We start from the raw sequence: 57202 nt of genomic DNA on the forward strand, positions 1-57202 counted from the left end.
TCTCGGTGGTGGTGGTGCCTACTCCTTGACGGACCCTGCCGTCAGGCCCTCGACGATCCAGCGGCTCGCCAGGGCGAACAGCACCATGGTCGGCAGCACCGTGAGCACGGCGGCGGCCGACATCGGTCCCCAGGCGATGTTGAACGTCGAGATGAAGCCGTTCAGGGCGGCCGGGATCGTCTTGTTCGCGTCGGAGTTCATCAGCACGACGGACAGGAACAGCTCGTTCCAGCAGTTCACGAAGTTGAAGATGAACGCGGCGGCGATGCCGGGCGCCATGACCGGCACGAGCACCCGGAACAGGGCACCGAGCCGCGAGCAGCCGTCGATCATCGCGGCCTCCTCCAGCGCGTCCGGCATGTTCTCGAAGAACCCGCGCAGCATCACGGTCGAGAACGGGATGCACATGGCCACGTAGACCAGGCCGAGGCCAGGCTTCGTGTCCACCAGGCCCAGGTCGGCGAGCATCGCGTACAGCGGTCCGAGCGCGATGAACGCCGGGATCATCTGCGTGAGCAGGAACGCCCCGAGCACCGCGCCCTTGCCCCGGAACTCGAAGCGAGCCAGAACGTAGGCGCTGAGCAGCGCGATGAGCGTCGCCGTGCCGCCGGCCAGCAGCGCGACCACCAGCGAGTTGCCGATGAACGTACCGAACGCGGAGGTGGCGAACAGCTCGGTGTAGTTGCCGAACGAGAACTCCGACGGCCAGTACTCCAGCGGCCACCGGTTGATCGAGCCGGGCGACTTGAACGAGGTGACGACCACCCAGTACAGCGGGAACAGGGTGATGACCAGCCACAGCGCGAGGCCCGTGACGCGGACGACGCCGCCCGTGGTCACCCGGGAGGAGCGTTCTACGATCGTCGTCATCGCTGGTTCACCCGCCTCATCGCCATGAGGTAGAACGCGCAGAACACGAACAGGACGACCATGACGGCCAGCCCGATCGCGCTCGCGAGCCCGTAGCTGCCCTGCTGCGTGTACTCGATCATCCAGGTGGTGATGATGTGCGTGCGGCCCGCGGGCCCGCCGCCCGTCATCGCGTAGATGATCTCGGGCGAGTTGAACGTCCAGATCGCCCGCAGCAGCACCGTCAGGGCGAGCGTCGTCCAGATGTACGGGACGACGATCGAGAAGAGCCGGCGCACCGTGCCCGCCCCGTCGATGGCCGCGGCCTCCAGCACCTCGTCGGGCACCGACTGGAGGGCCGCGAGGATCATGATCGCGAAGAAGGTCACGCCGTACCAGACGTTGGCGACGATCACGGCGACCATGGCCAGCTTCGGGTCGGCGAGCCACGGCAGGGGCGCGTCGATGGCGCCCGCCTTCATCAGCAGGTCGTTGACGACGCCGAACTCGGCGTTGAACATCCAGCGGAACAGCATGCCGACCAGGAAGCCGGACACCGCCCACGGGTAGAAGATCAGCGCCTGGTAGAGCCCGCGGAACCGGAACCGGCGCCACAGCGCCAGCGCGACCAGGAACCCGATCACGAGCTGGGGCACGATCGAGCCGACCACCCACACGAGCGTGTTGCCCGCGACGATCGGGAAGACCGGGTCGGCGAGGATCGTGGCAAAGTTGCCCAGACCCACCCAGGGCGTCGAGGTGAGGTCCCACAGGTTCCAGTCGCGGAACGCCATCTGGGCGCCCTGCAGCATCGGCCAGTAGGTGAACCAGCAGACGAAGACGATGGCGGGCGCGAAGAACCCGAGGATCGTCAGCGCCTGCCGGCGCCCGAAGGTCCTGCGGCGCACGGGCCCACGCGGTGCGTGGGCCCGTGGCGGCCGGACGGCGGTGGCTGTCACGTCACTGCTCCGAGGCGTACTTCTCGGTCCAGAACGTGTCCCACTCCTCGAGCAGCTCGCTCGTGGTCATGCTGCCGAGCAGCACGGCCTGGAGGTCCTGGTCGGCCTTCTGCTCCCACTCGGTCCACCAGCTCACGCCGCGCGGCTGCACCACGTTGACGTACGTCTCCGGGTCCTCGGTCATGGTCACGTAGCTCGTCCACGGGCCCTCGGCGTAGAACGGGTCCTCGCCGGCGCCGTCGATGATCGGCACCAGGCTGTTCTCCTGCGCGAACCGGGTGGCCGGCTCCGCGCCCGAGAGGAACTCGACGAGGTCGGCCGCCTCCTCCTGGTGCTCGCTCGCCTCGGCCACGCCCCAGCCCGCGGTGGCCAGCGGCTGCGCCGCCTTGCCGGTGGGCCCGGTCAGCAGCGGGGCGGTCGACCACTGCTCCTGCGTGATCGTCGTCGACTGCGACACCGTGGCGATCACCTCCGGGTCCTGCAGCAGGAACGCCGTCGATCCGTTGGTGAAGCCCTCCACCATCTCGGGGTAGCCCCACGACACGGCGGACGGCGGCGCCGCCTCCTCGAACAGCGAGAAGTAGGTGTCGACGGCGTCCTGCGCCTCGGGCGCCGAGAAGATCGTCGACCCGTCCTCGAGCAGGTAGGCGTTCTCCACGTCGAGGTCGTCGATCGTGTACGCCTCCACGGCGGCCACCACGTTGCTGAACCCGTTCTGGCCGCCGCGGAACGCGTAGCCGTACGTGTTCTGGCCCGGGTCCTGGATCGCGGAGGCCTGCTCCAGCAGGTCCTCCCACGACGCCGGCGGCCCGTCGAACCCGGCCTCCTCGACGAGGTCGGTGCGGTAGAACAGCGACAGCCCGTAGAAGCCGTACGGCACGTAGTAGCGGGCGCCGTCGGGCGCGGTCACGGCCTGCGCGTTGTCGGTCAGGTCGTCCCAGCCCGCCCACGTCGTGGCCTCGTCCGACAGGTCGTGCAGCCAGCCGTTGTTGCTGAACGCCCCGACGGTCGAGTCACGCACCTCCAGCACGTCCACGCCACGGCCGGACTGGAGCATCTGCTGGAGCTTCTGGTCGGCCTGGTCGGTGGGCGGGGACACCAGGTCGACGGTGACGCCGGCGTTCTCCGCCTCGAACTCGTCCAGCAGCTCACGGATCAGGGCCGTGCGGGCCGGGTTGGTCAGGCTCTCGACCATCTGCAGGCGGACGGTCCCGTCCGCGGCGGACCCGCCGCCGGAACAGGCGGTGAGGGCGAGCAGGCTCATCGTGGCCAGGCTCGCGGTGACGACAGCTCGGGTGCGGTTCACGTGCGCACCTCTCCTTCTTCTCGGTCGGGTGATGTCACTGGCCCCGGCGTTCGTCGGCGAACGCCAGGATCTGGGGTACGGCGCGCTCGACGAACGCCTCGAAGTCGCGCGGTTCGGTGTACAGATGGGCCGACAGGCGCAGGTAGCCCACGCCGCCGATGCTCGTGAAGGCCGACTCGACGCCGGCCAGGTCGAGCAGGCGCAGGCGCAGCTCGTCGGCGTCCGTCCGGTCCCGGCCGAGCCCGTCGGGCAGCCGGAGCAGGCGCATCGACACCACGGGCATACCGACGTCGGTGGCCACCGAGGCGTCCACGTGCGGCTGCAGGGCCGCGCCGATGACGGCGGCCCCGTGGTCGGCGAGCGCCGCCATCGTCTCGCGGGCCCGGTCCCAGCCGTGCTCCCGCTCGACGAACTCGATCGCACGGGGCGAGGCGATGTAGCTCGTGGCGTCCAGGGTGCCCTGCGAGTCGAACCGCGCCGGGTAGGGCTCCTCGGCGCCCCACGAGTCGATGAGCGGCCACAGGTCGTCGCGGTCGGCGGCCTGCGTGACGAGCAGCGCCGACCCACGGGGCGCGCACGGCCACTTGTGCAGGTTGCCGAACCACCAGTCGCCGCCCGCGACGGCCGCGGCGTCGGCCACGAGGCCCGGGGCGTGCGCGCCGTCGATCAGCACGCGGGCGCCGTGCTCGTGGGCGAGCTCCGTGATCCGCGCGGTGGGCAGCAGGCGGGCGGTGGGCGACGTGATCTGGTCGACGACGACGAGCCGCACGGCGTCGGTGAGCTCGGCCCGGAACCGCTCGACGACGTCGTCGGCGCTCGCCGCGAGCGGGATCGTGACCGCGCGCACCCGGGCGCCGAAGCGGCGGGCGAGCCGCTGTGCGCCCATGGTGATGGCGCCGTACCCGTGGTCGGTCACGAGGATCTCGTCGCCGGGTGCGAGCCGCAGGGAGTTGAACACGACGGTCGCCGCCGCCGAGGCGTTGGGCACGAACGCCGTGTCCTCGGCCCGGGCGCCGACGAACGGCGCGAGCTCGTGCCGGGCGGCGGCGACGAGCTCGTGGGCCCGGGGGAACCAGGCGACAGGGCGGAGGTCGGCCTGGCGGCGCAGCTCGTCCTGGTAGCGCACCACCTCGGTGGGCACCGCCCCGAACGAGCCGTGGTTGAGGTGCACGACCGCGTCGTCGAGCGGCCAGGCCGCGCGCGCCGGTCCCCCGGACACGAGGCGCACAGGCGCCGGTGCCGGAGCGGTGTCTAGCTGGTGGTCCATCGACGCCTCTCGGTAGTTGTCGGACAACCTTGGCAGTCCGAAGCGCTCAGCACCAGAGATTCCCGGCATATGACACAGATCTGTAGGACAGGTTTTACGGGCGCGAAATGTCCACCCCCGCCCCGGGAACCTGCCATCCTGGTGGGATGCACGAGGTGAGCGCAGTCGAGACGGCCCTGCACGGGCTGCGGACCCTGATCGCCGACGGCTCGTTGCAGCCGGGCGACCGGCTGCCCAGCGAGGGCGAGCTGAGCGAGCGGCTCGGCGTCTCGCGGGGGTCGGTCCGGGAGGCGATCCGCACCCTCTCGGCCCTCGGCGTGGTCGAGACCCGGCGAGGCGCGGGCACCTACGTGGGCGAGCTGCGCGCCGCCGACATGATCCAGACGCTCACCCTGACGGTGGGCCTGCTGCCGCTGGAGTCGATCCTCGAGCTCTTCGAGCTGCGCCGGGTGCTGGAGGCGCACGCCGTCGCCCTCTCGGCCGCACGCTGCGACGATGCGACGGTCGCCGGGCTGGCCGACCTGCTCGACCGGCTGGAGGCGTCCGAGGACGTCGACGAGCAGTCCGCGCTCGACCACGAGTTCCACATGGGCATCGCGCGGCTGTGCGGCAACGAGTCGCTCGTGTCGATGGTGTCGGTACTGCGCTCGCGCTCGCGCGCCTACCCGGTGCTCACCCCGGAGACCAAGCGGGTCTCGGACGCCGGCCACCGCGCGATCCTGCGCGCCCTGACGGCACGCGACCCCGTCGCCGCGTCAGTGGCGGCCGCAGCGCACGTGACGCAGAGCGAGGTGTGGCTGCGCGAGCGCCGGCCGGCGCCGGAGGCGATCGGCTGAACCGGTCGTCCGGGCCTACTCGTAGGGTTCGCCGAGCGGCGTCGTGCCCGCCGCCGTGGCGACGCCCGCCGGGATCATCCCGACCTCCAGGAGCTCCTCGCGGCCGGCCCCGCCGGAGACGCCGAGCGTGAGGACGGGCCCGACGCCGGGCGCGTAGAGCTTGTACTCGAGCACGTCGGGCTCGATGGTGCTCGTGTCCTTGGTCAGGAGCGCCCGGTCGTAGTGCGCCGCCGGCACCTCGGCCTGCTCGTCCAGGCTGAGCACCGCACCGTTGTCCTCCGCCTGGCCCACGTAGAACTCCTGCCGGTACGCCTGCCCGACGGCGGGGTCGCCGGGCACGATGACGCCGGCGAGGGCACCGTCGCGCCCGGCCTCGAAGGAGCCCTCGGTCGTGGTGACCCTGCCGTTCTCGAACTCCGCCGTGTCCTCGCCGAGGTACCAGACGGTGCCGTCCGGGTCCTGGGCGTACCAGTCGAAGGTGTCCTCGACGACGTCGCCCTGCCGGGTCACGGTGTCGCGGACCACGCGGGCGGTGGCACCGTTGGCGATCTCCTTGGTCTCGCTCGTGACGGTCACGACCACGCGCAGCTCCTGGCCCTGCTCGTCGGTCTCCTGGTAGACCCACTGGGTCCCGGGTTCCATGGGCCAGTACTCGTTGTTGATCTCGGTGGTGAGGCTCGCGGGGTCCAGCTCGAACGGTTCGTCGCCCTGGGGCAGGGCGGCGGCGCTGCTCGACCCGGCCGGTGACGGGGTCTCCTCGGGGCCACCGGTCAGACCGCAGCCCGCGGTCCCGACCAGTGCCCCTGCCGCCAGCGACGCCGCGACGACCCGTCGGGCGGCAGCCCGACGGCCCCCGGTGTTCCGTACCCGCATGGCACTCCCCGCCCCTCGCGACGCGCCTGCCTCTTACCCGACGACCTTAGGCACGCCGAGCGCCAGGGGGCGCGGGCTGGCCCGGCCCCGTCGGGGCGTGCCCGGCCCCGTCAGGCCGGGGCCGGCTCCGTCACGTGCACGACGGCGACGGTTACGTGCGCGTCCGCCAGGCCGTGGGCCGCCAGCAGGTCGCGGACGGCTCGCTGGACGGCGCGCGTCGTCGCGGTGGCGCCGGCCGCGAGGCCGACGCCCAGCGCGATGTCCACGCGGGTGCCGTCCGTGCCCTGCCGCACCACGACCAGGGGCGCGCCGTCGCGGCGGACGCCGAGCCCGCGCGCGCCGGCGCCGATCATCTTCGAGACGGCCGTCCCCGCGGCGTAGACGCCGGTCACGCCGGCGGTCGCGCGGACCGCGGCCTCGATCCGCTCCGCGACACCGTCCAGGTCCGCACCCGTCAACGATCGCTCCCCTCGGTCCATGGCTGGCGGGTCTCCGTCCACGACGTCCCGGTTCACGGCAGCGGCCTGACGTCGCTTACCGTGATGTCGATCCCCGTCACGTCCAGCGCCGTGTGCGCCGCGAGCCGGTCGGCGATCTCGGCGCGCAGCCGTGCCGTCGCGGCGGGGAGCGGCTGGCCGTAGAGCAGGCTCACGTCGACGAGCACCCGCACGGGCGAGCCGTAGGTGGTGAGGTCACCGTCGAAGCGGCACCGCCCCACGAGCACCCCGGGTACCGCACCCTCCGCGGCCCGGACCAGGCCGCGCACCGCGCCCTCGGTGATCACCAGGTCCGCGTCCGGGGTGGGCGCGGACAGCGGGATGCGGCGCCCGGAGCGGGCCTCCGACGCGATGCCGTCGAGGATCCTGCGCACCCAGCCGTCGTCGGCCTCCGGCTCGGCCGCCGTGTCGGCGGCGATCAGGTCGGGCGTGAGGTCACGGAGCCGGGTGAGGGCGTCGAGCGCGAGCCGGCAGGCCGCGGATCCCTCGATCGACGGGTCCGGCGGGGTGCGCCCGGCCTCCAGGTAGTCGGAGAGCTCCTCGATGGTGTGCCCGTCGAGGTCGTCGTCGGGTGTCATCTCCAGCCCTCCATCCGCACGATGATGTGCTTGCGCGCGCGAGCCAGCAGGCCCCTGACCGTCGTCACCGGAGTATGCATCGCCTCGCCGATCTCGTCGTAGGAGAGTCCGCCCACCTCGCGCAGCACCCAGCACTCGCGCTCGGCGTCAGCGAGCGTACCGAGCGCCGCGGCCAGCGCCTCGACCCCGGCCCGGCCCTCCACGACCCGCGGCGGCGCCGTGTGGGCGGGAGCGGGCGCCGGGACGTCGTCGACACTGAGCTGCGGGCGGGTCGCCCGGAGCCGGTCCAGCGCCTTGCGGCTGACGATCCGCATCAGCCAGCTGCGCACCTTGCCGGGGTCGTCGAGCTCGGGCAGGCGCTGCCACGCGGTGACGAAGGCCTCCTGCACCACGTCGTCCACCTCGGCGCTGCCGTTCAGCATGCGGCGGGTCGTCGCCCGCATCACGGGTGTGTACCGGCGGACGAGCACCGCGAAGGCCACCGCGTCGCCGTCCGCGGCACGGCCTGCGACGAAACCGTCGTCCGCGCGCTCGAGCGGGGAGGCGACGGCGCCGGCTCCCGCCGGGTCGCCGTTCAGCGCTCTTCCCCGGGCCGTGGCATGCCGGACAAGCTCATGTTCTCCCCTTCACCGGGGCTCCCATCCTGACCTCGGCCGGCCGTTCCCGCCCGCGGGCACCGGGCGGCGGTCATCGCACCCGGGTCCGGTTGCGCGGGTTGTCCCGCCAGCGCCGGTCCGCGAGGTGCACCAGCACGGGCACCCGCACACCGGCGAGCGAGTCCCAGTCCTCGACCGCTCGCTCTGCCGCCGACAGCACCCGCGAGAGGTCAGCCCCGCGCCGGACGATCACGGCGAGACAGATCGCCGGCGCGCCCTTGACCCGGTAGACGCTGGTCCGCGCCGAGAGGACGTCGGCACGCTCGGTGAGCGGCCCGGCGAGCAGCGCACGGGCCACACCCTGGTCGACCGTCGTCCGGCCGTCGTCCGCCCGGAGGCTCACGACCGTCGACGTCCTGCCCCGGCCGCGGGTGGAGAGGAACACGATCAGCAGGACGATCAGCACGATCGCGGCGGCCAGGGCCGCGGCCTGCACGCCGGACAGGCCGCCGACGTCGGGCAGCGAGGCGGCCCACGTCCGGGACCGCTCCAGCCCCGGCTCGGCCGGTGCCAACCAACCCGGGCGCGTCCCGGCGAGCACCGCCGCCGCTCCGCCCGCGAGCAGGAGGAGCCCGCAGACGAGGAGCAGGGCCCTGTTCAGCCACCTGCCGGTGGAGGTCACGAGACCACCCCCCGGTCCGCGACGAGCAGGCGCTGCGGGGTGGGGAACCCGACCCGGCCGAGCACCGCGGCGACGGTACCGGTCGCTGCCTCGTGGTCGACGGGGACCCCGCTGGTTGGCGTGACGCGCACCGTGGTCCGCCGCCGGCCGACGGTGGCCGAGACCTGGCGCGGGTCGATCCCGCAACGGACAGCGACTGCGGCGACCACCGCGTCGGCGAGCACGCCGTCGTCGACGACGAGCGCCAGCCGGTCGGTGCGGCGTGCCCGGCGGCGCAGCCGGCCGGGCAGCACCGCGGCGAGCACCAGCGCGATGCCGACCACGAGGGCCAGGACGCCGACCGCGACCAGGCTGGCACTGTCGTCCGCCCGGGATGTCAGCGGGGTCATCCGGTCGGCCAGGCCGCCACGCGCCGCCGGGTCGACGAGCCACCACACGGACAGGCCCAGGGCGACGAGCAGCACGAGCACCAGGACCGCCGCCAGCACGACCGCAGCGCCGGTGCGCGGCGCGTGCGTCTCACGGCGGACGACCCGCCGGTACACCGCCTGCTCCTTCTTCGGCACGCCGTTCACCGCACCCTCCGTCCGCTGATCCGGTGCGCGCCCGCGTAGCGCACGTCGACGCTGCCGACCGACCGGCCGGCGAGGTCGCGCATCCCCGAGATCACATGCCCGCGCAGTGCCGAGCTGCGCTCGGCGACGGAGCCCGTGACGCCGCCGCCCACGACCACGGGCAACGTCACCGCGACCGTGAGCGCGCCCCCGGCGTCCGCCAGCCGCACCGACACCTGCGCGAGGGGCACCAGCGCCGACTCCCGGGCCAGGCAGGCGGCGAGCTTCTCGATGGCACGCGCGGAGATCCGCGTGGTGCCGGGCACGACCCCGCCACCCGGTTCGACGGCCGTCATGACGACGAACGTCCGCCCCGGAAGGCGTCGGCGAGCGCCCGGAGGTCCAGCCGCCCGTCGACCACCCGGCCGACCACTGCGCCGACGACCATCGCCACCCCCACGAACAGGAACGCCCAGAACCCGGTCGTGACCCAGGTCAGGGCCAGCACGGTGGCGGCGGCCGCCCCGACGACCGTCGCGCTCACTGGACCCGCCCCGCCTGAGGTTCGGCCTCCTGGCTGTCGTCCGAAGGCAGGTGCACGTCGTTGACGGTCACGTTGACCTCGGCGACCTCCATGCCGACCAGGTCACGCATCGCCTGGTAGATGGCCGTACGCACGTTGCCCGCGACCGTCTGCAGGGCGGCCGGGTACTCCGCGACGATCGTCACGTCGACGGCGACCTGCTTCTCGCCGACCTCGACGCTGACCCCCTGGGTCAGGTCCGTGGAGTTCAGCGCGTCGCGGATCGAGCCGACGACGCGTGCGGCACCCCCGCCGAGCGCGTAGACACCCTCCACCTCACGGGCGGCGATGCCGGCGATCTTGGCGACGACGGGATCCTCGATCGTCGTCCTGCCGTCGAGCCGGCTCGCGTCCGACACATCCGTCTGGGCCTTCGGCTGGGCCCCACCGGTCACGTTCGCCACGATGAACTCCTTCTCTCTGCGTACGCCGCACCGGAGTGCGGGCCGCCAGGATCAGCGACACCCCTAAGACGTGGCCGGGTCGGGGAACGTCACAAACTCGTGGGACGCCCGCCCCGCCACCTCGTGGCAGAATATTCCTAGCCTGGCTATCTTCAAGTGCGGCAAGTAATATCCGAAAGGGGAGCGCACGTGGTTCCTGAACCCGAGCCCATCGACCCGTCCGGCCCGTCGATGCTGGACCCCCGAGTCCTGGACCCGCGACAGGAGATCGTGCAACGGTCCGGCCTCGACGAGCAGGAGGTCGACCAGGTCGTCCGCGTGCTGCAGGGGCTGCGCGACTGGCGCGAGGCGGAGCGCCGGATGAGCGAGGCGTCGCGGCGCTACATGAAGCTCGGCGAGACCGACATGCGCACGCTGCGGTTCGTCATCGCGGCGCAGTACCGGGGCGAGACCGCCACGCCGGGCGCCATCGCCGCGCACCTGGGCATCACCTCGGCGTCGACCACCAAGATGCTCGACCGGCTGGCGGACGCCGGCCACATCCGCCGGCTCCCCCATCCCACCGACCGGCGCAGCCTGGCGGTCGAGGTGACGGAGGAGACCCGGCAGATCGCGCTGAAGAGCGTGGGCCGCGACCACGCCCACCGGTTCGAGGCGGCCGCGCGGCTGAAACCGCAGGAGCGCGAGGTGGTCATGCGGTTCCTCGGCGAGCTCACCGCGACCGAGAACCCCGGGGACCTCGAGGCCCCCGGGACGTGATCAGGTCGACGGCCCCAGCACCAGGACCGGCTCGACGAACCGCTCCCCGCCGGTGGGAGCGGGCTCGATGACGTTGTCGGCGGCGACCCGGCCGACGCCCATGAGGTCGAGGTCGATCGTCGTGAGCCGGCGCAGCTTCTGGTCGATCACGACCTCCTCCCAGTTGTCGACGCCGACGACGGCGACGTCGTCCGGCGCGCGGCGGCCCTGGGCCTCCAGGGCGTCGAGCATGCCGAACCCGATGTGGTCGTTGCCGCAGAAGACCGCGTCGTACGGCGCGCCGCTCGCGTCGAGGAGGTCCACGGCCTGCTCGCCCCACTCGCGGCGCCAGGACCCGTGCAGGGTCGTGACCGGCTCCAGCCCGGCCTCCTCCAGCGCGCGCCGGAAGCCCGCCGCGCGCCGGCGCACGGCGAGGTCGTCCTCCCCGGCGGTCACGTGCGCGATGCGGGTGCGGCCGCGCTCCAGCAGGTGCCGCGCCGCGAGGTACCCGGCCTGCTCGTTGTCAGGCAGGAACACGTAGTCGCCGGGGTTGTCGGTCGCGGCGAAGGCGTAGGTGACCGGCACCTCGAACTGGTGCGTGATCGACGGGGTCACGCGCGCGTAGCCGGAGCCGACCACGAGCAGCCCGTCGATGCGCCGGTCCTGGAGGGTCCGGATGCTCTCGGTCATCTCGCGGTGGGCGTCTATGCGGCCGTCGAACACGAGCGCGGCGCGCTCCCGGCTCCCGAGCCGCAGGACGGCGCCCATGACGACCGGCCGGGAGAACGTCGCCGTCGCGCGGTGGGTCAGCAGCCCGACGGTCCGGCTGCGGCCGGACGCGAACGACTGGGCGAGCGCGTTGGGCCGGAAGTCGAGCCGCTCGGCCGCCTCCAGCACGCGCGCCTTGGTCGCGGGTGAGACCACCGGGCTGTCGTTGAGGGCCTTGGAGGCGGTCGCCTTCGAGACGCCGGCCACCGCGGCGACGTCGCTCAGGCGCACGGCGCGTTGTGTCGCCATCCGAGGATCCTATCCAGCCGTCGCCGCGCCGAGCGGCAGGTCACGGACGGCGACGGGCCCGCCGCTCGCCAGCGACGCGTTGCCCGCCACGCCGACGGCGAGCGCCCGGACGCCGTCGAGCCAGGACGCGGCGCGGCCGAGCTCGTCGTGGCCGGCGCCGAGGAACAGGTCGCGGAGCAGCGCGTCGTCCGCGCCGCCGTGGCCGCCCGCGGCCTGGGGCACGGGAACCTCGCGCGCGGTGCCGAAGTGCGACTGGACCAGCAGCCGCTCCCCCGTGGGCCGCAGGTCGTCGCTGCCGGCCGCATCGGCCTGCGCCGACGGGTCGACGGGCCGGCCGGCGTGGGACGCGACGGCGCCGCGCTCGACCACCGCGAGCTCCGCGCGCCCCGCGGTGCCGTTGATCGCGACGGTGTACCCCTCCCAGGGCGCGTGGGCGTTCAGCGCGTACGTCATGGTCGCGCCCCGCGCGTAGTCGACGACGACGGACAGGTTGTCCTCGATGTCGATCCCGGCGGAGAAGACGTCCTGGTCCCGCAGGTACCCGTCGTACGACTCCTGCTCGTGGTACAGCCCGCGCAGCAGCTCGTGGTCGCGCAGGTCGAGCGCGAACGGGTCGAGGTGGGCGCCGTCGTGGGTGCCCCGGGCCGGGCGCGGGCCGAGCCCGCGTCGGGCGGCGTTGGCGTCGCCGTAGAAGCGCAGCCCGCCGCTGGCGTAGACGCGGGTCGGGAGGTCGGCGAGCCACCAGTTGACCAGGTCGAAGTGGTGGGACGACTTGTGCACGAGCAGCCCGCCCGAGTTCTCCTTGACCCGGTGCCAGCGGCGGAAGTAGTCGGCGCCGTGCGAGGTGTCCAGCAGCCACTCGAAGTGCACGGACGTGACCTCGCCGATGTCGCCCCGCGCGACGACCTCCTTCAGCGCGGCGTTGCGGGGCGAGTACCGGTAGTTGAAGGTCGTCACCACGTCGCGCCCGGTGGCCTCGACGGCCTCGGCGATGCGCCGCACGCCTTCGGCGCCAGTCGTCAGGGGCTTCTCGACCACGACGTCGGCCCCGCCGTGCAGGGCGGCGACCACAAGGTCGGCGTGCGCGTGGTCCGGGGCGGTGACGATCACCCGGTCGATGCCCGCGTCCGCGACGTAGGCCGTGATCGCGCCCAGGTCGATGCGCTCCGGCGCCGGGTACCCGGACTCGGCCAGCCGCCGCTCGTTCCAGTCGAGCCGTCCGGCGTTGGTGTCGCCCCAGGCCACGAGCTCGGCGTCCGCGGCGTAGGGACCGGTGAGCGCGTCGAGGTAGAGCTGGGCGCGCCCGCCCGTGCCGAGCAGGGCGTACCGCGCGCGGCGGCTGGTCGTGCGTGTCATGGCTGTGTCCTCTGGGGTTCGTGGGAGCAGGTGGGTCAACGGACCGGCACGACCGGGACGAAGAGCGCGGCGTTCTTGCTCGGCCCGATGCCGCTGCCCCACTCCAGGAACCCCTGGCGGGTGCCGCCGTCGTTGTCGTTGGCCAGCAGGGAGAACGAGAACGCGCCGTCCTTCGGGTCGACGCCGAGCTCGGCCCAGGGCACCACGACGTCGTAGGTCGTGGTCCCGGCCTTGCGCACGACCTTGGCCCTGACCGTGCCGACAGTCCCGGCGGGGGCCGTGTACCGGTAGACCGACGTCGTCGCACCGGGGTGGATGCCGAGCTCGACGCGGGACCCCGGCTCCTCCCCGGGCAGGCCGCGCGCGACGGCGAGCTGGACCGAGTCCCCCTCCCAGAGCCGGTCCACCGCGGCGGACGGGCGGTGGTCGTCGTCGCGCACCGCCGCCCGCACCCGGAGGCCGCTGTCGCTCCAGGACAGAGCGAAGGTGCCGCCCAGATCGTCCGCGTCCGGCGTGCCGCCGCTGAGCGCGACGTACGTGCCGCGGGCCCGCCAGTCCACGACGGCCGCGCGGTGCGGTTCCTTCGCGACGGGGGCCAGCGCCGTGGTGCCCGTCAGCCGCCGGGTCTCCCCCGCCGCCGTCAGCGAGACCGCGAACTTCGTGGGCTGCCACGGGGTGAGCGTCGCACCGCCGATCGCCGACGTCGCCGTCTGCCCCGTGCCCACCGAGAACCCGGGGACGGTGCCGGACGCCGCGCCGACGGTCCAGCCGACGTCGGCCACGTCCACGGCGGCGCCGCCCGGCAGGTTCCGGGTGCCGAGCGCGAGCCCGACGTCGCCCTTCCGGTCCGCGACCGGACCGAAGGAGAGCACGGGGTTCTGCACCACCTCGGCGGTGTCGCCGACGTACGCGACCACGGCGTCGCCGCTGCGCACCGTGTAGGCGACGGGGCGCTCCCCCGCCTCGCGCAGGGGCTCCAGGTCGAGCACCCCCTGCACCTCGTCGCCGGTGCCGGTCAGGGTCACCCCGCCGCCGACCGGCCCGACGACGCTCACGTCGCCGGTCACGCCCAGGGCCGCGCGGTCCACGGTCACCGGGACGGACGCGCCGCCGCCGAGCGGGATCTGGTCGGGTGTGCTGACCTGCACCGCCGCGTCGGCGACGACCGCCGGGGTGCCGACCGCGCCGGTCACGTAGACGGGGTCGCCCCCGACGGTCAGTTCGACCCGGGCGTTCGGCAGGGCGCGCCAGGACCGCCCGTCGCCCCGGACCAGCCGCGAGGACGGGCCGGTCTCCACGGCCACGGTCACCGGGTCCCCCGTCGCCCACACCATGCGGACGACGCCGCCGGCCGCGTCCGCGAAGTCGGCCACCACCGCGCCGTCGAGGCGCCGGAGGTCGGTCAGGGTGCGCCCCGCCGTCTGCCGGTTGTAGACCGCGAGCGCCGGGTACGCGGGCTTGGGCGTGAGCGCGGTGCCCCCGCCGGTCGGGAGCCGGCTGATGCCGAAGTTGTGCTCGGGCTCGGCCCGGTTGGCGCCGGAGTCGATGAGCTCGTAGTAGACGGTGCGCTCGACGCCCGCGGCCTGCAGCAGCGCCGCCGACCGGACCACGTAGGCGGCCTGCTGCTGCTCGGTCGTGCCGCCGGTCGTCGTCGGCCAGCCGTGCTCGCTGAGCCAGATCGGGATGTCGGAGCCGGGCGCGTACTCGTCGATCAGACCCCGCAGGGTCGCCACGCCGGCCTCGGTGCGGCCCTCGGGCGCGCCGGGGAAGTCGTAGGTGTGGTAGCTGACGGCGTCCAGGTGGTCCAGGCCGCCGAGGGCGAACAGGTCCTCCATGAAGTCCCACTTCGCACCGGCACTGACGGGCCCGACGACGCGGGCGCCGGGGGCGGCGGCGTGGATCGCGGCGGCGGCCGGTTCGAGCAGCTCGAGGTAGCAGGCGGCGGTCATGCCGCAGGCCCCGGTGTTGAAGGTGTGGTTGAACTCGTTGTAGACCTCGTAGTCGACGCCGGACCCGTAGTGCTCGGCGGCGGCCGCGGCGTAGCGCGCGTAGGCGGCGATGCCCTCGGGCGAGCTGGGCGTCTTGCCGCCGTCGTACCAGCGGCTGAAGTAGGCGAGGATGACGATGGGGCGCTCGCCGCGGGCCTTCGCGGCCGTGATCTGGGCGTCGAACAGCGCGGGGAACTCGTACACCCCAGGCGACGTCTCGATGGTGTCCCAGGAGGGTCCCTCGCGGACGGTCCCGGCGCCGAGCGGCCCCATGAGCGCGTCGATCTGGTCCACGGAGTAGCGGTTCACGTGGGCGGCGACGCCCACGTGGGCATTCGGTCCCGAGGAGCCCGGCGGGTCGACGACGGCCAGGGTGCCGGTGCGGGTCAGCGGCTCGGGCGCCGTGATGGAGATGGTCAGGCCGTAGTAACCGGCGGGCAGCGCGGACAGGTCGATCGAGGCCGCACCCGCCGTGGCGGCCGCCGTCCCCGTGTCGAGGCGCTGCCCGGAGGAGGCGCGCAGCTCCCACGCGACGTCGGCGGCGACGGTCCTGATGCCGACGTGTGCGTCGCCCGTCTCGTAGACCAGGGCGGTGTCGGCGAACGCGAGCGTGCCGGGCGGCGGCTCGTGGTCCTCGAACGACGGGTTGACCACGAGGTTCTCGTCGTCGCCCGCCACCGACATGCGGGCGTCGTCGAACCAGACCGTCCCGGTGCCGCGCACGAGGAACCGCATGACGAACGTCATGCTGCCGGCGGGCTGGGTATAGCTCCACTCCAGGCGGGTCCAGCCGTTCGTGCCGGCGGGCAGCTCGACGCGCTGGGCGTGGTCGCCGCTGAGCACCACGTAGGCGGCGTCGGACGCGGAGAGGTCCTGGGTGCGCACCCAGACGCTCATGTCGTAGGTGACGCCGCCGTTGGCGCGGATGTTCTGCCGCAGGTCCACGTACGAGGCCGAGTACGGGGAGTCGAAGTCGACGCGGGCGGCGGCCGCGCCGTCCTGCGCCCCGGCCGTGTCCGCGGTGACCACGAACTCGGGGCTGCCCGAGACCGTGGTGGTCCACCCCGGGAACGAGTCGGAGGCGGCGAGGTCGGCACGTGCGGGCGGCGGGGCGACCAGGAGCAGGGCCGCGAACACCGCGACGGAGGTGAGCAGGGCGAGGACGGCACGCAGGGGCCGTCTTGAGGCGACAAGCATCAGGTTCTCCCTCTGGCTGACCGTCATTGGTCAGCCCTTGACGGCGCCGGCCTGGCCGGCGCTCTTCAGGAACTGGCGCTGGAACACGAGGAACAGCACGACCGGGATGACCACCGAGATAAACATCCCCGCCATGAGCAGGTTGGTCGGGGCGGTGTCGGCCACCCGGTAGAGGCCGACCGACAACGGCTGAAGGTCCGCCGACGGCAGCACGAGCAGCGGCCAGAGGAACTCCTTCCACGAGGCGACGATCGTCAGCAGCGACACGACGCCGATCACCGGGCGCGACATCGGCAGGACGATCGACCAGAACACGCGGAACACGCCCGCGCCGTCGATCCGCGCGGCCTCGAACACGTCCCGGGGCAGGCCGGCAAAGAAGCGCGCGACGAGCAGCACGTTGAACGCGCTGGCCGCCGACGGCAGCCACACCGCCCAGAACGTGTTGACGAGGTTGACGCCGATCAGGGGCACGTCGAGCACCGTGACGTAGAGCGAGATGAGGGACACCACGCCGGGGATGAACAGGGTCGCCAGCACGGCCCCGTTCACGAGCCGGGCGTACCGGGGCCGCAGCACCGCGATGCCGTAGCCGCCGGTCAGGGCGACCAGCAGCCCGAAGAACCAGCAGCCGGCCGCGACCCAGACCGTGTTGAGCAGGTACTGCCCCACGTGGATCTGCGACCAGGCGTCGCCGAGGTTCTGCCACTGCACGCCGCTGGGCCACCACGCGAACGGCTCGCGCAGGATGTCCTGGCTGGTCGAGAGGGCGGCCTTGAACAGCCACAGGAGCGGACCGAACGAGACGACGCACAGGGCGACGACCAGCAGCACCGTGAGCACGCGCATCGTGATGCGCACCGAACGGCGGGAGCGGTCGAGCGTCGAGACGTTGGAGCGCTCGTCGGAGTCGATCGTGGTCAGGGCGGTCATGACTCGCTCCACTTCCGGGTGAGCCGCAGGTAGACGGCGGACAGGAGGCCCAGGCCGACTGCGAGCAGCAGGCTGAGCGCCGTGGCCTTGCCGAAGTCGCCCGAGAGGAAGGCGTAGTTGTACACGAGCATCAGCAGGGTCACGGTGCGGTTCTCCGGGCCGCCGCCGGTCATCACGAACGGCTCCGTGAAGACCTGCATGGTGCCGATGAGCTGCAGCAGGAGCATCAGCAGGATGACGCCGCGCAGCTGCGGCAGCGTGACGTGCCACGTGCGCTGCAGGATCGAGGCGCCGTCGACCTCGGCGGCGTCGTACAGCTCGGTGCGGATCGACATGAGCGCGGCGAGGTAGATGATCGTCGCGGTGCCCGCCGACGCCCACGTCGACTGGATCACGATGCTCGGGATCGCGAGCGCCGGCTCCTGGAGCCACCCGACGGGCTCGATCCCGAGCGCGATGAGCGCGCTGTTGAACAGGCCCGTGCCCGACGGCTCGTAGAACTGCTTCCAGAGCAGCACGCTGACCACGGGCGGGATGATCACGGGCAGGTAGGCGAGCACGCTCGTGATCTGCCGGGTGCGCCGCAGCTCCGCCATGACCACCGCCATGAGGATGGGCAGCGGGAACCCGATCACCAGGGCGAGCGCCGCGAACCAGGCGGTGTTGCCGAGCGCGGTCCACAGGAGCGGGTCGGCGAGCACCCGCTCGAAGTTGCTCAGCCCCACCCAGGTGGGCTCGGTGATCAGGTCCGTGCGCTGGAACGCGAGGATCAGGCTCTTCGCGATCGGCCACCAGGCGAAGTAGCCGAACGTGAGCAGCAGCGGGAGGAACATCACGAGCGTGCCCACCCCGCCGCCGCGCACCCAGGACAGCAGCGCTGCGGCCGGCGAGCCGTTGTTCTCCCTCATCCGGCGTCGACGAGGTCCTGCACCTGCGCCTGGGCGGCTTGGAGCAGCTCGGCGGGGTCGGCGTCCTCGCGCGTGAGCACGGCCTGCGCCACCGGGTCGAGGGCCGCGTACAGCTCCTGCGCCTTGACCGCGGGCTCGGGCACGATGGTCGCGTCGGGCAGGCTGTCGATGTAGGCCTGGTAGTTCTCCCGCGGCACGTTGACCTGCGGCTCGATCCAGCCGAGGAAGGTCTGGTACTGCTCCTCGGAGACCACGGGCACCTCGGGCAGGCCCACCGGCAGGTCGTCCGCCACCTGCGACTCGGCCCAGGTGGTAGCGGCCTGCTCGTCGACGTAGCGGTCGAGGAAGTAGTACTTGGTCCACTCCAGCGCCGCGCAGAGCTGGTCCGGCGTCGCCTTCGGGCTGAACCACTGGATGTTGCCGCCGCCCAGCACGCCGACGGCGTCGTCGCTCGCCGGGAAGGGCGCCAGCCCGAAGTCCTCGGCCGGCATGCCGCGCGAGATCACAACGCTGTTGTAAAGGTTCGCGCCGTTCAGGCTCTGCCCCACGTAGCCCGCGGCGAGGTCGTCGCGGACGGTGTTGTTGTCGTGCAGGAAGTTGTCGCCCGCGGCGTCCTGCCCCCAGCGCACGTCGTGCAGGAACTCCAGGCTCTCCCGCATGCCCGGGGTGTCCAGGGTGACGGTCGTGGTGTCGCCGTCCGACTCCTGGACGAGGCTGCCGTTCGAGTACGCCATCGAGGTCAGGAGCCACCCGCCCACGTTGCCGGTGGTGGGGATGATGAACCCCGTCTCCCCCGTCTTCTCGGAGATGGTCGCGGCGGCGTCCAGCACCTCGTCCCACGTGGCCGGCGGCGCGTCCGGGTCCAGCCCGGCCTGCTCGAACAGCGCCCGGTCGTACACGAGGCCCATCGTGTAGGCCGCGCGGACGACGCCGAAGGTGTGCCCGTCGGCGTTCTGCGTGACCCCCGTGACCTGCGGGTTGAGCTGGCTCAGCACCTCGTCGCCCTCGACGTAGGTGGTGATGTCGGCGGCCTGGCCGCGCGCGATCAGGGCCTGGATGTCCGTGAAGGGCACCTGCAGGGTGGTCGGCAGGGTGCCGCCGACCAGCAGCGCCGAGAACGTCGAGACGTCGTACTTGGTCTCCTCGTCCTCGATCGTGATGTTCGGGTGCAGCTTCTCGAACGCGGTGATCGCGTTCTCCCACGCCTCCAGCGTGGCCGCCTGGTCCGACGTCGGCCGCTCGCCCACCGTGATCGTCACGTCGGCCTCGGGGTCGCAGGCCGCTCCGGCCTGCGCCTGAGTACCCGGGGCCGCCCCGTCCGAGCAGCCGGTCACCATGACTCCGACGAGCGCGAGGCTCGAGACCACACCGCCGACGCGGCTCCAACGACGCTGTCGCATCCTCTACTCCTTCGTAGATTCCGGCCTTCGATAAAACCGGTTTCACGAAGAGTGCCCGCCGCAGCGCGGGGCTGTCAACCCCCGATCTCGCGCGGGGCCGTCCAGCGCTCGCGCACCAGCCACGACTCGCACGCCCGCGTCCACCCGAGCCACGAGTCGTCGAGGCCGACGCCGTGCCCGCCCACGGGGTACAGGTGCAGCTCGTGCGGCACGCCCGCGGCGGCCAGCGCGGACGAGAGCAGGAGCGAGTGCTCGGCCGGGACCTTGTGGTCGTCGAAGGAGTGGAAGACGAAGAACGGCGGCGCGGCGGTGGTCACGAGGGTGTTCAGCGAGAGCGCGGCCCGCCTCGCGGGGGTGTCGTCCTGGCCCAGCAGCACCTCCGCGGAGTCGCGGTGCACATGGTTCTGCAGGGTGACGACCGGGTAGCCGAGGACGACGCCGTCCACCCTGGCGCCGGGGCCGGCGGGGGCGAGCGCCGCCAGGCCGGCGGCGTGACCGCCGGCGGAGAAGCCGACGAGCAGCACGCGCTCGACGCCTTGTCTCCGGAGCTCGGCGACACAGCCGGAGACGGCGTCGTGCGCCGCGGGGTGGGGCTGCCCGACGGGGTAGCGCAGCACGTCGGCCGGCAGCCCGAGGCCCCGCAGCCACTCGGCCACCGGCTCCGCCTCGTGCGGGGCGTGCCTGCGGTAGCCGCCGCCGGGCAGCACGATCGCGTGATCCGTCATCGACCATCCTTGAAACCGGTTTTGTAAGGAGGGTCAGCGTGGCACGGGGCGCGCCGGGCGGGCAACTTCACGTGGTCCGGGGTGGGGTGCCAGAATCCGGGCATGACGACGGCTGACGAGCCCAGGAAGGGCTTCTGGTACCAGGTGGGGCGACCGTTCCGGGCGATCGGCCGCGGCCTGGGCCGGGTGCTGGAGGCCCTGGATCTCCTGAGCGTGATCCTCTGGATCGGGCGCGGGATCGTCTGGGTCGTTCGGGGTGTCGGGCGGGGGTTCTCGGACTCGTAGTGACCTGTCGGCCGAACGCGAGACCGTCAGTCCGCGCGGCCCGTGGGCTCCGGACCGGAGTTGCGCGCGGCCTTGAGGTCTCGCACGCCTAGTGCAACGCCGAGCCCGGTACCCGCGAACAGGCACACCGCCCAGACGACGAGCATTCCCTCGGCGAGAACTCGCTCGACGGCAAGGGCCATCATGATGCCGTTGAACGCGATCCCGAGCCACCTGCCCGCAGGCTTGCCCCAACCCCAGAAGCGCCCATTGAAGGCGCTTCCGATGAGGCCGAAGGCGCCGAAGAACGCAATCATGCAGAGCACGATCTGCACCGCCACTCAGTTCCACCGCCTCACCAGTAGTAGTTGACGATTGACCGGCAGCTCGAGATGAGGCCCTGTAAGAACACGGTGGGGAGCGAACTACTCCCCACCGTGTTCTGGCTGGTCGGGGTGACAGGATTCGAACCTGCGACCCTCTGATCCCAGGCTGGCGCGCAATCAAGCCGCACGACAGGCCCCTGGATCCGCGGACACCTACCCGCTCCTGCCCGTTTCGCTGATGGCGTTTCTGCAGGCAGCAGCCACGTACGTATGTCACTGATGACTCAGGCCCGCAATGGATGCGGGGTGGGAAGCCACCCTCGTGAGCGCCAATGTAGTGCAGTGGTGACAGTCATTCCCGCGACGGCCCCGGCGCCAGCGCCAAGCCCTCCACCAGCAATTGTTCCGACGGTTCCTAGGCCCACTGTTCCAATTACAGGAATCGTTACTGTACCCACGAACCCGCCGAGAATTGCACGTCCGGCCGCTCCTGCGGCACCCAAATGAGACGCCACCGACAAACGATCTTAGGTCTAAGTTGGCAACGACCGCGAGTTTGGCGGGACAGCGCTCGCTTCGACCTGCCTGAGCTACGCCACCTCCGCGATTAAACTGGTGCTCTACCTTCGGGTCGCGACCCGGCGAGCTCCCGCGCTATTAAGAATTCAGCCAGGTAGGCCAGTGGCACAATCGCGGCTGCGGCCCAACCGCCCCACGCTGCGCCCATGACCAGCTGCACACCGATCACAATCGCAAAAGCAATGCCCAGGACGACGAGCATCCACGCACGCCGAAATCCGACCTTGGCGATTCGCGCAAATTTTGGATGTTGTCCGAGGAGCTCTCGGAACGTTAGACATCCCGGCATGATCGAAGCCAGAGTCACCGCCGCAATCAATATAGGCGGAACGCTATCCAGAGCCGCGAAAAAGATTATGATAGCCGTCGCCGCCGCAAATGCAAGGTAATGACTTCCCCGGCGCGTACGTTCATAGCGCTCGACCGGACCATTAGGATCGAATTGCCCCCAGTTACTCACTTAGCACACCCCCGACAATCGTTGTTCCTATTCCGAGTGTAGCTTGACCGATTACCTCCATAGTATCGGCCGTCAAGTAGGTACCAGCCCGCCCGAGCGAGGCGGTCTGAAAACTGCCCGCGACGCCAACAATGGCCGCACCGGCCGCAATGTAGCCGTCACGGTCCTGCCCTAACTGGAAATTTGCACCTGCATTGAGAGTTGAGAACCCCACCGACGCAAGTCCAGCGGAAGTTGCTACCACCTTGCCGTGGGCCGCTATCTCTGCACCACCGAAAACGCACGACATTCCGCCGTTTCCAATCGACCCTCCACAAAGTCCAACTCCAACGGCCTGCTCCGCGAGCCCCACAAAACTTATCGCCCCCGTGACATCAGCAGCGGCCCCGCTCCACCTCTCCGTCCCTTCCCAGGTCGCGAAGTTCCGCTGCAGCCATGCCGCCCTGGCCCTTGCCCTGGCCGCATTAGCAGCTGCGTCTGCCCTTGCCTTGGCTGCGTCGGCGATCGCCTTGGCTTGCGCCAACTTTGCGGCGTTAATCTCGTTTCGTGCGGCTGCCGAGTCGTGCGTGTCCTTTGCCAAAAAAGGCTGCGTCTGCCACAAAGGCCGAAGCATCGACTGCCCGTACGAACTGCGCAGCTTTGACCGAATATCCCAGATGGTGGGCTTGCGCTTCGGATATTTCTTCGCACTGGTGACGTTGCCGCTTGTGTTGTAAGTACAATTGTGAGTGGTGCCGCATTCCTCGTACCGCTTCCCAGTGGGATCGGAGAACGTGGTGGGGTTGTTGTTGGAGTAGCCGTACGCGTTCCACTGCTGCGGGTCGGCGAGGTCCATGATCGGGTCGACAGAGACGAACGCTCCGAGGGCCGGATCATACATCCGGGCACCGATGGCCGTGAGGCCGGTTGTGTCGACCGGCTTGTCGAGGTACCCGTGCTCGCCGGTCCAGTTGCCGTCGGCACCACCGTCCGCGCCCTGGCCGGTGTAAGACCCACGCGCCTTGCCGTAGGGGTCCGTGTACCGGTGGACCCGGTTTGCCGGGCCAGCGACGTTCGGGATCTGGACGGTTCCGGTGTTGTGGTGGTCACCGATGATGGTGGTGACGTCAGCAAAGTAGTAGCCAGTGCGGGTTGCGATGGTCTGTCCCGCGAAGGTGTAGTACCGCTCACCGGTGACGGTGCCGGTGCCGTGGTTGAGGGTCAGTTCCTGGTACCCGAGATACAGGGTGGTCGTCCCGTCCTGGGTACGCAGCACCCGCTCACCGTCGGCGGTGTAGACGTACGAATCGCGCTCGTTCGCATCAGTGGTGTCGCCGTCTGCATTGCCGTCCTGACGCACGTCGGCGAGTTCGCCCTCGACGTCCCAGCTCAGCTGCTGGGCAGGCTGGCCGGCGAGGTTACGGCCGGTCATGTTCCCCGACGCGTCCCAACTGTAGGACGAGGTACCCGCTCCGCGCCCGGTCGTCGCCACCGACGTCACGGAGTGCGGCCGTACAGCGTTCTCCCCAGGAGTGGGTCGGGTGTAGGTCTGGGTCTGTGCTGCGGTGCCGTTGGGCAGTGCGTTCTCGACGACCTGGGTCCGGTTACCGACGGTGTCGTGGGTGTAGGTGTGCCAGTACGGGGCCGCCCCGCCGAGGTTGGCCGTGGCCGGGTCCGTCGCGCACTGGACAGTGGCCGGGGTCCAGGCCTGGGTCAGCCGGCGCAGTCCGTCGTAACGGTAGCACTGGCGGTCGTGGGTCCGTCCGCCTTGGTTCGCGGCCGGGGTGTCGAAGACCGAGGTGAGGTTCCCGGCGTGGTCCCAGGTGTACGCGGCACGCTGCACGTCCACCGCTGTGCCATTGGGGGCCTCGGCCACGACCGTGGAGCCGATCAACCGGTTCGTGCCGAACTCATAGTCCCGGTCCTGCACATACGCGTACGTATTGCCGAGCGACAGGCGCGCGACCTCGCCGGTGGGCTTGTAGTCCGCCGCGGCGACATAGAGGCCGTGACCAGGGTTGCCGCCGAGACCTCTGACCTGGTCCGCGGTGTCGTAGGCCAGATCGAGCGTCTCCGCCGGGAGCCCTCCCCCGGAGGGGTACTTCGTCGTGTCGAGCTTGCCCGACGCGGTGTACGTGTACTCGGTCGTCCAGGCCTTGGCCAGAGTACCGAGGCTGACACCACCCACAGTGGCCGGGATGGTCGTCGTCGTGGCGGTCGGCTGCCCGTGGGCTTCGTACCCGTCGACCGTCGTGGTGATCTCTGTCGCAGCGGTTCCGGTGCCGACGACTCGGGTCGACGACGTGGGCTGTCCCGAGACCATCGTGCCGTCGGCGAGACGGTCGTAGGCCCAGCGTGCGCGGATCGTTCCGCCCGTGCCGCCCTCGCGCATCGTGGTCTTCCGGTTCAGTGCATCGTAGGTGTAGCCGATGACACTCCCCCGTGCGTCGGTTGTGGTGAGGACGTTTCCTATCGCGTCATAGGTCGTGTCGGTCTGGCCCTTGTCAGGGTCGATGGTGCGGGTCGTGCGCCCACGAAGGTCGTACGTGTTGGTCCACGTGTTGTTCGCGTCGTCCACGGCCCGGGTGAGCCGGTCTGCATCATCGTAGGCGTAGGTCGTCTCGACGAAGGACGTGGTCGGGCTGGTGCCCGTGTGCTGCCGCAGTGCGGTCGTGCGGCCCCTTGCGTCCGTGATGGTGGTTGTCGGTGTTCCACCTGTGGGTGGGTCGACCAGGGTCCTGTCTCCGCGGTGTTCAGTGGTGGTGGACCACTTCAGGATGTAGTCGCCGTTGTCCGTGGTCTCGGCGTCTTCGTCAACCTGGAACAGCTCTTCGGTGACCCGCCCGGCACCGTCATACTCCGTCAGGGTTCGACCGGGCACCGCCGCTGAGGTGGTGACGACTGTGGTGCTTGGGGCGGCGGTGTTGTGCCACGCGTGGTTCTTCAGGACGGCCAGGCCGCGAGTGTCGTAGGTGGTGTCGGTGATGACCCGCCCCGTGGCGAGGTCCGACGCTGAGGTGGCCTGGGTCTGCCGTTCGCGCAGCAGTCCGTCATACAACGTCACGCTGGTGAGGTACCCGGACGCGTCGTACTTCAGGGTGCTCGTGGTGACCGCGTTCACTCCGGTCGAACGCACCGTGTACGCATACGTGCGACTCGCCGTGTGGGTTCCCTGCACCCGGCCGGGCTCCCAGACCGACGTCAGCCGGCCCAGCGCGTCGTACGCTCCGGACGTGATGCGACCGTCCGGGGCGGTGACCTTCGTCGGCGCTCCCCAGGCGGGGTCGATCACGGTCACGGTCTTATGGGCGACCAGAGCACCGCTACCGTCCGGGTCAGGGCTGGTGACGGTGGTCCCTGTCGTCAGGTTCTGGACGGTGCTGTACTCGGTCGTCGTGACGCGGTCGTTGGCGTCCTTGGTGGTGTCCGGTCGTCCGAAGCTGTCGTAGGTGGTGCGTTCGACGTTCACGTACGTGGGCGTCGAACCGCTGTAGGAACCAACCTCCTGGGTTGTCGTCACGAGCCCCTTGGTCGGCACGGCGCCATCAGCGCCGCCGTCATAAGCGAATCGCTGGTCGGACACCACGTCCCCGGGGCGTGTTGGGGACGCCGAGCACGCAACGCCCACCGTCTCAACCCGGCGCACGGTGTCAAGAATGTTGTCGGTGGTGTTGTCGATGTAGGTCGTCCGTGTGCAGGTGTCGTCCGACGCCGTGCCCACATCTGCCAGGTCGCTGACGGTTTCGACGCGGCCTCGGGCATCGAACGTCGTGTTGGTGCGCGTGACCAGGTTCCCCCCGGCACGGTCGGGCGTCGTCGTGGTGGTCTGAGTCTGTTCGGTACCGGTGTAGAACGCCGCGTCGCCGTCCGAGTCCGTGGCGGTCGCCGACGACCGCCAGGGCGTGTTCACGGTCGTGGACACGACCGCGCTCCCGTTGTAGACGGTCTCCTTGCGCACCATTCCGGCCCACTGGTCGAGATCGTTGACGCCGTCGACCTGCACGCTCTTGGTCCCACCGCTCGGGCTTTCACGGTCACCATGCATGCCTCGGAAGTACTCGTACTGCGTGCGTGTTCGCGTGATGTCCGGGTTCGTCGCTAGGTCACCGGTGTAGACATTCACGGTGGCGAACCCACGCCAGTCGGACCAGGTGCGGTGCTTCTTCAGCGTGAGCTCGTCGTCGGTGTACCGCCATGCTGTTCCGCCGGAGTAGTTGTACGCGGTCACCGTGGGATCGGAACCGCCGTCGCGTGGGTCGTCGATCACTCGGGTCACGACGTACTTGTGGAACCACTCCATCACCGGATCCTCGTTGCCCGCTGGGGTCCACCACACCGGCATGCAGCGGCGAGTGTTCGACTCAGGTGCTGTCGGCGTCGACGTCGGGGTGCAGTCCGCACCTGCGTACGTCACGGTCAACATGGCACCCGACTCGCTCCGGATCTGCCCGATGCGCATCCGATTCATTGCCGAACGGTCGGCGCCCGCGGCCACTCGGTTCGCTCGCTGGACAGATCCGAACTGTGTGGCCGGCAACGGGACGTCTGTTCCCCCGCCCTTGCCGGTGTGTGTGACCTCGTCCAGCCAGAGCGCATCGAGCCCGTCACCTGCGTCGGGGAACGAGTGCGTCAGCGCCCAGGAGTCGACCGCACGGTAGGTACCGTCCGCCTTGAGGATCTTTGTTTCCACCCCGGTCAGCCGGTTGCGGGTGAAGAACGTCGGCGCGGTACGGCTTGCGCAAGAGGTGGCGTCGATCGAGCAGATCTGATCCTGCGGCACGTCCGGCCAGTGGTCTCGCGTGTCCGCGTTCAAGGTCCCACAGTCGAAGGTGCTCGTGGGGATGCACCGCTGGGCGTAGTTGAAGTCCATCACCGCTGAAGGTGTAGCGGTCAGTGTTGCTTCGCGGGTGCCGAAGTCGATGCGGTCCAGCACCCCGCCGCGGATGTAGTCGGCGTTCGTCACGTCGGTCTTGTTGTTGTTCCGTCCGTAGTTGTTCCACTCGCGCAAGTATCGGTAGGTCATGGTGTTACCGGAGGTGTCGACGACGTAGTCCAGGTTCCACCGCCATGCCAGCTTGCACGACGAGGCCGCGAACCCGCCGTTGGCCGCGTTCGCGTAGCACGGCTCGCCGGGGTGGTTGCCGAACACCGGGACCGTCCACGCCGAGTACAGGTTGCTCACCGGGTCGTCGGCGGCGCGCTTGTCGCGCCCGAACCAGTACTGCGTCCCGTCTGCGGTCGTGACCTTCCAATATTCCTTGTTTTCGTCGCCGTTCCAGCCGCCGGTCAGGGACTCCACCTTCGTGTTGTCGTCCGCCTCCAGGCGCCACTCTCCGGAGGTCTTGTCCTTGACCAGGTCGGTTGCCTTACCGCCCAGCACGAGGGTCGCGTTGTCGTTCTTCCAGCAAAGGTCGCCCGAGTCGTAGTCCGCGTTGTTCGGTGCCTCGTTGTTGGAGGTCGCCTGGTCGTCGACGCAGGGCACGAACTTACGCTCGACGTAGCCTCCTGTGGCCAGGTCCCAGCCTTCGCCGATCTCGGAGGTCTGGGTGTTGGCCGAGGCCACCCGTCCGTCCACGCTGCCCGAGTCGTAGGACAGGGACACCTCAGGAACGAGCCCGCCGGCGGTCCCCGGTGCGCGGAAAGGATAGGACCACGTGAACGACCCCGTCCCCTCGGTAGTCTCCCAGGCCGCGGCGCCCGACAGCGGAGTCGCCTTCCAGTCGCCCTCGGAACCGGCTGCGTCTGCGGCCACGGCAAGCACCATCGCCTCGCTGGTGGCCGCACGTTCGAGCGCCGAAGCCGACATACGACCCGCCGTGGCCGTCTCCGTGTCGGTCGCGGGAACCTCGACGACAGCGGTGACGGTTCCAGCCTCGACCTGGTTCTCCTGACCCGGTAGCGGGGTCTGGACCTGGCAGGCGGGCACCTCGGGCGTGCTCAGAGCACAGGCAGGCAAGGAAACCAGTCCCAGCCGCGAAGCAAGCTCCGGGTTCCCACCGGTCAATCCCGTGTAGTCCACACTCATGCCGAGACCCGCAGCATTCACCGGGCCATCCTGTGGCGTCTGAGCAACGGTGAGCAGCGCTTCCACGCCCAGTGCATGTGCCGAGGCGTCGTCGAGTGTTGTGACCCGCACGTCCTCTGGTGCGTCCAGCGAGGTCAGCCCCGCGACGCGGCGAGCGCTCTGCCCCGGGCTCTCAAGCTGAAACGGTAGCCCGCCAACGGTCGCACGGACGTCGTCTGGAGCGCCCGAACCGGCCTTCGTCTCCGGAACAGTGAGATTCTTGGCGTCGGCGGTCACCGAGATCGGCGCCTCATAGGAACGCGGGTCGGGAACCTGCACCGCTGCCGCCTCCGGTTCCACCTCCGTGGCCGGAAGCGCCTCGGGCAGTTGGAGGTCGCCGGCGAATTCCCGGTCGTGCTCGGCACGCTCGGCAAGGCTCCACGACTGCCGCTCGGCCACGCTCGGGTTCTCTGCGGCCGACGCAGGCACAGTGACCGGCACGACAAGTGCCAGCGTGAGCCCCGCTCCGATCAGCGCCGACCCCCATGCCCGTCGATTCGTGCGCCCGAATTCGGCTTCCTGGTCTCGCCCCTTGCCGGTCATCGCATCTCCCCAGATGTTCCCGCGCCCTGCACTGCACCTGCCGAGTAACACTTGCCCTTAGGCCCGTCGTAGTCCTGGTGTTGCACGGTCATGACGCGTCCGCCCCCCAGCAGATGCGGTCAAGCCGTTCGGCGTCGACCAGCTCGCGGTAGACCCGCACGTCGTCCACCGCGCCACGGAACGGCCACTCCGGGACGCCCGCGCGCACACCAGAACCCAGGCGCATCGGACCGGGGGCGGTCCAGGCCACGGGATCGACCTCGACCGTGACCGGCTCTGGTGTCTCGAACGGTGCGGACGGGTCGCACACCCGCACGCTCAGCGTCGGATGGGCGGGGTCGGAAGCGTCATAGGTCCCCACGACGTGCATCCACTGCCCGGCCACTGCCGGCACGTCGGACCGCGCGGCCGCGTGGCCCGCGTCCGTGGTGTCGGCGTCCTTGACCCACAGTCCCCAGCACGGCAGCTGATGGTCCGTCTCATCGGTCTCGGTACCGCAGTCCGCGCTGTCGGTGTACCCCAGGTGGAAGGCACCTCGGTTGTCGCCTTCCTGCGAGATCGCTGCACCACTTCCTGAGAAGTCGGCCGCGGGCTTGAGGAAAGCCATGACCGTGTAGGACTTGTCGATGGCCACGGCCGGCCCACTGGTGCGTGCGATTCCCGTCCCGTCGAACACAAGAGCCTTGTCGTTGACGAACCGCGGGTCGTCCGGGCCATTCGGGTCGGCGAGAGTCTCCCTGAGCGCGCCTGCGCCCCAGGACACACCGGTCGACCAGGTCAGGTGGCCAGCCGTCGGCGGAGTAGTGACTTCGTTGAGCGACGTCGTACCGGTGCCCTCGTCCAGATGCCACAGCCCGTCTCGAGCCGGGTACCCCACCCAGAACTCATACGTCTCGGGCGGCGACCAGATGCCGGCCATGTCCTGCGACTGGACCTCCACCTCGTTCTTACCTGCCCGGATCGGCGCGAACGACACGGACTTCGAGGTGCCCCCTGATGTCGTGATCGAGGCGGCCTGTTGCCCGTCGTTAAACGAGTACTTGTACAGCTTCAGATCGGTCGAGCCGTTCGCCGAGAACGTGAACGTGCCGGGCTGCGAAACGCCGCCCGCGACCCCCGCGGGCCACGCCGGGTACTGGGCCGACTTCACCTCGGGTGCGTTCGGCCCCGTCAGATCAGGCCGGATGTAGCAGTTCGCTTCTGACCAGCCGGTCGACTTGCCCGATGAGTCCCTAGCAGCGGCCTGCCAGCGATAGGTTCGCTGGTTGGACAGCTGCTTGGTCTCGGGCACACGTACCCGGTGCGTGGTCGGGCTGGCTCGCAGGCCCGTCCACCCGGACTCCCAACGCACCGTTCCGGCGATGTGGTCGATCACCCGGAACTTCAGCTCCACCGATTGGTTCCACGGCGACTCGCCCTCCGGGTCCACGCCTGCCGCCTGAAAGTACGGCTGCCTGGTGCGGACATCGGTCGGGGAACTCGAGGACCTCGAGCACTCCAGCTCGTCGCCCGTCGTCGAGACCGTCGTCTTCATCGACGCAGTCGAGGGCATGTAAGGCGGCCGGTTGAACGTCACCGTGAACTGGGCCTTGTGCGATGAGCCGTTCAGGGTGCTGGCGACATACCTCTGCCACTTATCTTGATTGCCCTCGTCAACAGCCCGCAGACCGAGCGTTACATAGTCCCAGTCGCCGTTCGCGACTGACACCGCGGCGGCCTTTGCGCCCCACGACACGCGGCTCGACCGCCCGGTGCATCCAGCCCGGTGCGTCACCGACTTCTGTGATTGGAACCGGTAATCCTGCCAGTTGCCTCGTGAGTCCCAGGTCGTCGCGGACGACACCCCGTTCTCCGCTGTCTGGTAGAGGTCTACGCCGTACTTGTTGCAGGTGTACGAGTGAGTCCCGAGCGCCGAGAACGTGGCACCCGACACGTCGCTGCCCGACACACCTGCCGGCAGACCTGACATCGAGAACTCGAACAGCAGCCGCGAGACACTCGTCCGATCGCAGATCGGATATCCCCAGGTCGGGCACAGCCCGACGCCCTCGGAGTCTGAGTACTTGTAGGACGACGAACTGGTCGGCCAGCCGGAACGGACAGCGGTCCACTCGTGCAGTCCGCCCTTGATCTGCGGGTCGATGTAGAACGGGCCAGTCGCTTCCGGGTCCGCAAACATGGCATCGTCCGCGGTCGCCACCACCGATCGCCCGTCAGCAGCGATCTCCACGTCCATGTCGGTCACCTGGTCGCCATCCACGGGGGCAACATGGCGGTCGACGCTGACCGTGTCGCCATCGTCGGCGTCTGCCGACGTGCGTGCGAGCGACTCAGCATCAGCAGCTCCGGGCACACCTGCCGAGGAGTCCCACTGCTGAGCGCGTCCACCGGAAAACACCGTCACGTCGGGTTCGCCGCCCGGCACAGGCGTCGTGACGTCGACCACTTGGAACTCACCTGATTCGAGCTCCGTGCCGTCGCCAGCATCGACCGGCTCCGCGGTCTCCACGCGCAGGTCGTCCGAGACCTCGTAAGCGAACGACAGTCCAGCGCCACCGGATGCTTGCTCCAGCACTTCGTACGTATCAAGGTCGTCGATGCGCAGCACGGGGATCAGACCCGTTCCGTCGTCCTCGACGGTCACGACGACAGCGGCACCGGGAATTGTGGCCCCGTCGGGCCGCACCAGGGGGAACTCCGCACGCAGGGCGTTGTCCGGATCCAGAACCGGTTCGCCGACCCGGAACGGAAGCGTCGGCAGGCTGATGGAGACCTTGCGGTCACCCGCAGGCGGTGTGGGTGCCTGACCGGGTTCGTTGTCCCAACCCAGGTCGCCTGCCGTACCCGACGGGTCCGACAGCTCCGCGAACGGTTCGCCAGGCCCAGCCGGCCCCAGGTCGATGTCGAACACACCAGCAGCCACCGTCAGGCCACCGGGCTCGGCCGGATCGGTCACGATCTCTCCGGACGCAGGCTCCCAGGTCTCGTTCACACGGGTCCTGGAAGCAGTCGCAGTCGACACCCAGCGCACCTGCCCATTCGGCTGAACGAAGTAGGTGTCCCAGGGAGTGCGAGCCTCGGCGATCTCTACGTCATGACCGCAAACTGACGCCACCTGGACCGGATCCACGTCCGGATCGGTCAGGACATCAACGCATTCGACCGGGCCGTCCACTGGGAGCACGTCGTCCGCCTGAGCGACGCCACCTGCCGTACTGAGGCTTACGCCCACCAGGCCAAGCGCGAGACCTGACACCCAGATCCGGCGCGCCCTGCCAGCAGCTGGCACGTGCATATCAACTCCCCATCGTCCAACCCCACACACCCTGTCGGCCAAGACCCAACCAGCGGCACGCAAAGCACGTCAATGGATCAAACCGGACTTCACCCACTCCGTGGTCTTGGACTCTGACCACCTCGGACACCAGGCATGCCAGGGCGACGTACCGGACGCGATACGTCTAGCTCGCTACCGCACGGTCCGGACTGACCAAGTTCGAGAAGCCGTCCTGGTACAAGGTGCTCACACAGACGGACTCCAACGGCGGTGACCGAGTTGGTCTATCGGCATGAACTGCGGCCGGTGCTGGAGTCCGGTGCAAGCATCATGGACACGGTGTTTCAGCAGGTCGTGGGCGAGGACGGCGATGATGCCGAAACTGCGTAGGCACCAAAATAGGCACCCGGGGCCGCCGGAAACGACGATGCCCACCAGTGCCAATGTGTATCGGTGCTGGTGGGCGGTGGTCGGGGTGACAGGATTCGAACCTGCGACCCTCTGCTCCCAAAGCAGATGCGCTACCAAGCTGCGCTACACCCCGTGGGTCCGCCGTCGCCACGTACCCGGGCTGCGCCGGATCCCGTGGCCGGGACCCGCCGAGTGTATCCGATCGACGCCCGGGACGACCGGGTGTTTCCGGCCCGCAGGCTGCGAAGTAATCCTTTGAACTCCCCGCCCCGCGCCTGCCATCGTCGAGCCACGGACTGATGCGTATCGGGAGGGGTCGACATGCTGCGGCGGCAGACGACGGCGCTCGCCCTGCCGCTCGTGCTCGCGCTCGCCGGCTGCTCCGCGAGCGGCGCGGGACCGCCACTGGAGGAGCAGCAGCGCTCGATCGTGGTCGAGAGCTTCCCCGCCGAGACCTCCCCGCCAGGGCTGCCGGCCGACGGGGTCACCAACGCGACGATCGACGCCACGGTACGGCCCGCCCGCCTCGCCGTGACCGCGTGGGGCACACCCGGGTGCATGCCCTATCCGGTCGAGGTCGCCTGGCTCGACCGGTGGACGATCGCGGTCTCGACGGCGCCCGGCCCCGACTCCGGCTGCTCGACCGAGTACCTGGCCGTGAGCCAGGTCGTCGTCGTCCCGGTGGGCCACCCCGCCGACGAGGTGCGGGCCGTCCGGGTGGACGACGCGTCGGTGGCCTTCGCGTTCCGGGAACCCTAGCCCCGGGCCCCGTCGTCGTCGAACACCCTCCCCGACGACCAGCAACTATGATCGCGCAGAAGATTGTCGCTGCCGCAGGGAGACAGCTCGTGACGCGTGCGGGTCGTGGGGTCCGGCTCTCCGATGTGGCCGAGCACGCCGGGGTGTCCGCGAAGACGGTCTCCAACGTGCTGCACAACCACCCCTACGTGAGCGCGAGCACGCGCAAGACGGTCGAGGCCTCGCTGGCCGCGCTCGGCTACCGGGCCAACCTGTCGGCCCGGGCGCTGGCGAGCAACCAGACGGGCTTCATCGCGCTGGCCATCCCGGGCCTCGACAACCCGTACTACTCCGAGCTCGCGAGCCACGTGATGGACGCCGCCGCCGAGCGCGGCTGGATCGTGCTGATCGAGCAGACGCGGTCGTCTGAGGCCCTGGAGAAGGCGGCCGTGCGCGGGCCGGCGTCGCAGCTGGTCGACGGGATCATCCTGCAGCCCGACTCCATCGGCGACACGGACCTGACCGACCGGTTCGCGCACCAGAACCTGGTGCTCATCGGCGAGGGCGCGGCCACGGCGTCGGCCGACCACGTGACCGCGGACAGCACGGCGGCGGCCCGGGAGCTCGTCGAGCACCTGCTGGCCCAGGGCCGCACCCGGATCGCCACGATCGGCATCCGGCCGAGCAGCCGCGCGAACGCCGGCGAGCTGCGCTACCGGGGCTACTACCAGGCGCTGGAGCGCGCCGGCCTGGGTGTGCGGACCGAGTACCTGGTGGCCGCCGACCGCTTCCGTCGTCCCGACGGCGCGGCCGCCGCCGACCACCTGATGTCGCTGCCCGAGCCGCCGGACGCGATCGTCTGCTTCAACGACCTGCTCGCCAGCGGCGTGCTGGCCCGGCTCCGCGAGCGGGGCGTCGCGGTGCCGGGCCAGGTGGCCGTCGCCGGGTTCGACGACAACGAGGAGTCGCGGTTCACCGCGCCCCCGCTCACCAGCGTGGCGTGGGACCTCGCGGCGCTCGGCCGCCGGTGCGTCGAGCTGCTGCACGCCCGGACGGGCCGGTCCGACGGCGACCACCCGCCGGTCCGGACCGTGGTAGGCCACCGGCTGGTGGTGCGGGAGAGCACCGCCGGCCTGGGCTAGGCGGCGACCGAGGCTAGGCGCGCAGCGCCGGCCGCCCGTCCGCCCAGACGATCTCGGTGGCCCCCAGCAGGTTGGTGCGCCCGCCGGTGTCGTTGCCCTGGAAGAACAGGTAGGTGCGGCCGTCGTCGTCGGTGAGCACGCCCGGGTGCCCGCTCTCGGACGAGTTCCAGGTGCCCGGCGCGCCGTTCGGCAGGAACGGCTCGGTGACGCCGCGCGTCCACGTGACGCCGTCCTCGCTGGTGGCCCAGCCGATCTGCTGCGGCTCGTTGTTGTACGCGCCCGCGTAGAACATGACGAGCCCGCCGTCCGGGCGGCCGCCCTCCCGGACGAAGGCCGGTGCCTCGATGCACTCGCCCTCCCAGTCGAGCTCGGGCCGCAGCGCCGGGCCGTCCAGGCTCAGGTCGCGCCAGGCGTCGCGGCCGAAGCCGCTGTCCAGCGGCGCCTCCGCGACCCCGACGAGCTGCTCCCGCATCTCCGGGTCGCGGGTCGCGTAGGCGAGCAGCAGCCGGTCGCCGTCGACGATCAGGTCCGCGTCGATCGCGCGGCCGCAGTTCCAGTCGCCCGACGGGCGGAACACGGGGTTCGACGCGTCGCGCTCGAAGGTCAGGCCGTCGGCGGACGTCGCGTGGCAGATCGAGTCCAGCGGGCCGGTGCCGTAGCTCTGGTAGAAGAGGTGCAGCACGTCCCCGATGACGACGGCGCCGGGCGCAGCGAGCCCGTTGGCGTCGTAGTCGCCGCCCGGGTGCAGCCGCGCGACGAGCTCCCAGGAGCGCAGGTCGTGGCTCTCCGCGATGCCGACGCACAGGCCCGCGCCGGGCTCCTCCGGCCGGAGCGTGAAGTACATGAGGTAGCGGCCCTGGAACCGCACGACCGACGGGTCCTTGGCCCACCGGGTGCCGTCCGCCCGGGCCACGCCCCACGGCTCGCCGAGCAGGGTGGCTGCCGGGGCCGAACCGGTCGGGGTTGAGGTCGAGGACTGCGTCATGGCGGTAGCTCTCCTGATGCTCGGTGGCCCGGACCGTCCCGGGTCCCGAGCGAACTTACAGCGCTGAAATATCGCTGACAAGATGGCGGGGTGGCGCTCGGAGATCGGCCTAATACCAGCATGCTGCGTTCTTGACAGCTCCCCGGAGCACGCCGATACTCGTCGATATTTCAGCGCTGAAATCCCGGCGGACTGGCACAAGCAGGACGGCGACACGATCCGCCACGAGTGCAAGGAGGGGCACGCGGAGCTCGAGGCCTGACGGCGGAGGGGCGGACGCCGTCGGGCCGCTGAGCTCAACCCGGGAGGCGACCTCTCCTTCGAGACCTAAGTTTCTCGCCTTTCGACGTCCCCAAAGCGAAGAAACTTAGGTCTCGAAAGAGAAAGGGTCATCAGGCATGACGTTGTCGGGACCAGGACCGTCGGGACCAGGGTTGTCGGGTCGGACGCCGTCGGGACCAGGGCCGTCGGGTCGGACGCCGTCGGGCAGCGGGACTCGACTCCGGAGCTGCTCTCCCCTTTGAGGCCCAAGTTTCTCGCCTTTCGACGGCCGCAAAGCGGAGAAACTTAGGCCTCGAAGGAGAGAGGGTCGCGGCCGACGACAACGCCCGGCCCTAACCGTCCCCGAGCGTCGATGCCCGCACCACCAGCCGCGGCGCCAGGCGTTCGACGCCGTGCGCCGGCTCGCCCTCGATCGCCGCGATGAGGAGCTCGGCGGCGCGCTGGCCTAGTCGTTCGAGCTGCATGTCAACGGTCGTCAGCGGCGGCCGGCTGGCCAGCGACATGACGTCCCAGTCGTCGTAGCCGGTCACCGCGACGTCGTCGGGCACGCGCAGCCCGCGCTCGCGGAGCCGGTCGCACCCGCCGCGTGCGAGCTGGTCGGAGGCGAACACGATCGCGTCCACTGGCAGGTCCCCGGAACCGGCACCCGGAGCTCCGGCCAGGATCTGGTCGACCGCGCGCCGCCCCCACTGCTCCGACCAGTCGCCGTACAGCGGCCGGCCCACCAGCTCCACGTCGCGCGCCGCGAGCTCCGCGACCAAGGTCTCGTACCGCACCAGCGACGCCGCCTGCTCGACGCGCCCGCCCACGTACGCGATCCGACGTCGGCCCAGGCCCACCAGGTGCTCGACGAGCAGCCGCATGCCGAGGGCGTCGTCGGGCACCACGGAGGCGTCGGCGGCGTCGGCGGACGGCGCGAACGCGTAGACCACCGGCATCGGCACCTTGATGGGCTCCCGGGGCTCGGTGGTACGGCCGGTGACGATGATCCCGTCGACCCGCCGGGCCACGAGCGCGCGCACGTGGTGCTGCTCGCGCACCGGGTCGTGCCGGGCCGTGGCCAGCAGGGCCGAGAGCTCGCCGCCCACCAGCGCGTTCTCCGCGCCGAGCACCACAGGCAGCGAGAACCGGCCGGCGGAGTCGGTGCTGAGCAGTCCGACCGTGAAGCTGCGCCGCGCCGACAGCGAGCGCGCGCTGGCGTCGGGCACGAAGCCCAGCCGCTCGGCCGCCTCCCGCACCCGCGCGCGCGTGCTCTCCCGCAGCGAGCCGGTGTCGTTGAGCGCCTTGGACACCGTGCTCGGCGAGACGCCCGCGAGCGCCGCGACGTCCGTGATCCGTACGACCGCTCCCCGGTCCATCCGCACCGCCCCTTCTCGGCCAATTTTCCTTCCGCGTTTTCCGCCGAACCGGCCCGGCAACAACGGAACGCAGCGCCAGCGTACCTCCCGCCCCAGTTCAGCACCCAATTTCAAGCGAGTTTCGCCCAGACCTTTGACCCAGGCAGCACCGGTCCCTACGATCAGGAAATCGGATTCCTAATTTCCGTCCGGAGGAGAGCATCGATGACGACACCGACGCCCAGCGGTACGACACGCGGACCGGCCGAGCCCTCGGGAGACGCCCGGGTGCTGCTCCGGCCCCTTGCCCCCGGGTACGTCACGGTCGACGCCGGGCTGTGGCGCCGCACCGCCGACGTCAACCGGTCCGCCGCGATCCCGGGCGGGCTGGAGCAGCTCGCCAAGGCCGGCAACCTGCGCAACCTGGAGATCGCCGCGGGGGTGGCGGACGGCGAGGCGATCGGCCCGATCTTCGCGGACTCCGACGTGCACAAGTGGCTCGAGGCCGCCGCCTGGGAGTACGCCCGCGAGCCCGACGAGCAGCTCCTCGCCGACCAGCTCCACGTCACGAGCCTGCTCGCGGCCGCGCAGGCCGACGACGGCTACCTCGACTCCGTGCCCACGCTGCGGAACGTGCCGCGCTACAGCGACCTGCCGTGGAGCCACGAGCTGTACTGCGCCGGGCATCTGTTCCAGGCCGCCGTCGCGCAGGTGCGCGGCACGGGCCACACCGAGCTGCTCGACGTCGCGGTCAAGCTCGCCGACCACCTGGTCGCCACGTTCGGCGACGGCCCCGGTCAGCTCCGCGAGGTCGACGGCCACCCCGTCATCGAGATGGCCCTCGTGGAGCTGTACCGCGAGACCGGCACCCGGGCCTACCTGGACCTGGCGAGCTGGTTCGTCGAGGCGCGCGGCACCGGCGTCATCGAGGCCCACGGCAAGCAGCCCACCTACTTCTCCGACCGGGTCAAGGTGCGCGAGGCCACCACGGTCGAGGGCCACGCCGTGCGCGCGGTCTATCTGGGCGCCGGCGCGGCCGACGTCGCCATCGAGACCGGCGACGCCGAGCTGCTCGCCGCCCTGGACACCCAGTACCGCGCGATGGAGCGGGGCAAGCAGTACCTGACCGGCGGCCTCGGGGCGCGCTGGGAGGGCGAGGCGTTCGGCGACCCGTACGAGCTGCCGACCGACCGCGGGTACGCCGAGACCTGCGCCGCGATCGGCGGCGTGCAGTGGGCGTGGCGCATGCTGCTCGCCACGGGCGAGGCCCGGTACGCCGACCAGATCGAGCGCATGCTGCTCAACGGGTTCCTCGCGGGGGTGTCGCTGAGCGGCACCGAGTACTTCTACGTGAACCCGCTCCAGCTCCGCAGCGACGCGCACGCCGAGGAGGACCGCAGCCCCGCGCACGGCCGCCGCGGCTGGTTCGACTGCGCGTGCTGCCCGCCCAACATCATGCGCACGGTCTCCAGCTTCACCGGCTACGTGGCCACGGCCGACGGGCCGAGCCTGCAGCTGCACCAGTACGCGCCCGGCACCGTGACCGCGCCGCTCGACGGCGGCACCCTGCGCCTACGCGTCGAGACCGCCTACCCCGACGAGGGCAGCATCGCGCTGCACGTCGAGCAGGCGCCCGACGCCGAGACGACGCTCGCCCTGCGCGTCCCCGCCTGGGCCGACGGCGCCACGCTCGACGGCGCCCCGGTCCCCGCCGGCACGTACGCCAAGGTCACGCGCCGGTTCGCCAGGGGCGACGTCGTCCGGCTCGACCTGCCGATGACGCCGCGCCTGACCAGCGCCGACCCCCGGGTCGACGCCGTGCGCGGCAGCGTCGCGATCGAGCGCGGGCCGCTGGTCTACGCGCTGGAGCAGCCGGACCAGGAGGCCGGCGCCGTGGTCGACGACCTGCGGATCGACGTCTCCGGGGCGCTGTCCGACGAGTTCCGCCCCGAGCTCCTGGGCGGCGTGACGGTGGTCCGCGCGAGCGGCGCCGTCGTCCCCGGGCCGGACGCCGAGGCGACGACGCCGTACGGGCCGGCCACGACGCCGTCGGCCGACCCGGTGCGGGACGTGACGCTGACCGCGATCCCCTACTACGCGTGGGCCAACCGCGGCCCGCAGCCCATGCGGGTCTGGGTCCCGACCCGCTGACCGCACGCTTCGCTGGTCGAGCTTGTCGAGACCAGCCCCCCCGCTGGTTGAGCTTGTCGAAACCACTCACCCGGTCTCGACAAGCTCGACCAGCGGTACCCCCACCCTGCGTAACGATGCGTAAGGAAGGAGAGCGATGGAGCTCACCAGACGCCAGCTGCTCACCCTCGCCGGCTCGGCGACGGCGGCTGCCGCCCTCGCCGGCTGCGGCGGGACCCTGCGGCCGGCGAACGTCGAGGCCGCGGGCTTCGGCGAGAACGCGACGGGCACCCTGAACCTGTGGTGCCGGTCGGACACCGTCAACGGCACGCAGGCCGTCGTCGACGCGTTCCACCAGGCCCAGGACCGGATCCGCGTGCAGGTCACGCCCATCCAGAACGGGCAGTACGTCACCAAGCTCGCCACCGCGATCCGCGGCGGGCGGGTGCCCGACGTGATCGACATCGACGACATCTACTCGACGCTGTTCGCCTACCGCGGCGCGTTCACCGACCTGACGCCGCTCATCGAGGACCTGGGCATCGGCGACGCGCTGAGCCCCGGCCACCTGGCGCTCAGCACCAAGGACGGCCGGAACTACGGGCTGCCGTTCATCGGCGACTTCTCGGTGCTGTTCTGCAACACCGAGCTGTTCGACCGCGCGGGCCTCGACGTCGACGAACACACGCGCGACTTCGACGGCATCCTGGCGGCGGCCCGCGCGATCAGCGCCCTGGAGGACGACGTCTACGGCTGGTCGTTCCCGGGCAACTCCTCGGGCGCACTCGGCTTCACCGTGCAGCCGCACGTCTGGGCCACCGACCGCGACCTCATCACGGGCGACGTCGGCAGCCAGCGCGGCGACGTCGTCGGCAACGAGGCGCTGCGCCGCACGCTCGACCTCGAACGGACGCTGTGGGCGGAGCAGCTCGTGCCGCCGGGCAGCTTCTCCGACGACGCCTCGCGCTGGTCGGCCGACTACGTCGCCGGTCGGCTCGGCATGTTCCCCGCGGGCTTCGGCGTCGTCGTCCCCAATGCCGACGAGGCCCTGCTGGAGCACACCAAGGTCGTGCTCCTGCCCGGGCCCGACGGCGGGCGGGCGTTCTTCGACGGCGGCGACAACCTCTGCATGCTCAACGGCGCGCGGAACCCGTCGGCGGCGTGGGAGTTCATGCGGTTCGCCGTCGCCGTCGAGCAGCAGGCGCGGATGCCGGAGGGCTTCTACTCCCCCGTCCGCTCCGACGTCCGCACCCCGGAGTTCGAGGAGAAGTACCCGCTCGTGGTGCCGCCGCTCGAGGCGCTCGACCGCGGGTACGCGCCCACCACGCTCGCCTACAACCTCATCTACAACCAACAGGACGGACCGTGGCTGCGCATGTTCCGTTCCGCCGTCTTCGACGGGAAGGTCGATGCCGCCATGCAGGAGGCCCAGACCACGTACGACCGGATCCTGAAGCAGGCGCAGGCATGAGCGCCCCGACGACGGCGGCGGCGTCCGCCCCGCAGGCGCTGCGCCGCCGCAGGTACGGGACCCTCACGCACCCGCATCGCACGGGACTCGCGCTGGTGACGCCGGCGGTCGCGCTGGTGGTCGTGTTCGTGTTCGTGCCGCTGGTCGTGGCGGTCTACATCTCGCTGACCAACTTCCCGCTGATCGGGCCGTACCGGTTCATCGGGCTCGACAACTACGCCTCGGTGCTCACGGACCCGACGTTCTGGAGCGCGCTGGGCTACACGCTGCTCTACACGGCGGTCGTCACGCTGCCGATCCTGCTGCTCGGGTACGGGCTGGCGGTGCTGGTGCGGTCCAACCGGCGGGGCGCGACGCTGCTGCGGACCATCTTCTTCGTGCCGTTCGTCATCGGGCTGACGACGCTCAGCTTCCTCATGCTGCTGGAGGCCCAGCCGAACAGCGGCCTGGTCAACGTGGCGCTCAAGACCCTCGGGATCACGGACGGGACGACGGCGTGGCTCGTCGACGGGCCGCTCGCCACCGGGCTGCTGTGCGTCATGGTGGTCTGGGGCGTGTCGGGGCTGACGATGGTGCTGCTCATGTCCGGGATGCAGGGCATCCCGCGCGAGGTCTACGAGTCGGCGGAGATCGACGGCGCGTCGTGGTGGCAGCGCGAGCTGCAGATCACGGTGCCGATGCTGCGCCGGACCATCGCGATGACCGTGATCCTGTCGGTCATCGGGTCGTTCCTCGCGTTCACGCAGTTCTACATCCTGACCCAGGGCGGGCCGGGATCCGAGACCACGACGATCGTCATGGCCATCTACCGGCGGGCGTTCGTGCAGCTCCAGCTCGGCGCGGCGACCGCCATGTCGCTCGTGCTGGTCGTCATCACCGGTCTGGTCACCGCGGCCCAGTTCTGGCTGCTGCGGGAGAGGAGCTGACATGGCTACCGTCACTTCTGCCGCGCCTGCGGGCGCGCGTGCCGGGCGGCGTCCTGCCGTTGCGCCCGCCTCCCCTTCCGGGCCGGAACGGGACACGCGGGTCAAGCGGATCCTCTACGCCGTGGGCGGCACGCTGGCCGCGCTGGTGTTCCTGGTGCCGCTCGTGGTCGCGTTCGTGCGGGCCGGGCAGCCGGGCGACGTCATCGTCGCGGCCCCCGACGCGCGGTTCTTCGAGCTGTCGTGGGTCAACTTCCAGGCCGTGATCGACCAGCCCGAGGTGTGGCGCGGCATCCTCAACTCGGCGATCGTTTCCGTGTCGACGGCGGTGCTCACCGCGGTGCTGGCGACGCTGGCCGGGTACGGCTTCGCGCGGTTCCCGTTCCGGGGCCGGACCTTGCTGTTCGGGCTGGTGCTGGTCACGCTGATGATCCCGTTCCAGGCGATCCTCACCCCGCTCTACCTGCAGATGAACGTCATGGGGCTCACGGACAGCCTGTTCGGCCTCGTGCTCTTCTACACAACGGTGAACCTGCCGTTCGGCATCTTCGTCATGCGCAACACGTTCGCCGCGGTGCCTGCCGAGCTGGAGGACTCGGCGCACGTGGACGGGGCCGGGACCTTGCGGATCCTGGTGTCGGTGCTGCGTCCGCTGGTGATCCCGGGGACCGCGACCGCCGCCCTGTACGCGTTCCTCGCGTCGTGGACGGAGTTCCTCGGGGCGCTGACGTTCCTGACCGACTCCAGCCTCTACACGCTGCCGGTGTCGCTGGTGAATCTGCAGCAGGGGGCGTACGGGCAGGTCAACTTCGGGCTGCTGGCGGCGGGATCGGTGATCGCGATGATCCCGTGCGTCATCTTGTACGTGGCGCTGCAGCGGTACTACGTGGCTGGGCTGGCGTCGGGGTCGGTGAAGGGATGACTTCTTCTGGTGTGAACTGATCTGGGGCGGGCGGCGCTGTGACGCGACGCCGCGCGCCCCAGAGCACTCCGGCGATGACGAGGCCCGCGCCGGCCGCCGTCGTCGCCCCGATCTGCTCGCCGAGCAGCACGGCCGACGCGCTCAGTCCCACCACGGGCACCAGCATGGAGAACGGGGCGACGACGCCCGCGGGGTGCCGGGCCATGAGCCAGGTCCAGACGCCGGAGCCGGCCAGCGTGCCGATCAGCACGGTGTAGGCGAGGCCGAGGAGCGCGGGGAGCATCTGCGGGCCGGGCACGAAGGAGCGGGCGATGGCGTCGGGCCCCTCGATGACCAGCGACAGCAGGAACATGGGCACCGGCGGCACCACGGACATCCACAGGGTCAGGTGCAGCGGATTGGGAGCCTTGGCCCGGGCGCTGGACACGTTGCCGATCGCCCAGCCGAAGCCGCCGGCCAGTACCAGCAGGAACGGTCCGAACGCGGCGGCCTGCGCCTGGGACCAGCCGACGACGGCGAGCCCGAGGGTCGCGACCGAGAGGCCCACGAGCTGCCGGGCGGACACCCGCTCGCGGAAGAACACCGCGCCGAGCAGCACCGTGAACGGCGCCGACGACTGGAGCACGAGCGATGCGAGGCCCGTCGGCATGCCGACGGCCATGCCCCAGTAGAGGAACAGGAACTGCAGGGTGCCGAACCCGATCCCGTAGCCCAGCAGCCACCGCACCGGCACCTTCGGGCGCGGCACCAGCAGGATGGTGGGGATCGCGATGACCGCGAACCGCAGGGCCGCGAGCAGGAACGGCGGGAACTGCTCCAGCGAGGCGTGGATCGCGATGAAGTTGAGCCCCCACATGACCGCGACGGACGCGGCGAGCAGGCGGTGCGAGATCGGCATGACCCGAGCCTCCCGTTCGCGGCTCTGAAGGACAAGCGAAATGTTCTACGCGTCCTTGTAGGCTGCCTACATGAACGACCTCTCCCGCGTGGACCCGCGCCACCTCGACCTGCTGCGCGAGTTCGCCGACCGCGGCTCCGTGACCGCCGTGGCCAAGGCGACGCACAGGACGCCGTCGGCGGTGTCGCAGCAGCTGCGCACCGCCCAGCGGGAGCTGCGCGGCATCCCGCTCGTCGAGCCGCACGGCCGGGGCCTGCGCCTCACCGAGGCGGGTCGCCTCCTGGCCGACGGCGGTCGCGAGGTCTCCCGAACGGTCGCCCAGGTGCAGGCGCGGTGGGACGAGTTCATGGGCTCGGCGTCGGGCACGGTGCGCGTGGCGACGCTGCCCAGCGCGGCGACGGTGCTGCTGCCGGGTGTGCTGGAGCGGCTCGCTTCGACGGACGTCTCGCTCGAGTGCAGCGACATGGACATTGCGGAGTCGGAGTACTCGGGGATGGTCGCGGACCACGACATCGTGATCGGGCACAGCTTCACCGGTCCCGTGCCGGCGGGCGCCGAGCACCTGGTGACGGCGGCTCTGCTGCGGGAGCCGCTGGATATCGCGCTGCGTGTTGACCACCCGCTTGCCGCCAAGGCGCGGGTCACGGCTCGGGATCTGGTGGCCTACGAGTGGTACGGCGTGCCGCTCGGGTACCCGTTCGACGGGCTGCGCATCGCGGTCGAGACGACGGCGGGCGAGCCGGTCCAGGTGGCGCAGCGGCTGCGGGACAACCGGCTGATCGAGGCACTGGTCGCCGCGAGCGACCGAGTGGCGGTGCTGCCGCGGTACTCGACGGCGCCCGGGGCCGGGCTTGTGCTGCGGCCGGTGCACGGGATGGACGCGGCGCGGTGGATCGTGGCGATCCTGCGGCCCGATCACGCGGAGCGGCTGGCGGTGCGGACGGCGCTGGAGACGTTCCGGGAGGTGGGGCGGTCCGTTGGCGAGGTATGACATTCGCGTCGATGTCAGCACTGAAGTCGGCGCGAGAAGTGATGGAGCGACTCGCGGAGGTGATCGACGGGCATCGCTGGGACGAGCTGCCGAGCTTGCTCGATCCTTCGTTCACCTGCCGCTACGTGCATACCGGGGAGACGTTCGACGGCGCTGCGTGGGTGCGGCTCAATGCGGAATATCCGGGCTTTCAGAACTTCCGGCTGGAGGACTGTGTGGCCGAGGGCGATCGGGCGGCCGGGCGTGCGCATGTGACCGGGGTGCACGACGGCGTGGTGCAGCACTTCGAGGTGGCGACGTTCATCACGGTGCGGGACGGGGTCATCGTGGAGATGACAGAGGTGTGGACCGACGTCGACCAGGTGGCGCCGGAGGGGACGCGGGGTGTGTGAGGTGCCTTGTTGGCCTGGGGCTGGCTCGCCGGGGGCTTGGCTTGCCAGGGGCCCGGGCTCGACGGAGCGGCTTGGGTTCGTGGCCGTGGCCCGCTGCCCGACGTCGGCACGCCGCGCGGACAGAACCGCTGGCAGGGCCTGAGGTTTGCTAAGGTAACGCCCGCACCGTGCTTCGAGCGCGGGCTTGCGGGCGTAGCTCAATGGTAGAGCCTTAGTCTTCCAAACTAATTACGCGGGTTCGATTCCCGTCGCCCGCTCAGAGAGCGTAAGCCCAGGTCAGAGACTGTTCCCGACCTGGGCTTCGTGCATTCTGGAGGGCTGTAAGCGGCGCTGATTGGCCCTCAACGGCCCTGAGTCGCTTGCGACAGGGCCAGGAGCCGGAGTCCCAATGTCCGCTCCCCCGATCCACAGGGCGCTCCCTCTGGGGGAGGCGCCCCACCTCAATGCATGACCAACACCAACACCCCGGCAGAGCGGCACACGCGCCGCGGCACGCTCCCCTAGTTATTCTCAGCCGGATCTTCGCGTCGCTTCGCATACTTCGGATACATAAACATGTTGTGCGCTCGCTCGACAGTGAGCAGCCCATTTCGCAAATCCCCCATCGCTGCACTGAGTTCACTAGACGATGGCAAGCCGACCACTGAGAAACCAAATGCATCATCTCCGAAAATCGATCGATCCCTCGTTATGCTATTAAGAAAATCTACCGAATCGTCAATCACTTCGACCCAAAATTTCGCAAATCCGAGGCGCCGGTAGGCCATATAAGGTGATGTGACGGTCTTCTCAAAAGTTCCGCGCGCATCCCAGCCAATCGGGGCAGTCGTAGCAGCCACAGCCAACTCCTGAGTAGCTACATGATTAGAAAACAGGTAGCCGTCCCATGCCAAACGCTCTTCCCCGAAAAGTTCTCGATCGTCGATCCGCCTGAGCCCCTTGATGGCCCGACGCCACTTGGCCCTGTTAGCCCTTCGTAGTTTGACCGGGCGAATTCTCTCTCTTGGGATGCGCACCCGGGCGCTGGCCGAATCGGCCCCAGCTTGTAAGATCTCACCGCGAACCTTGGCCACAGACCAGCGTGGAATGTAGGCCAGGGACGGCCATCTGCCCGCTTCAAGGGAAAGCGCTGCGCTCGATCTTGAGCGCAACGAAGACCCCTCATCCATCTCGCCCGCAATCGCGCTCAACTCCGTCAACATGCCACCACTTCTGACAGATTCATCGAGCAACACATCTACAAACGATATTATCGGACCGATCGGATTCCGATCATATTCATGCTGACTGAAATCATTCAGAAGCGTGAACAGTGCCTTTGACGCCATGGCCGGATCGATGCACTCCGGCAGGACTGAGACGTCATAAGCGTAGCGCTGATTTCTGATGTCGCTCTTGAGCATCCCCACATAGAAGCCGTCCCGATCGACCCTACCCCTACGACCTGCCAACTGCTCATTTCGATACAGCGCCCAGGGATCAGCACTACTTCTCTCGGGCAACTCTGACAGAATTACGGAGTCAGGCATCAGGATCAGCGTCCTCGAAGTCGAAGCCGCGCATATATCGCTCCACCTCGGTCGGCGGCGTGGCCCCAGCTGCAACCGCCCGCGCCCGGAGCCAATGAGCATAGAACACTCCTTCAAAGTGCCTATATCCAACTTCTCGAAGCAGTATCCTCGCCCCCTCGGTCAGATTGAGACGCCCCTGTGCGGCATCTCCAATCGGGTTTTCGAAAACATCAAATCCAGAAACTCGGCGAGGAACGCCCAGATCCTCGATCACCCTGTTTGCACGAGTTTCGATGCCCGAACGCTCCAAGCCACCGGGAGTGAGCGCGAAGACTGCACTCTCAGAGGACAGCGTCGCAGCCGCACGACCGAGGACGAGCGTCGCCCTCGCCGTGTCAGATAGCAGGTACGTCCAGACCAAATCGAATGGAGAGAACAATTCATCGTCCTTCGTCACCGCAGCAAGAACCAATGCTATGCCGCTAAGCTGCATAAATCTCAGATACGGTTCAGCAACATAAGAGTTAATTACACTCTGGTCGTGGCGTCTCACTGTCGCGAGCAACCGTTGTGTAGCTACATCGCCAGTCCAGTAGAGCAAGCTGAGCTTCTGTCGAAATTCATCAGCGTCCCCATAATTCCGATCGAGGACGCGTCGAAGGAGGTTTTCGTGCGCCGTGTAGTAAGCCCATCCAAAGTGATCAGGCCGATATGAGTCAGGGGCCGAGTCGACAGCTGAAGCCAATTTTGCGATCGGCATTTCAAGAATTTCACCCAGATTCTGAACACGCTGATCATACGCGTCGATGTTGGTATCCGGCCATCTGTCATCCTTTTCGACATGCGCAACCTCGCATGCAAGCAGCAAGGCACGTGCGCTGCGGACTGTCGCACCAAGCTTCTCTCGCAATTCGAAGGCTCGCCCCAGGGCCGCACCAGCTGCCCATGTATTTGCCTCGCCGACCTCAAGTACCCAAGTCCATATCTCGCTCTCAATAGACTTTGTGAGCTCCTCAAGCTGATCCACCGTCTCAGTTGCTAGCGCACGCGCTACCAACTGACCGATAGCGCTGTCTGGTGTGACCCGACTGCGCTCGATCTTACGCTCGACAGCTATCGCCATTCGGAGGTTCGTAATGAGTTGGAGTACTACCTTGCTCGCCACTAGCGGACTCTTTTGTACCGTGACGAATGTTGCAGCGATTGGCAGGACACCGGTCATTCTGCCGAAGTATTCCGTGTGACCGAGGCACGCATTGAGAGATTCCAACATCACGAAATCTGAGAGATTATGCGCACTGGCCTCGCTGGGAAGTGCGAAATGCTGCTCTCTGGTTAGGTGCCCCTTGGAGGATTCGGCCCCTCCCGTCACGACAGGGAGCGTTCCTCGCTCACGCGCATACGCCGCCACCGAAGCCATCGGAGCAAACGTAGTCGCGTTTACCCACAGCCGAAGTTCTTCAAATTGACCGAGCGCCCCGAGCGTCCGAGTAAACGATGGTGCTCCACGCAGAATGCTCTCGATTGAACGGATGTCTCGACCAGACTGCAGCCGCTCAATAAGATCAGATATGTGGCGCTCAAACCAGAGTTCGTCGACTACTTCTGCGGCCGGTAGCGACGTCCCGGTCGCCAGCGCAACACTGACTTCGGAGTGCGATGTCAGAAACCAGTCCTTCGCCTGAAAGCGCGATGGATTCCAGTTTGAAAGAGTCCGAATTACATGCTTTCGCCGCGCGTAACCCTCCCAGACGGCCCGGAGATTGCGGTGGGCTGTTGCAATTCTCGGGTCATAACTGGCTGAGATGCCCCGGTCACCTGCGCGCTCGTGCTCCCTATCCAGTATGAGCGTGACGAGATCGGCGAGCGCTTCTAAGTTTTCCCGAACCTTCTCGTTGGCTCGACGAACACCAAGGGCAGATTGGCGTTGCCGCTTTCCGAGCTTGTAGGCTCTATGCACCCAACGATTCAAATTCCGCAAAATCTGCGGGAACAGCGATGTTGGCTCAAGGAGCACAAACAGTGTAATCCAGATCCTGCCGAACGAAAGAACCACGAGTGCGGCGGCCAGTCCAGCAAGAACGAGGGTAATGTGCGTTGGCGTTTGGTTGATTAATGGTAGCGCTAGCGCAAGAGCCGTGTAAACGACAGCTTGCGTAAAAAATACGACATACCATCGCGATTCTGGGAGTCGAATAACTTGGTTTCGAAGTCGCCTGGTCGCATCCTTATAGCTGGTTGATACGACGAACGTTACAGTCGCGAAGTAGATGGCGACAAACACTCCGGCAACTTCGATTGCGGCAGTCGGCAGCGTGCCTGAATCGGCGAGGGACGACATCGGCGACGACAGCCATTCGGCTATTCGGTTGACGGTGACGGGAAGCGAAAAGGAGTGCCCGTCAATCTTCGCGGTGCTCTGAGTTAGTAGCAGTGCAACTACAGGTGGCACAAGTCCGAGGATTGCGGTGAAAAGTGCCCGGCTCCCGGTTCCGATCAAACTCGCAGAATCCGAGACACGCGCGGCCATGGCCAGCCTTGCTCCCGTAATGTGGGCGCCAGTGGCCTGGACCTGCGATCTGAGCCGCCAGTAGTACTTTGATTCCATTGCCCAGAGCTTGAAGCGTAAGGCTCGCGAGTTCACTTGCTCCTCCGCTCGCCCACACAAACGCTGCGTTCCGCAAGGAAGACTCGCGAACCATCGCAATTAACAGCCAAGGGAGAGCAAGCACGAACAAGCGGCCCTCGATGGCTGCTCTCCCTGATCAGCAATATCCCCATGGTGGGGATCATCCAGCAGGCACCTGCGCTCGTCCCGTCCTCGCAGAGGATTTCACCCGGCCACATTGGGAAATCACCCGCGCCTAACTCCCTGGGCCTCGCCGCTGGTAGCCGGCGTGGCACCGGTGGTGACAGCACGTGGCATGGCGTCCAGCGGTGCCCTACATTGCCTGTCAGTCCGTACACCGACCTTGCTCCCAGCGATTCGCTTCCTGTCCAGGGGCGCAAGGCCATCCTTCAAGACCGACATGGCAGGTGGGCCGCGAGCCCAATCGGCGACGTTTGCACGCGTCCTAGGCACCCATCGTCTTGCAGCGCCGCCGCGCAGATCTGCACGAACTCGATGGTGTTCGTCTCGGCGGCCACAGCATGGCGCTGCTCTTAGGCAGCACACCGGCAGCGCTGGTCTCATGATCGCGCTCTTCTTCCGTTCGCTCGCGCTTGGTGCGATCCGGGCGCTCGGTGATCGCCGCGATACTCGGCAAGCTTCCATTCGCCTTACGTGTTTGGCCTTCGTGCCTCGAACGTGCTAGACCCACCTTGCCCCCCATGGCGCAAGCGGCTGGACCGATCGGTGCTCTCGTCTGGTGATGAGGCAGTCGACCTACCGCTCACGGGGCGCCGGAAGACGAGAGACCGAGTCCTGTACTTCCTGCTCTCCGCCGCACAGTACAAGCGCTTGACCATTCACCCGGGGGCCGGCTGGCGCAACAGTGTGGGCAAGCGGACTATCGAGATATGAGGGCGTACCTGGCGACCGTCCCCCTGCTCGAGACGCTTGCATGGATTGGTCTGATCTTGATCGTTCTCGTCTGCGGGCGCAAACAGTGGGTGTCGATCGTTGAGGCTATTCGTTCTCGAGTTCAACGCGGCGACGGTATAAAGATTAGTATCCCCGGGCTTCTATCTGCTGAACTTAGTCGCAGCGCAATTGGCTTGGTCAGCGTCGCCCCAGATTCAGACTCCAAGAGCGCAGATCCAAGCGGCGTGGGGACGCTCGAGGATCGCCGTACGACGCTTGGCAGGACCCAGCGAGGAGTGCACATTGTGCATATCGCCGCTCCCTCAATGTCACGCGACGGCTGGTACGACGTGCTCGTCTACCTATCGGGTTATAATCGTTCGAGTTTTGGTGTCCCTGATGACTTGAGCGACATCAAAGCTGCCACTTTCCAGATGGGGCCGAAATTCTCGCCCAGCACAGCTAAAATTCTTAACAGAGGCAAGAAGCGCATAGGCTTCAAAACGTCAGCGTACGGGCCATTTCTCTGTGTTTGCAGAGTAAAGTTCGTCGATAAAACCGAAGTAACAATCAGCCGATACATTGACTTCGAGGCCGCGCGACTAACAGAACGCCTCTCATGACTGCGTTCAGGGCACCTGGTGCGCAGACCTTTGCGACCGTGGTCACGGCGGGAATGGTTGCGAGTCCGATCGTCACCAAGCCAATAAACCCAAGTTCCTGCGAAACGTCGCAGGGACCGACCCTGAGTTCGGATCCTGATTCACACGAAGCATGATGCACGGACCGATTCAACTCCCCCGATACCCCATGGCTCAGCCTCGGGCGTCAACGCAGTCAACGACCGCTTCACGCACCACCGCCTAGACCACGGTAGTTCGCGCGGAACAGCATCCGTCCCTCGGTCCGGAGCAAGAGGCTGCGCGCCGCGGGTGCAGGCCACGGGTACGGTCCCGTTGCTTGCTCTGCTGGACCCGACCCAGGAACCCCTGCGCAGCTCGTGCGCGCGCAGGGCGGTGGGGATCGACGGCGCGGCTCGGGGCAGCTCGCCGAGCACGTGCACGTCCTCCATGGCCATGGCCGCGCCCTGGGCCAGGCTCGGCGGGGTGGCATGGGCGGTGTCGCCCACCAGGAGCACGCGGCCGCGCGACCAGTACCCGAGCGACACCTCCTCGATGGGCCCGGTGTGCTTCACGACCGCGCTGTCCGCCACGGCCTGCACACCGTCGTCGAACCGTGCGGCGACCCCTGCGAACGTCGTGCCGGGGTCGGCCACGTTGACATCGAGGTAGCAGTAGTCGAGGTCCTTGCTGAACGGGATCGTCAGAAACGACGACGCTCTCCGGCCGAGCCGGCTCCGTGCTCCGGGGCGGCATGATCAGGCCCCAGGCCTGCCCCGGTGGCCCTCAGCCTGATGTCGCCGAACACCGGCCGCAGGCTCGCTTCCGAGCGACTACCACCGTCGGCACCGAACCGTGGTGGGCACAGCGGGCTGAGAGACGCCAGTGACAGAGCCGCCGTCCGGACTGGGTCGACAGCCGCAGCAACGGATCCGGCCAGGCAACCCTTGACACGCTCCCTCACCTCCCAACACCATGGTCAGACTGGGAGCGCTTCCACAATATTCCAGTTCTGTGCACGTCCCATGCAGCACCGCGACGAACACGCAACGACGCGTTCGCAGAGACCTTGGGAGAACCCTCATGAGACGACCGCGCCGGCTCCTGGCCGCGCTCACCGCGTGCGCGCTCGGCACCGCCCTCCTCGGCGGCACCACACTCCTCAGCAGCAGCACCCCAGCCTGGGCAGCCAACGACGTCCTCAGCCCCGGCACCAAGCTCTACAACAACCCCCAGAGCTCCACGAAAGAAGCAGCACACGCCCTCCGCGGCCAGGCCAAGCGGGACGCCCTGCTGCTCAGCAAGATCCCCAGCTCCACCTGGTTCACGGACGGCACCCCCGCCGAGGTAAGGAAGGACGTCCACAAGCTGGTGAAGCGCACCGGCACCAAGGTCCCCGTGCTGGTCGCGTACAACATCCCGTTCCGCGACTGCGCGCTCTACTCGGCCGGCGGCGCGCGCGATGTCGCGGAGTACAAGGCGTGGATCGACGGCTTCGCCGCGGGCATCGGCCGCGAGGAGGTCGCCGTCGTCCTCGAGCCGGACGGGCTCGGCGTCATCCCCTGGTACACCACGCTGGACGGACAGCTCGAGAACTGCCGGCCGCCCGAGTACGACCCCGAGACCACCGGCCGGGATGCCGCGGCGGAGCGGTTCGAGATGCTCAACTACGCCGTCGACCGGCTGCAGGAGCTGCCGAACACCGTCGTGTACCTGGACGGCACGGGCGCGTCCTGGCTGAACGTCGGCGAGTCCGCCGACCGACTCGTCAAGGCAGGCGTCGAGCGCGCGGACGGGTTCTTCCTCAACGTGTCCAACTACGAGTTCACCGAGAACAGCGTCGCCTACGGCACCTGGGTCTCCCAGTGCATCGCCTACGTCACGCAGGTCTCCCCCGGCGACTACGCCGGCTGCGGCAACCAGTACTGGAGCGGCGGCCCGGCGAACGACTGGACCGGCGTCACCCTGTCCAACCAGGGCGTCTGGAGCCCGACGGCGGCAGACCCGGCGCTGAACACCACAGGCATCGACTCCCGCTACGAGCTGGCGCTGGGCGACGTCGAGCCCACCACCCACTTCGTCGTCGACACCAGCCGCAACGGCCGGGGCGCCTGGGCCGCGCCCGTCGGCGTCTATCCCGACGCCGAGACCTGGTGCAACCCACCGGACCGAGGGCTGGGCCAAAGGCCGACGACCGACACCGGCAACGAGCTCGTCGACGCCCTGCTGTGGATCAAGATCCCCGGCGAGTCCGACGGCCAGTGCTTCCGCGGCCTCGGCGGGCCGGAGGACCCCGAGCGCGGCATGGTCGCCCCGGCCGCCGGCCAGTGGTTCCCCGAGCAGGCACGGGAGCTCATCGAGCTCGCCCAGCCGCTGCTCGGCGCCCACCACTGACGGCGACGTCCGCCCCTAACACCGCCCACCAACCAGCCGAAAAACCAAGAAAAACGGAGGCCCGCATGCGATCAACGACGACGCAGCACCGCTCCACCACCCGAGCCAGAGCCCGGCGCCGACGCCGGCTCCTCGGCCTCGCCCCAGCCCTGGCCCTCGGCCTGCTGCTCGGCCTCACAGCCACCCCGGGCCTGACGCCCCCGGCCGCCGCCGTCGGCGGCAGCTTCACCGACAACCTCGACACCTACAACACCAGCCTCTGGCACAAGGCCGACGGCTGGACCAACGGCGGCATGTTCAACGCGGGCTGGCGCGCCGACCACGCCTGGCACAACGGCGGCGTCCTGGGCCTGAACCTGGACAACACCTCCTGCCCGGGCGGCTGCTCGGGCCGGCCGTACGCCTCCGGGGAGTACCGCAGCAACGAGCTGTACTCCTACGGGCGCTTCGAGGTGCGGATGAAGGCGGCGGCCGGGTCGGGCATCGTCACCTCGTTCTTCACCTACACGGGGCCGGGCGACGGCCAGCCGTGGGACGAGATCGACGTCGAGATCCTCGGCAAGAACACCCGGCAGATGCAGACCAACTACTTCACGAACGGCGTCGGCGGCCACGAGTCGGTCATCGACCTCGGCTTCGACGCCGCGGCCGGGTACCACGACTACGCCATCGAGTGGTGGAACGGCGGCACGATCAACTGGTTCGTCGACGGGCGCCTCGTGCACCAGGAGAACGGTTCGCGCGGCCCGCTCCCCACACGCCCGCAGCGCATCATGATGAACCTGTGGCCGGGCATCGGCGTCGACGGCTGGCTCGGGCCGTTCAACTACACCGGCCAGCGGACGGCGACCTACGAGTGGGTCAAGTACACGCAGTACTGACCCCGGCCGGGCCCGGAGTCAGTCCGCGCCCGGCGCCGACCCCCGCACGACCAGGCGGGTCGGCAGGATCACCGGGGTCGGCGACTCACCAGCGATCAGGCGCACCAGCATCGTGGCCATCTCCTGACCGAGTCCACGGATCGGCTGGCTGACGGTGGTGAGCGCCGGCTCCGTGTGACGCGCGATCTCCAGGTCGTCGAACCCGACCACGGCGACGTCGTCGGGCACGCGACGGCCCTGCGCCTTCAGGGTGCGGACGGCGCCGGCCGCCATGTTGTCCGACGCCGCGAAGACGCCGTCGATGTCGGGATTGACGGCGAGCAGCCGCTCCATCGCCCGGGCGCCACCGTCGAAGCTGAAGTCGGCGTGCTCGACCAGGTCGGAGCCCTGTCCCGCCACCGCCATGGCGTCGACGAACCCGTCGTACCGGGCGACCGACGCCTGCAGGTCCATCGGGCCGGTGATGGTCGCGATACGACGGCGTCCGGACCCGAGGAGGTGCTCGGTCGCGAGACGGGCGCCACCCCGGTTGTCGACGTCGACGTACCAGCGCGCCTCGCCGCGCAACGGCCGGCCGCCGACGACGACCGGCAGGTCGGTCTCCGCCACCAGCCGGTTCAGCGGGTCGTCCCCGCGCAGGGCCATGAGCATCAGGCCGTCGGACCGCCGCGAGCGCAGCAGCCGGTCGATCCGGGCCTGGCCACGCTCGGACGACGCGAGCATGAGCGTCAGATCCAGCTCCGACCGGTCCAGGGCCCCGGCCACGCCGACGAGCACCTGCGAGAAGAACGGGTCGCCGAACAGCGCCGGGTCGTCGTCGGAGACGGCGAAAACCACCGACCCGCCCGTGCTCGTCGCCAGGGCGCGGGCCGTCGCGTTCGGGACGTACCCGAGCTCGCTCGCCGCCCGGGCGACCGCCTCCCGCTTGGCCGGGCTCACGTTGCGGGCGTTGTTCATGGCGCGCGACGCCACCGACCGCGACACCCCGGCCCGCTGCGCGACCTCGTCGAGGGTGGGCACCTTGAGCACGCGGTCGGGCATGCGGCTCAGCCTAGTGCGGGACGTCGCGGTTCCCGCTGCCAGGGTGCATCACTCCTAGGCAGTCCCGCCCTTCTCCGGACGCCACCCCGGCCGAAGACTCAGTGTCATGAACATCGTGATCATCACCGGCGGCAGCCGCGGCCTCGGCGCCGCCACCGCACTCGCCTGCGCCAAGCGCGGCCTCGGCGTCGTCCTCACCTACAACAGCAACCCGGACGCGGCCGCGGACGTCGTCGGCAAGATCGAGGCCGACGGCGGCACGGCGGTGGCACTGGAGCTCGACGTCACCGACACCACCACGTTCCCGGCCTTCGCCGCGACGGTCCGCAGCACCGTGCAGGAGACCTGGGGCCGCACCGACGTCGACTACCTGGTCAACAACGCCGGGTACGGCCTCTACAACCCCATCGCCACGGTCACCGAGGAGCAGTTCGACGGCCTGTTCCGGGTACACCTCAAGGGCCCGTTCTTCCTCACCCAGGCCCTGCTGCCGCTGATCGCCGACGGCGGCCAGATCGTGAACCTGGTCAGCGCGACGAGCCGCGTGGCCACCGCAGGGGTCGCGCCGTACGCCAGCTTCAAGGGCGGCCTCGAGGTGCTGACCCGCTACATGGCCAAGGAGTTCGGCGACCGCCGGATCCGGGCGAACTCGGTGGCCCCCGGCGCGATCCGCACCGAGCTGGGCGGCGGCCTGAACGACGAGTTCGAGGCGCAGCTCGCCGGCCGCACGGCGCTGGGCCGCGTCGGTGAGCCCGACGACGTCGGCGACGTCATCGCGAGCCTGCTCTCCGACGACAACCGCTGGATCAACGCCCAGTCGATCGAGGTCTCCGGGGGCTACGACATCTGATCCCTCGCCCCCGGTCCGTCGCTCACCGGCCGAGGAGGTTCAGGCTGTGCAGCAGGAGGAGCACGATGCCGCCCAGCGTGGGGATCGCGCTGAGCACGATCGTGAGCCACTGCAGGCCGCGGGTGCCCACCCCGGCGCGCAGCCGGATGATCGCCCACACGAGGGTGACCGGAGCCAGCGGCCAGAGCACGACGGCGAGGATCGGCAGCACCACGTCGGTGGCCTCGGTCTTCGGCGCCGGGGCCAGACGGGCCGGGGTGGCGGGCACGGGGGCGGGCGTCACCTCGGCCGCGATGGCGTCGACGGTGCCCAGCTCGTCGAGCACGCGGCGGGCTGCCTCGTCGTCGCTCCCGTACCGTGCGAGCAGCTCGGCGGCATGCTCGCGCACTGCCGCCACGGTCTCCGCGCGCTCACGCGGGTCGGCGCCCGCCAGGGCGCGGTCCAGGTCGGCGAGGTAGGCCTCGACGAGCGGAGGAAGGTCGGGGGTCGCGGTCATCAGGACTCCAAGGTCGTGCGGACGTCTGCCGTGAAACGGGACCAGGTGGCGGTGAAGGTGTCGAGCGCCGCCCGGCCCTCGTCGGTGATCTCGTAGTACCGGCGCGGAGGGCCCACCGCGGAGGGCACCTGGGTGGTGGTGACCCAGTTCTGCTGACGCAGGCGCGACAGCAGCGGGTACAGCGTTCCCTCGCTGGTCAGCAGGGTGCTGTCCGTGCCGAGGCGCTCGGCGAGCTCGAGCCCGTAGGCCGGCCCGGAGCGCAGGCAGGCCAGGACGCAGTACTCCACGACACCCTTGCGGAACTGCGTCAGGACCATGTCCGACGTCGGTATCATGCATCACACGATAGCAGTTCCTTGCGTGACAAGGTACCCGGCCGCAGGCGCCCGCCAGCTACGACCCCGGGTCACCCCAGGCTCAGCCGCTCAGCCAACAGCCGGGTAACCGCATGCTCGTCCCCAAGACACTCAACGGCGGTCGCATGAGCCCCGAGCCAGGTCTCCTTCGCAGTACCCGATTCCCCGGCACCGTCCTGCACGTACCCGAGCGTGTCGAGCCCGTCCAGGGCGCGCGCGTCGGTCGGCCCGAACCGTCCGGCCGAAAGTCCCGAGTTCGTCGTCGCGAGCTCCACCGCGCGCGCATGCTGGCCCGCCGAGGACAGCGTGAGCGCCAGATGATCGCGCGACGTGAGCGTGTCCGGGTGATCCGCCCCGAGCACCCGCTCTCGGTCGGCGAGCGCCCGCTCGTACAGGGGAAGGGCCCGGTCCAGGTCGCCCGCGGCCTCGTAGGCGTGCGCGAGGTTGCCGAGCGACATGAGCGTGTCCGGATGATCGGCCCCCAGCACCCGCTCACGGTCGGCGAGGTTCTGCTCGTACAGCGGCACGCCTCGGCCCAGGTCACCCGACGTGACGTACGCGCCGGCGAGGTTGTTCCGCGAGATCAGGGTGCTCGGGTGGTCGGGTCCCAGCACCCGCTCGCCGTCGGCGAGGGTCTGTTCGTACAGCGGGACCGCCTGAGCCAGATCCCCCGCGGAGTCGTAGGCGCCGGCGAGGTTGTTGCGGGACATCAGGGTGTCGGGGTGGTCGGGTCCCAGCACCCGCTCCCGGTCGGCGAGGGTCTCCTCGTACAGCTTGACGGCCCGGGGCAGGTCGCCCGCGGAGTCATAGGCGTAGGCGAGGTTGTTGCGTGACGCGAGGGTGTCGGGGTCGTCGGGGCCCAGCACCCGCTCCCGGTCGGCGAGATTCTGCTCGTACAGCGGGACCGCGCGGTCATGGTCACCGAGCGCCTGGTAGGCGTGGGCGAGATTGTTGCGGGACAGGAGGGTGCCCGGGTCGTCGGGCCCCATGAGCCGCTCACGGTCGGTGAGGGTCCGCTCCAGCAACGGGACGGCCTGTCGCAGGTCACCGACGACCTGGTAGGCGTAGGCCAGGTTGTTGCGTGACGTGAGCGTGTCGGGGTCGTCGGGGCCCAGCACCCGCTCGCTGTCGGCGAGGTTCTGCTCGTACATCGGAACCGCCCGACCCAGG

At 69.5% G+C, this 57202-nt stretch carries 48 protein-coding genes and 2 tRNA genes (1 of these 50 cut by a window edge); 16 read left to right on the forward strand and 34 right to left on the reverse strand.

Annotated elements, in window-relative coordinates; genetic code table 11:
• Positions 1-18: 18 nt before the first annotated feature.
• The 4 genes from ACFU5G_RS02200 to ACFU5G_RS02215 are packed head-to-tail and all read right to left on the reverse strand — an operon-like array spanning position 19 to position 4381.
• On the reverse strand, positions 19-870 hold the full coding sequence (locus tag ACFU5G_RS02200; protein ID WP_377240327.1) for a carbohydrate ABC transporter permease: 852 nt from the start codon (positions 868-870) through the stop codon (positions 19-21).
• Positions 867-1757, reverse strand: coding sequence for a carbohydrate ABC transporter permease (locus ACFU5G_RS02205; protein WP_377240329.1), 891 nt, complete (start codon positions 1755-1757; stop codon positions 867-869). The genes ACFU5G_RS02200 and ACFU5G_RS02205 overlap by 4 nt, the downstream gene beginning before the upstream one ends.
• Before the next feature lie 52 nt (positions 1758-1809).
• Positions 1810-3114 (reverse strand): ABC transporter substrate-binding protein, encoded by a 1305-nt coding sequence (locus tag ACFU5G_RS02210; RefSeq protein ID WP_377240331.1) that lies wholly within the window; start codon positions 3112-3114, stop codon positions 1810-1812.
• Positions 3115-3148: 34 nt separating this feature from the next.
• On the reverse strand, positions 3149-4381 hold the full coding sequence (locus tag ACFU5G_RS02215; RefSeq protein WP_377240333.1) for an aminotransferase class V-fold PLP-dependent enzyme: 1233 nt from the start codon (positions 4379-4381) through the stop codon (positions 3149-3151).
• A gap of 146 nt (positions 4382-4527) precedes the next feature.
• Here ACFU5G_RS02215 and ACFU5G_RS02220 point away from each other — a divergent pair, with 146 nt between their 5' ends.
• Positions 4528-5217: a FadR/GntR family transcriptional regulator gene (locus ACFU5G_RS02220; protein WP_377240335.1), complete on the forward strand. Its 690-nt coding sequence runs from the start codon at positions 4528-4530 to the stop codon at positions 5215-5217.
• 15 nt (positions 5218-5232) lie between these two features.
• Here ACFU5G_RS02220 and ACFU5G_RS02225 read toward each other — a convergent pair whose 3' ends face one another.
• The 9 genes from ACFU5G_RS02225 to ACFU5G_RS02265 form a co-directional block, all read right to left on the reverse strand.
• Positions 5233-6090, reverse strand: a complete 858-nt coding sequence (locus tag ACFU5G_RS02225; RefSeq protein ID WP_377240337.1) for a hypothetical protein — start codon at positions 6088-6090, stop codon at positions 5233-5235.
• 110 nt (positions 6091-6200) lie between these two features.
• Positions 6201-6548: a hypothetical protein gene (locus ACFU5G_RS02230; RefSeq protein WP_377240340.1), complete on the reverse strand. Its 348-nt coding sequence runs from the start codon at positions 6546-6548 to the stop codon at positions 6201-6203.
• 53 nt (positions 6549-6601) lie between these two features.
• On the reverse strand, positions 6602-7165 hold the full coding sequence (locus ACFU5G_RS02235) for a hypothetical protein (protein ID WP_377240342.1): 564 nt from the start codon (positions 7163-7165) through the stop codon (positions 6602-6604).
• Entirely contained in the window at positions 7162-7743 is a 582-nt protein-coding gene (locus ACFU5G_RS02240) for an RNA polymerase sigma factor (RefSeq protein WP_377240484.1), read from the reverse strand. The genes ACFU5G_RS02235 and ACFU5G_RS02240 overlap by 4 nt, the downstream gene beginning before the upstream one ends.
• Before the next feature lie 109 nt (positions 7744-7852).
• Complete coding sequence (locus tag ACFU5G_RS02245) at positions 7853-8443, reverse strand: hypothetical protein (RefSeq protein WP_377240344.1); 591 nt, start codon at positions 8441-8443, stop codon at positions 7853-7855.
• Positions 8440-9018, reverse strand: a complete 579-nt coding sequence (locus ACFU5G_RS02250) for a hypothetical protein (protein ID WP_377240347.1) — start codon at positions 9016-9018, stop codon at positions 8440-8442. Before ACFU5G_RS02250 ends, ACFU5G_RS02245 begins: the two co-directional genes overlap by 4 nt.
• Complete coding sequence (locus ACFU5G_RS02255) at positions 9015-9353, reverse strand: hypothetical protein (RefSeq protein WP_377240350.1); 339 nt, start codon at positions 9351-9353, stop codon at positions 9015-9017. The genes ACFU5G_RS02250 and ACFU5G_RS02255 overlap by 4 nt, the downstream gene beginning before the upstream one ends.
• A complete protein-coding gene (locus tag ACFU5G_RS02260; RefSeq protein ID WP_377240352.1) occupies positions 9350-9541 on the reverse strand; it encodes a DUF2273 domain-containing protein in 192 nt (63 codons plus the stop codon). The genes ACFU5G_RS02255 and ACFU5G_RS02260 overlap by 4 nt, the downstream gene beginning before the upstream one ends.
• Positions 9538-9975: an Asp23/Gls24 family envelope stress response protein gene (locus ACFU5G_RS02265; protein WP_377240486.1), complete on the reverse strand. Its 438-nt coding sequence runs from the start codon at positions 9973-9975 to the stop codon at positions 9538-9540. Before ACFU5G_RS02265 ends, ACFU5G_RS02260 begins: the two co-directional genes overlap by 4 nt.
• A 198-nt stretch (positions 9976-10173) precedes the next feature.
• On the opposite strand from ACFU5G_RS02265, the gene ACFU5G_RS02270 reads away from it, so the two are divergent.
• Positions 10174-10743, forward strand: coding sequence for a MarR family winged helix-turn-helix transcriptional regulator (locus ACFU5G_RS02270; RefSeq protein WP_377240354.1), 570 nt, complete (start codon positions 10174-10176; stop codon positions 10741-10743).
• Here the strand turns inward: ACFU5G_RS02270 and ACFU5G_RS02275 are convergent, their stop codons facing one another.
• The 7 genes from ACFU5G_RS02275 to ACFU5G_RS02305 all read right to left on the reverse strand — a co-directional run bounded on the left by ACFU5G_RS02275 (position 10744) and on the right by ACFU5G_RS02305 (position 20246).
• A complete protein-coding gene (locus ACFU5G_RS02275; RefSeq protein ID WP_377240357.1) occupies positions 10744-11739 on the reverse strand; it encodes a LacI family DNA-binding transcriptional regulator in 996 nt (331 codons plus the stop codon).
• A 9-nt stretch (positions 11740-11748) separates the two neighbouring features.
• The gene (locus tag ACFU5G_RS02280; protein ID WP_377240359.1) at positions 11749-13095 is read right to left on the reverse strand and encodes a Gfo/Idh/MocA family protein; all 1347 of its coding nucleotides are present in this window, start codon (positions 13093-13095) and stop codon (positions 11749-11751) included.
• Positions 13096-13130: 35 nt separating this feature from the next.
• Complete coding sequence (locus ACFU5G_RS02285; RefSeq protein ID WP_377240361.1) at positions 13131-16280, reverse strand: sugar-binding protein; 3150 nt, start codon at positions 16278-16280, stop codon at positions 13131-13133.
• Between the two features lie 30 nt (positions 16281-16310).
• Complete coding sequence (locus ACFU5G_RS02290) at positions 16311-17213, reverse strand: carbohydrate ABC transporter permease (protein WP_377240363.1); 903 nt, start codon at positions 17211-17213, stop codon at positions 16311-16313.
• On the reverse strand, positions 17210-18121 hold the full coding sequence (locus tag ACFU5G_RS02295) for a carbohydrate ABC transporter permease (protein WP_377240366.1): 912 nt from the start codon (positions 18119-18121) through the stop codon (positions 17210-17212). Before ACFU5G_RS02295 ends, ACFU5G_RS02290 begins: the two co-directional genes overlap by 4 nt.
• Positions 18118-19521 carry an ABC transporter substrate-binding protein gene (locus ACFU5G_RS02300; protein WP_377240369.1) on the reverse strand — a complete coding sequence of 468 codons (1404 nt, stop codon included), beginning with the start codon at positions 19519-19521 and terminating at the stop codon, positions 18118-18120. The genes ACFU5G_RS02295 and ACFU5G_RS02300 overlap by 4 nt, the downstream gene beginning before the upstream one ends.
• A 74-nt stretch (positions 19522-19595) precedes the next feature.
• Entirely contained in the window at positions 19596-20246 is a 651-nt protein-coding gene (locus ACFU5G_RS02305; RefSeq protein ID WP_377240372.1) for a prolyl oligopeptidase family serine peptidase, read from the reverse strand.
• A 102-nt stretch (positions 20247-20348) separates the two neighbouring features.
• On the opposite strand from ACFU5G_RS02305, the gene ACFU5G_RS02310 reads away from it, so the two are divergent.
• Positions 20349-20531 carry a hypothetical protein gene (locus tag ACFU5G_RS02310; protein ID WP_377240375.1) on the forward strand — a complete coding sequence of 61 codons (183 nt, stop codon included), beginning with the start codon at positions 20349-20351 and terminating at the stop codon, positions 20529-20531.
• Between the two features lie 26 nt (positions 20532-20557).
• Here the strand turns inward: ACFU5G_RS02310 and ACFU5G_RS02315 are convergent, their stop codons facing one another.
• The 4 genes from ACFU5G_RS02315 to ACFU5G_RS02330 all read right to left on the reverse strand — a co-directional run bounded on the left by ACFU5G_RS02315 (position 20558) and on the right by ACFU5G_RS02330 (position 32282).
• Entirely contained in the window at positions 20558-20851 is a 294-nt protein-coding gene (locus ACFU5G_RS02315; protein ID WP_377240378.1) for a hypothetical protein, read from the reverse strand.
• A gap of 1016 nt (positions 20852-21867) precedes the next feature.
• A complete protein-coding gene (locus ACFU5G_RS02320; RefSeq protein ID WP_377240381.1) occupies positions 21868-28461 on the reverse strand; it encodes an RHS repeat-associated core domain-containing protein in 6594 nt (2197 codons plus the stop codon).
• A gap of 88 nt (positions 28462-28549) precedes the next feature.
• Complete coding sequence (locus ACFU5G_RS02325; protein WP_377240384.1) at positions 28550-31645, reverse strand: LamG-like jellyroll fold domain-containing protein; 3096 nt, start codon at positions 31643-31645, stop codon at positions 28550-28552.
• 560 nt (positions 31646-32205) lie between these two features.
• Positions 32206-32282, reverse strand: a tRNA-Pro gene (locus ACFU5G_RS02330).
• 188 nt (positions 32283-32470) lie between these two features.
• On the opposite strand from ACFU5G_RS02330, the gene ACFU5G_RS02335 reads away from it, so the two are divergent.
• Positions 32471-32908, forward strand: a complete 438-nt coding sequence (locus ACFU5G_RS02335; RefSeq protein WP_377240387.1) for a hypothetical protein — start codon at positions 32471-32473, stop codon at positions 32906-32908.
• Between the two features lie 89 nt (positions 32909-32997).
• The gene (locus ACFU5G_RS02340) at positions 32998-34029 is read left to right on the forward strand and encodes a LacI family DNA-binding transcriptional regulator (protein WP_377240390.1); all 1032 of its coding nucleotides are present in this window, start codon (positions 32998-33000) and stop codon (positions 34027-34029) included.
• A gap of 13 nt (positions 34030-34042) precedes the next feature.
• Here the strand turns inward: ACFU5G_RS02340 and ACFU5G_RS02345 are convergent, their stop codons facing one another.
• Together ACFU5G_RS02345 and ACFU5G_RS02350 are read right to left on the reverse strand one after the other, a co-directional pair.
• Entirely contained in the window at positions 34043-35014 is a 972-nt protein-coding gene (locus ACFU5G_RS02345) for a family 43 glycosylhydrolase (protein ID WP_377240393.1), read from the reverse strand.
• Between the two features lie 614 nt (positions 35015-35628).
• The gene (locus ACFU5G_RS02350) at positions 35629-36654 is read right to left on the reverse strand and encodes a LacI family DNA-binding transcriptional regulator (protein WP_377240396.1); all 1026 of its coding nucleotides are present in this window, start codon (positions 36652-36654) and stop codon (positions 35629-35631) included.
• Positions 36655-36858: 204 nt separating this feature from the next.
• Between ACFU5G_RS02350 and ACFU5G_RS02355 the strand changes: the two genes are divergently transcribed.
• The 4 genes from ACFU5G_RS02355 to ACFU5G_RS02370 all read left to right on the forward strand — a co-directional run bounded on the left by ACFU5G_RS02355 (position 36859) and on the right by ACFU5G_RS02370 (position 42079).
• Positions 36859-38784 carry a glycoside hydrolase family 127 protein gene (locus ACFU5G_RS02355; protein ID WP_377240399.1) on the forward strand — a complete coding sequence of 642 codons (1926 nt, stop codon included), beginning with the start codon at positions 36859-36861 and terminating at the stop codon, positions 38782-38784.
• Between the two features lie 136 nt (positions 38785-38920).
• Positions 38921-40234, forward strand: coding sequence for an ABC transporter substrate-binding protein (locus ACFU5G_RS02360; protein WP_377240402.1), 1314 nt, complete (start codon positions 38921-38923; stop codon positions 40232-40234).
• Positions 40231-41160, forward strand: a complete 930-nt coding sequence (locus ACFU5G_RS02365) for a carbohydrate ABC transporter permease (protein WP_377240405.1) — start codon at positions 40231-40233, stop codon at positions 41158-41160. The genes ACFU5G_RS02360 and ACFU5G_RS02365 overlap by 4 nt, the downstream gene beginning before the upstream one ends.
• 1 nt (position 41161) lies before the next feature.
• Positions 41162-42079 carry a carbohydrate ABC transporter permease gene (locus ACFU5G_RS02370; RefSeq protein ID WP_377240408.1) on the forward strand — a complete coding sequence of 306 codons (918 nt, stop codon included), beginning with the start codon at positions 41162-41164 and terminating at the stop codon, positions 42077-42079.
• On the opposite strand, the gene ACFU5G_RS02375 is transcribed toward ACFU5G_RS02370, so the two are convergent.
• Entirely contained in the window at positions 42012-42977 is a 966-nt protein-coding gene (locus ACFU5G_RS02375; RefSeq protein ID WP_377240410.1) for an EamA family transporter, read from the reverse strand. The genes ACFU5G_RS02370 and ACFU5G_RS02375 overlap by 68 nt on opposite strands.
• 70 nt (positions 42978-43047) lie before the next feature.
• Here ACFU5G_RS02375 and ACFU5G_RS02380 point away from each other — a divergent pair, with 70 nt between their 5' ends.
• The 3 genes from ACFU5G_RS02380 (at position 43048) to ACFU5G_RS02390 (ending at position 44617) form a co-directional block, all read left to right on the forward strand.
• A complete protein-coding gene (locus ACFU5G_RS02380) occupies positions 43048-43968 on the forward strand; it encodes a LysR family transcriptional regulator (protein WP_377240412.1) in 921 nt (306 codons plus the stop codon).
• An 11-nt stretch (positions 43969-43979) separates the two neighbouring features.
• Positions 43980-44360 (forward strand): nuclear transport factor 2 family protein, encoded by a 381-nt coding sequence (locus tag ACFU5G_RS02385; RefSeq protein ID WP_377240414.1) that lies wholly within the window; start codon positions 43980-43982, stop codon positions 44358-44360.
• Positions 44361-44546: 186 nt separating this feature from the next.
• Positions 44547-44617, forward strand: a tRNA-Gly gene (locus tag ACFU5G_RS02390).
• Positions 44618-44860: 243 nt separating this feature from the next.
• On the opposite strand, the gene ACFU5G_RS02395 is transcribed toward ACFU5G_RS02390, so the two are convergent.
• Together ACFU5G_RS02395 and ACFU5G_RS02400 are read right to left on the reverse strand one after the other, a co-directional pair.
• Positions 44861-45889, reverse strand: coding sequence for a hypothetical protein (locus ACFU5G_RS02395; RefSeq protein WP_377240416.1), 1029 nt, complete (start codon positions 45887-45889; stop codon positions 44861-44863).
• The gene (locus ACFU5G_RS02400) at positions 45882-48515 is read right to left on the reverse strand and encodes a hypothetical protein (protein WP_377240418.1); all 2634 of its coding nucleotides are present in this window, start codon (positions 48513-48515) and stop codon (positions 45882-45884) included. Before ACFU5G_RS02400 ends, ACFU5G_RS02395 begins: the two co-directional genes overlap by 8 nt.
• 875 nt (positions 48516-49390) lie before the next feature.
• Here ACFU5G_RS02400 and ACFU5G_RS02405 point away from each other — a divergent pair.
• Positions 49391-50017, forward strand: a complete 627-nt coding sequence (locus tag ACFU5G_RS02405; protein WP_377240420.1) for a pYEATS domain-containing protein — start codon at positions 49391-49393, stop codon at positions 50015-50017.
• Between the two features lie 140 nt (positions 50018-50157).
• On the opposite strand, the gene ACFU5G_RS02410 is transcribed toward ACFU5G_RS02405, so the two are convergent.
• A complete protein-coding gene (locus ACFU5G_RS02410; protein ID WP_377240422.1) occupies positions 50158-50670 on the reverse strand; it encodes an FAD-dependent monooxygenase in 513 nt (170 codons plus the stop codon).
• A 427-nt stretch (positions 50671-51097) separates the two neighbouring features.
• Here ACFU5G_RS02410 and ACFU5G_RS02415 point away from each other — a divergent pair, with 427 nt between their 5' ends.
• On the forward strand, positions 51098-52408 hold the full coding sequence (locus ACFU5G_RS02415; RefSeq protein ID WP_377240424.1) for a glycoside hydrolase family 6 protein: 1311 nt from the start codon (positions 51098-51100) through the stop codon (positions 52406-52408).
• 65 nt (positions 52409-52473) lie between these two features.
• Positions 52474-53289 carry a glycoside hydrolase family 16 protein gene (locus ACFU5G_RS02420; protein ID WP_377240426.1) on the forward strand — a complete coding sequence of 272 codons (816 nt, stop codon included), beginning with the start codon at positions 52474-52476 and terminating at the stop codon, positions 53287-53289.
• A gap of 18 nt (positions 53290-53307) precedes the next feature.
• Here ACFU5G_RS02420 and ACFU5G_RS02425 read toward each other — a convergent pair whose 3' ends face one another.
• Positions 53308-54330, reverse strand: a complete 1023-nt coding sequence (locus ACFU5G_RS02425) for a LacI family DNA-binding transcriptional regulator (protein ID WP_377240428.1) — start codon at positions 54328-54330, stop codon at positions 53308-53310.
• A 106-nt stretch (positions 54331-54436) separates the two neighbouring features.
• Between ACFU5G_RS02425 and ACFU5G_RS02430 the strand changes: the two genes are divergently transcribed.
• A complete protein-coding gene (locus tag ACFU5G_RS02430; RefSeq protein WP_377240430.1) occupies positions 54437-55180 on the forward strand; it encodes an SDR family NAD(P)-dependent oxidoreductase in 744 nt (247 codons plus the stop codon).
• A 22-nt stretch (positions 55181-55202) separates the two neighbouring features.
• On the opposite strand, the gene ACFU5G_RS02435 is transcribed toward ACFU5G_RS02430, so the two are convergent.
• The 3 genes from ACFU5G_RS02435 to ACFU5G_RS02445 form a co-directional block, all read right to left on the reverse strand.
• Positions 55203-55676, reverse strand: coding sequence for an HAAS signaling domain-containing protein (locus ACFU5G_RS02435; RefSeq protein ID WP_377240432.1), 474 nt, complete (start codon positions 55674-55676; stop codon positions 55203-55205).
• Positions 55676-56011, reverse strand: a complete 336-nt coding sequence (locus ACFU5G_RS02440; RefSeq protein ID WP_246402166.1) for a PadR family transcriptional regulator — start codon at positions 56009-56011, stop codon at positions 55676-55678. Before ACFU5G_RS02440 ends, ACFU5G_RS02435 begins: the two co-directional genes overlap by 1 nt.
• A gap of 71 nt (positions 56012-56082) precedes the next feature.
• Positions 56083-57202, reverse strand: partial view of a tetratricopeptide repeat protein gene (locus ACFU5G_RS02445; RefSeq protein WP_377240434.1) — the 3' end only. Its footprint extends 1982 nt past the window's final position; 1120 of the gene's 3102 nt are visible here — the last part of the coding sequence; its start codon lies beyond the right edge, outside the window — the gene reads right to left on this strand; it ends in the stop codon at positions 56083-56085.

It is taken from the genome of Promicromonospora sp. NPDC057488 (assembly GCF_042802395.1).
Lineage (GTDB): Bacteria > Actinomycetota > Actinomycetes > Actinomycetales > Cellulomonadaceae > Promicromonospora.

Excerpts from the sequence above, each read along its gene's own strand:
- ACFU5G_RS02435 (WP_377240432.1), bottom strand. The coding sequence starts at position 55,676 with ATGACCGCGACCCCCGACCTTCCTCCGCTCGTCGAGGCCTACCTCGCC.
- ACFU5G_RS02275 (WP_377240357.1), bottom strand. The coding sequence starts at position 11,739 with ATGGCGACACAACGCGCCGTGCGCCTGAGCGACGTCGCCGCGGTGGCC.
- ACFU5G_RS02365 (WP_377240405.1), top strand. The coding sequence starts at position 40,231 with ATGAGCGCCCCGACGACGGCGGCGGCGTCCGCCCCGCAGGCGCTGCGC.
- ACFU5G_RS02380 (WP_377240412.1), top strand. The coding sequence starts at position 43,048 with ATGAACGACCTCTCCCGCGTGGACCCGCGCCACCTCGACCTGCTGCGC.
- ACFU5G_RS02360 (WP_377240402.1), top strand. The coding sequence starts at position 38,921 with ATGGAGCTCACCAGACGCCAGCTGCTCACCCTCGCCGGCTCGGCGACG.
- ACFU5G_RS02375 (WP_377240410.1), bottom strand. The coding sequence starts at position 42,977 with ATGCCGATCTCGCACCGCCTGCTCGCCGCGTCCGTCGCGGTCATGTGG.
- ACFU5G_RS02285 (WP_377240361.1), bottom strand. The coding sequence starts at position 16,280 with ATGCTTGTCGCCTCAAGACGGCCCCTGCGTGCCGTCCTCGCCCTGCTC.
- ACFU5G_RS02405 (WP_377240420.1), top strand. The coding sequence starts at position 49,391 with ATGAGGGCGTACCTGGCGACCGTCCCCCTGCTCGAGACGCTTGCATGG.
- ACFU5G_RS02440 (WP_246402166.1), bottom strand. The coding sequence starts at position 56,011 with ATGATACCGACGTCGGACATGGTCCTGACGCAGTTCCGCAAGGGTGTC.
- ACFU5G_RS02200 (WP_377240327.1), bottom strand. The coding sequence starts at position 870 with ATGACGACGATCGTAGAACGCTCCTCCCGGGTGACCACGGGCGGCGTC.
- ACFU5G_RS02215 (WP_377240333.1), bottom strand. The coding sequence starts at position 4,381 with ATGGACCACCAGCTAGACACCGCTCCGGCACCGGCGCCTGTGCGCCTC.
- ACFU5G_RS02255 (WP_377240350.1), bottom strand. The coding sequence starts at position 9,353 with ATGACGGCCGTCGAACCGGGTGGCGGGGTCGTGCCCGGCACCACGCGG.
- ACFU5G_RS02430 (WP_377240430.1), top strand. The coding sequence starts at position 54,437 with ATGAACATCGTGATCATCACCGGCGGCAGCCGCGGCCTCGGCGCCGCC.
- ACFU5G_RS02335 (WP_377240387.1), top strand. The coding sequence starts at position 32,471 with ATGCTGCGGCGGCAGACGACGGCGCTCGCCCTGCCGCTCGTGCTCGCG.
- ACFU5G_RS02395 (WP_377240416.1), bottom strand. The coding sequence starts at position 45,889 with ATGCCTGACTCCGTAATTCTGTCAGAGTTGCCCGAGAGAAGTAGTGCT.
- ACFU5G_RS02290 (WP_377240363.1), bottom strand. The coding sequence starts at position 17,213 with ATGACCGCCCTGACCACGATCGACTCCGACGAGCGCTCCAACGTCTCG.
- ACFU5G_RS02370 (WP_377240408.1), top strand. The coding sequence starts at position 41,162 with ATGGCTACCGTCACTTCTGCCGCGCCTGCGGGCGCGCGTGCCGGGCGG.
- ACFU5G_RS02235 (WP_377240342.1), bottom strand. The coding sequence starts at position 7,165 with ATGACACCCGACGACGACCTCGACGGGCACACCATCGAGGAGCTCTCC.
- ACFU5G_RS02350 (WP_377240396.1), bottom strand. The coding sequence starts at position 36,654 with ATGGACCGGGGAGCGGTCGTACGGATCACGGACGTCGCGGCGCTCGCG.
- ACFU5G_RS02305 (WP_377240372.1), bottom strand. The coding sequence starts at position 20,246 with ATGACGGATCACGCGATCGTGCTGCCCGGCGGCGGCTACCGCAGGCAC.
- ACFU5G_RS02220 (WP_377240335.1), top strand. The coding sequence starts at position 4,528 with ATGCACGAGGTGAGCGCAGTCGAGACGGCCCTGCACGGGCTGCGGACC.
- ACFU5G_RS02300 (WP_377240369.1), bottom strand. The coding sequence starts at position 19,521 with ATGCGACAGCGTCGTTGGAGCCGCGTCGGCGGTGTGGTCTCGAGCCTC.
- ACFU5G_RS02415 (WP_377240424.1), top strand. The coding sequence starts at position 51,098 with ATGAGACGACCGCGCCGGCTCCTGGCCGCGCTCACCGCGTGCGCGCTC.
- ACFU5G_RS02425 (WP_377240428.1), bottom strand. The coding sequence starts at position 54,330 with ATGCCCGACCGCGTGCTCAAGGTGCCCACCCTCGACGAGGTCGCGCAG.
- ACFU5G_RS02280 (WP_377240359.1), bottom strand. The coding sequence starts at position 13,095 with ATGACACGCACGACCAGCCGCCGCGCGCGGTACGCCCTGCTCGGCACG.
- ACFU5G_RS02385 (WP_377240414.1), top strand. The coding sequence starts at position 43,980 with ATGTCAGCACTGAAGTCGGCGCGAGAAGTGATGGAGCGACTCGCGGAG.
- ACFU5G_RS02295 (WP_377240366.1), bottom strand. The coding sequence starts at position 18,121 with ATGAGGGAGAACAACGGCTCGCCGGCCGCAGCGCTGCTGTCCTGGGTG.
- ACFU5G_RS02345 (WP_377240393.1), bottom strand. The coding sequence starts at position 35,014 with ATGACGCAGTCCTCGACCTCAACCCCGACCGGTTCGGCCCCGGCAGCC.
- ACFU5G_RS02355 (WP_377240399.1), top strand. The coding sequence starts at position 36,859 with ATGACGACACCGACGCCCAGCGGTACGACACGCGGACCGGCCGAGCCC.
- ACFU5G_RS02420 (WP_377240426.1), top strand. The coding sequence starts at position 52,474 with ATGCGATCAACGACGACGCAGCACCGCTCCACCACCCGAGCCAGAGCC.
- ACFU5G_RS02225 (WP_377240337.1), bottom strand. The coding sequence starts at position 6,090 with ATGCGGGTACGGAACACCGGGGGCCGTCGGGCTGCCGCCCGACGGGTC.
- ACFU5G_RS02320 (WP_377240381.1), bottom strand. The coding sequence starts at position 28,461 with ATGACCGGCAAGGGGCGAGACCAGGAAGCCGAATTCGGGCGCACGAAT.
- ACFU5G_RS02310 (WP_377240375.1), top strand. The coding sequence starts at position 20,349 with ATGACGACGGCTGACGAGCCCAGGAAGGGCTTCTGGTACCAGGTGGGG.